This window comes from Bradyrhizobium sp. UFLA05-108 (genome assembly GCF_059803455.1).
This window is the reverse complement of the sequence record NZ_JBANAZ010000024.1, coordinates 1-56,975: the sequence shown is the minus strand read 5'-3', so window position 1 is coordinate 56,975 and position 56,975 is coordinate 1. Positions and strand designations below refer to the sequence as shown.

54 protein-coding genes and 4 pseudogenes (1 of these 58 running past the window's edge) are annotated in these 56,975 nt (G+C 63.6%); 21 read left to right on the top strand and 37 right to left on the bottom strand.

Annotated features, from left to right (window positions below; genetic code table 11):
- The 3 genes from SO140_RS19095 to SO140_RS19085 all read right to left on the bottom strand — a co-directional run.
- On the bottom strand, positions 1-646 hold the 5' end (the start) of the coding sequence (locus tag SO140_RS19095; protein ID WP_449381477.1) for an ATP-binding protein. 731 nt of this gene lie to the left of the window's left edge; 646 of the gene's 1,377 nt are visible here — the first part of the coding sequence; its start codon is at positions 644-646; its stop codon lies beyond the left edge, outside the window.
- Positions 647-726: 80 nt separating this feature from the next.
- Complete coding sequence (locus SO140_RS19090; protein WP_449381476.1) at positions 727-1,401, bottom strand: response regulator transcription factor; 675 nt, start codon at positions 1,399-1,401, stop codon at positions 727-729.
- Positions 1,402-1,631: 230 nt separating this feature from the next.
- Positions 1,632-1,784, bottom strand: coding sequence for a hypothetical protein (locus SO140_RS19085; RefSeq protein ID WP_449381475.1), 153 nt, complete (start codon positions 1,782-1,784; stop codon positions 1,632-1,634).
- Positions 1,785-2,009: 225 nt separating this feature from the next.
- On the opposite strand from SO140_RS19085, the gene ku reads away from it, so the two are divergent.
- The 4 genes from ku to SO140_RS19065 all read left to right on the top strand — a co-directional run bounded on the left by ku (position 2,010) and on the right by SO140_RS19065 (position 4,076).
- On the top strand, positions 2,010-2,996 hold the full coding sequence (ku, locus tag SO140_RS19080; RefSeq protein ID WP_449381474.1) for a non-homologous end joining protein Ku: 987 nt from the start codon (positions 2,010-2,012) through the stop codon (positions 2,994-2,996).
- Positions 2,997-3,056: 60 nt separating this feature from the next.
- Entirely contained in the window at positions 3,057-3,293 is a 237-nt protein-coding gene (locus SO140_RS19075; RefSeq protein WP_449381473.1) for a hypothetical protein, read from the top strand.
- A gap of 196 nt (positions 3,294-3,489) precedes the next feature.
- Positions 3,490-3,651: a hypothetical protein gene (locus SO140_RS19070; RefSeq protein WP_449381472.1), complete on the top strand. Its 162-nt coding sequence runs from the start codon at positions 3,490-3,492 to the stop codon at positions 3,649-3,651.
- Between the two features lie 260 nt (positions 3,652-3,911).
- Positions 3,912-4,076 carry a Flp family type IVb pilin gene (locus SO140_RS19065; protein WP_027521278.1) on the top strand — a complete coding sequence of 55 codons (165 nt, stop codon included), beginning with the start codon at positions 3,912-3,914 and terminating at the stop codon, positions 4,074-4,076.
- Between the two features lie 83 nt (positions 4,077-4,159).
- On the opposite strand, the gene SO140_RS19060 is transcribed toward SO140_RS19065, so the two are convergent.
- A complete protein-coding gene (locus SO140_RS19060; protein WP_498542936.1) occupies positions 4,160-5,353 on the bottom strand; it encodes a M20/M25/M40 family metallo-hydrolase in 1,194 nt (397 codons plus the stop codon).
- A gap of 106 nt (positions 5,354-5,459) precedes the next feature.
- On the bottom strand, positions 5,460-6,035 hold the full coding sequence (locus tag SO140_RS19055) for a CAP domain-containing protein (RefSeq protein WP_449381470.1): 576 nt from the start codon (positions 6,033-6,035) through the stop codon (positions 5,460-5,462).
- Between the two features lie 183 nt (positions 6,036-6,218).
- On the opposite strand from SO140_RS19055, the gene SO140_RS19050 reads away from it, so the two are divergent.
- On the top strand, positions 6,219-7,244 hold the full coding sequence (locus tag SO140_RS19050) for an aldo/keto reductase (protein WP_449381469.1): 1,026 nt from the start codon (positions 6,219-6,221) through the stop codon (positions 7,242-7,244).
- Between the two features lie 24 nt (positions 7,245-7,268).
- On the opposite strand, the gene SO140_RS19045 is transcribed toward SO140_RS19050, so the two are convergent.
- Together SO140_RS19045 and SO140_RS19040 are read right to left on the bottom strand one after the other, a co-directional pair.
- Positions 7,269-7,664 (bottom strand): (R)-mandelonitrile lyase, encoded by a 396-nt coding sequence (locus SO140_RS19045; RefSeq protein ID WP_498542949.1) that lies wholly within the window; start codon positions 7,662-7,664, stop codon positions 7,269-7,271.
- A gap of 51 nt (positions 7,665-7,715) precedes the next feature.
- Positions 7,716-8,726: an MFS transporter gene (locus tag SO140_RS19040; protein WP_498542935.1), complete on the bottom strand. Its 1,011-nt coding sequence runs from the start codon at positions 8,724-8,726 to the stop codon at positions 7,716-7,718.
- Positions 8,727-9,024: 298 nt separating this feature from the next.
- On the opposite strand from SO140_RS19040, the gene SO140_RS19035 reads away from it, so the two are divergent.
- From SO140_RS19035 to SO140_RS19015, 5 genes and pseudogenes are all read left to right on the top strand, one after another.
- Positions 9,025-9,924, top strand: a complete 900-nt coding sequence (locus SO140_RS19035) for a LysR family transcriptional regulator (RefSeq protein WP_449381467.1) — start codon at positions 9,025-9,027, stop codon at positions 9,922-9,924.
- 134 nt (positions 9,925-10,058) lie between these two features.
- Entirely contained in the window at positions 10,059-11,693 is a 1,635-nt protein-coding gene (locus SO140_RS19030) for a thiamine pyrophosphate-requiring protein (protein ID WP_498539848.1), read from the top strand.
- Positions 11,694-11,826: 133 nt separating this feature from the next.
- Positions 11,827-14,418 carry a GAF domain-containing sensor histidine kinase gene (locus SO140_RS19025; RefSeq protein ID WP_498542934.1) on the top strand — a complete coding sequence of 864 codons (2,592 nt, stop codon included), beginning with the start codon at positions 11,827-11,829 and terminating at the stop codon, positions 14,416-14,418.
- A gap of 2 nt (positions 14,419-14,420) precedes the next feature.
- Positions 14,421-14,545, top strand: a pseudogene (locus tag SO140_RS19020) (response regulator); the annotation flags it as partial.
- Positions 14,546-14,758: 213 nt separating this feature from the next.
- Entirely contained in the window at positions 14,759-16,435 is a 1,677-nt protein-coding gene (locus tag SO140_RS19015; RefSeq protein WP_498542948.1) for an alpha/beta hydrolase, read from the top strand.
- 39 nt (positions 16,436-16,474) lie between these two features.
- On the opposite strand, the pseudogene SO140_RS19010 reads toward SO140_RS19015, so the two are convergent.
- From SO140_RS19010 to SO140_RS18980, 7 genes and pseudogenes are all read right to left on the bottom strand, one after another.
- A pseudogene (locus tag SO140_RS19010) lies at positions 16,475-17,203 on the bottom strand (LLM class flavin-dependent oxidoreductase); the annotation flags it as partial.
- A gap of 40 nt (positions 17,204-17,243) precedes the next feature.
- On the bottom strand, positions 17,244-17,663 hold the full coding sequence (locus SO140_RS19005; RefSeq protein ID WP_498542933.1) for an LLM class flavin-dependent oxidoreductase: 420 nt from the start codon (positions 17,661-17,663) through the stop codon (positions 17,244-17,246).
- Between the two features lie 23 nt (positions 17,664-17,686).
- The gene (locus SO140_RS19000) at positions 17,687-18,760 is read right to left on the bottom strand and encodes an ABC transporter substrate-binding protein (RefSeq protein WP_498542932.1); all 1,074 of its coding nucleotides are present in this window, start codon (positions 18,758-18,760) and stop codon (positions 17,687-17,689) included.
- A gap of 21 nt (positions 18,761-18,781) precedes the next feature.
- Positions 18,782-19,570: an ABC transporter permease gene (locus tag SO140_RS18995; protein ID WP_449381462.1), complete on the bottom strand. Its 789-nt coding sequence runs from the start codon at positions 19,568-19,570 to the stop codon at positions 18,782-18,784.
- A 2-nt stretch (positions 19,571-19,572) separates the two neighbouring features.
- The gene (locus tag SO140_RS18990; protein ID WP_449381461.1) at positions 19,573-20,346 is read right to left on the bottom strand and encodes an ABC transporter ATP-binding protein; all 774 of its coding nucleotides are present in this window, start codon (positions 20,344-20,346) and stop codon (positions 19,573-19,575) included.
- 316 nt (positions 20,347-20,662) lie between these two features.
- Positions 20,663-22,246 (bottom strand): MDR family MFS transporter, encoded by a 1,584-nt coding sequence (locus SO140_RS18985; protein WP_498542931.1) that lies wholly within the window; start codon positions 22,244-22,246, stop codon positions 20,663-20,665.
- Positions 22,247-22,416: 170 nt separating this feature from the next.
- Entirely contained in the window at positions 22,417-22,932 is a 516-nt protein-coding gene (locus tag SO140_RS18980) for a YcgN family cysteine cluster protein (protein WP_449381459.1), read from the bottom strand.
- A gap of 295 nt (positions 22,933-23,227) precedes the next feature.
- Between SO140_RS18980 and SO140_RS18975 the strand changes: the two genes are divergently transcribed.
- The 4 genes from SO140_RS18975 (at position 23,228) to SO140_RS18960 (ending at position 27,335) form a co-directional block, all read left to right on the top strand.
- Entirely contained in the window at positions 23,228-25,507 is a 2,280-nt protein-coding gene (locus tag SO140_RS18975) for a transglycosylase domain-containing protein (protein ID WP_498542930.1), read from the top strand.
- Positions 25,508-25,516: 9 nt separating this feature from the next.
- Positions 25,517-26,095, top strand: a complete 579-nt coding sequence (locus tag SO140_RS18970; RefSeq protein WP_449381457.1) for a DUF1214 domain-containing protein — start codon at positions 25,517-25,519, stop codon at positions 26,093-26,095.
- Positions 26,092-26,676: a DUF1254 domain-containing protein gene (locus SO140_RS18965; RefSeq protein WP_449381456.1), complete on the top strand. Its 585-nt coding sequence runs from the start codon at positions 26,092-26,094 to the stop codon at positions 26,674-26,676. Before SO140_RS18970 ends, SO140_RS18965 begins: the two co-directional genes overlap by 4 nt.
- A 506-nt stretch (positions 26,677-27,182) precedes the next feature.
- Positions 27,183-27,335 carry a hypothetical protein gene (locus SO140_RS18960; RefSeq protein WP_498542951.1) on the top strand — a complete coding sequence of 51 codons (153 nt, stop codon included), beginning with the start codon at positions 27,183-27,185 and terminating at the stop codon, positions 27,333-27,335.
- Between the two features lie 42 nt (positions 27,336-27,377).
- Here the strand turns inward: SO140_RS18960 and SO140_RS18955 are convergent.
- The 15 genes and pseudogenes from SO140_RS18955 to SO140_RS18885 form a co-directional block, all read right to left on the bottom strand.
- Positions 27,378-27,560 (bottom strand): annotated as a pseudogene (locus SO140_RS18955) (hypothetical protein); the annotation flags it as partial.
- Between the two features lie 397 nt (positions 27,561-27,957).
- Entirely contained in the window at positions 27,958-28,278 is a 321-nt protein-coding gene (locus SO140_RS18950; RefSeq protein ID WP_449381454.1) for a 4Fe-4S binding protein, read from the bottom strand.
- A complete protein-coding gene (locus SO140_RS18945; RefSeq protein ID WP_498542929.1) occupies positions 28,275-29,900 on the bottom strand; it encodes an FAD-dependent oxidoreductase in 1,626 nt (541 codons plus the stop codon). The genes SO140_RS18950 and SO140_RS18945 overlap by 4 nt, the downstream gene beginning before the upstream one ends.
- A gap of 43 nt (positions 29,901-29,943) precedes the next feature.
- Complete coding sequence (locus tag SO140_RS18940) at positions 29,944-30,813, bottom strand: ABC transporter permease (RefSeq protein WP_498539844.1); 870 nt, start codon at positions 30,811-30,813, stop codon at positions 29,944-29,946.
- Positions 30,806-31,687 (bottom strand): ABC transporter ATP-binding protein, encoded by an 882-nt coding sequence (locus SO140_RS18935; protein WP_498542928.1) that lies wholly within the window; start codon positions 31,685-31,687, stop codon positions 30,806-30,808. Before SO140_RS18935 ends, SO140_RS18940 begins: the two co-directional genes overlap by 8 nt.
- Complete coding sequence (locus tag SO140_RS18930) at positions 31,684-32,739, bottom strand: ABC transporter substrate-binding protein (protein WP_498542927.1); 1,056 nt, start codon at positions 32,737-32,739, stop codon at positions 31,684-31,686. The genes SO140_RS18935 and SO140_RS18930 overlap by 4 nt, the downstream gene beginning before the upstream one ends.
- A gap of 28 nt (positions 32,740-32,767) precedes the next feature.
- Positions 32,768-33,697 carry a TauD/TfdA dioxygenase family protein gene (locus SO140_RS18925; protein ID WP_449383819.1) on the bottom strand — a complete coding sequence of 310 codons (930 nt, stop codon included), beginning with the start codon at positions 33,695-33,697 and terminating at the stop codon, positions 32,768-32,770.
- Between the two features lie 642 nt (positions 33,698-34,339).
- The gene (locus SO140_RS18920) at positions 34,340-34,639 is read right to left on the bottom strand and encodes a hypothetical protein (protein ID WP_449383820.1); all 300 of its coding nucleotides are present in this window, start codon (positions 34,637-34,639) and stop codon (positions 34,340-34,342) included.
- Between the two features lie 125 nt (positions 34,640-34,764).
- Complete coding sequence (locus SO140_RS18915; protein WP_498542926.1) at positions 34,765-35,325, bottom strand: hypothetical protein; 561 nt, start codon at positions 35,323-35,325, stop codon at positions 34,765-34,767.
- A 577-nt stretch (positions 35,326-35,902) separates the two neighbouring features.
- Positions 35,903-36,667 carry a hypothetical protein gene (locus SO140_RS18910; RefSeq protein WP_449383821.1) on the bottom strand — a complete coding sequence of 255 codons (765 nt, stop codon included), beginning with the start codon at positions 36,665-36,667 and terminating at the stop codon, positions 35,903-35,905.
- Between the two features lie 2 nt (positions 36,668-36,669).
- Complete coding sequence (locus SO140_RS18905; RefSeq protein WP_449383822.1) at positions 36,670-36,867, bottom strand: hypothetical protein; 198 nt, start codon at positions 36,865-36,867, stop codon at positions 36,670-36,672.
- Between the two features lie 4 nt (positions 36,868-36,871).
- Complete coding sequence (locus tag SO140_RS18900) at positions 36,872-37,312, bottom strand: hypothetical protein (protein ID WP_449383823.1); 441 nt, start codon at positions 37,310-37,312, stop codon at positions 36,872-36,874.
- 40 nt (positions 37,313-37,352) lie between these two features.
- Complete coding sequence (locus SO140_RS18895) at positions 37,353-40,760, bottom strand: CHAT domain-containing protein (protein ID WP_449383824.1); 3,408 nt, start codon at positions 40,758-40,760, stop codon at positions 37,353-37,355.
- Between the two features lie 205 nt (positions 40,761-40,965).
- Entirely contained in the window at positions 40,966-41,727 is a 762-nt protein-coding gene (locus SO140_RS18890; RefSeq protein WP_449383825.1) for a hypothetical protein, read from the bottom strand.
- 18 nt (positions 41,728-41,745) lie between these two features.
- Positions 41,746-41,934: a hypothetical protein gene (locus tag SO140_RS18885; protein ID WP_449383826.1), complete on the bottom strand. Its 189-nt coding sequence runs from the start codon at positions 41,932-41,934 to the stop codon at positions 41,746-41,748.
- A gap of 252 nt (positions 41,935-42,186) precedes the next feature.
- On the opposite strand from SO140_RS18885, the gene SO140_RS18880 reads away from it, so the two are divergent.
- Positions 42,187-43,161, top strand: a complete 975-nt coding sequence (locus SO140_RS18880; protein ID WP_498539842.1) for a DUF2336 domain-containing protein — start codon at positions 42,187-42,189, stop codon at positions 43,159-43,161.
- Between the two features lie 3 nt (positions 43,162-43,164).
- Here the strand turns inward: SO140_RS18880 and SO140_RS18875 are convergent, their stop codons facing one another.
- From SO140_RS18875 to SO140_RS18865, 3 genes are read right to left on the bottom strand one after another with little or no spacing between them, the layout of a single operon-like run.
- Positions 43,165-43,509, bottom strand: coding sequence for a DUF1491 family protein (locus SO140_RS18875; RefSeq protein ID WP_449383828.1), 345 nt, complete (start codon positions 43,507-43,509; stop codon positions 43,165-43,167).
- A gap of 59 nt (positions 43,510-43,568) precedes the next feature.
- Positions 43,569-44,285, bottom strand: a complete 717-nt coding sequence (locus tag SO140_RS18870) for a peptidoglycan-binding domain-containing protein (protein ID WP_449383829.1) — start codon at positions 44,283-44,285, stop codon at positions 43,569-43,571.
- Entirely contained in the window at positions 44,278-46,143 is a 1,866-nt protein-coding gene (locus tag SO140_RS18865) for a PAS domain-containing sensor histidine kinase (RefSeq protein ID WP_449383830.1), read from the bottom strand. The genes SO140_RS18870 and SO140_RS18865 overlap by 8 nt, the downstream gene beginning before the upstream one ends.
- Positions 46,144-46,528: 385 nt before the next feature.
- On the opposite strand from SO140_RS18865, the gene SO140_RS18860 reads away from it, so the two are divergent.
- Together SO140_RS18860 and SO140_RS18855 are read left to right on the top strand one after the other, a co-directional pair.
- Positions 46,529-46,954, top strand: a complete 426-nt coding sequence (locus tag SO140_RS18860) for a DUF5330 domain-containing protein (protein ID WP_449383831.1) — start codon at positions 46,529-46,531, stop codon at positions 46,952-46,954.
- Positions 46,955-47,022: 68 nt separating this feature from the next.
- Complete coding sequence (locus tag SO140_RS18855; RefSeq protein WP_498542925.1) at positions 47,023-47,451, top strand: SufE family protein; 429 nt, start codon at positions 47,023-47,025, stop codon at positions 47,449-47,451.
- A 7-nt stretch (positions 47,452-47,458) separates the two neighbouring features.
- Here SO140_RS18855 and SO140_RS18850 read toward each other — a convergent pair whose 3' ends face one another.
- Together SO140_RS18850 and SO140_RS18845 are read right to left on the bottom strand one after the other, a co-directional pair.
- The gene (locus tag SO140_RS18850; RefSeq protein ID WP_449383833.1) at positions 47,459-47,872 is read right to left on the bottom strand and encodes a Ros/MucR family transcriptional regulator; all 414 of its coding nucleotides are present in this window, start codon (positions 47,870-47,872) and stop codon (positions 47,459-47,461) included.
- Positions 47,873-47,881: 9 nt separating this feature from the next.
- Complete coding sequence (locus SO140_RS18845) at positions 47,882-48,745, bottom strand: DUF308 domain-containing protein (RefSeq protein ID WP_449383834.1); 864 nt, start codon at positions 48,743-48,745, stop codon at positions 47,882-47,884.
- A gap of 312 nt (positions 48,746-49,057) precedes the next feature.
- Here SO140_RS18845 and SO140_RS18840 point away from each other — a divergent pair, with 312 nt between their 5' ends.
- Together SO140_RS18840 and SO140_RS18835 are read left to right on the top strand one after the other, a co-directional pair.
- Positions 49,058-50,707 carry a glycosyltransferase family 39 protein gene (locus SO140_RS18840; protein ID WP_498542924.1) on the top strand — a complete coding sequence of 550 codons (1,650 nt, stop codon included), beginning with the start codon at positions 49,058-49,060 and terminating at the stop codon, positions 50,705-50,707.
- 183 nt (positions 50,708-50,890) lie between these two features.
- Positions 50,891-51,670, top strand: a complete 780-nt coding sequence (locus tag SO140_RS18835) for a class II aldolase/adducin family protein (RefSeq protein ID WP_474797076.1) — start codon at positions 50,891-50,893, stop codon at positions 51,668-51,670.
- A 202-nt stretch (positions 51,671-51,872) separates the two neighbouring features.
- Here the strand turns inward: SO140_RS18835 and SO140_RS18830 are convergent, their stop codons facing one another.
- The 3 genes and pseudogenes from SO140_RS18830 to SO140_RS18820 form a co-directional block, all read right to left on the bottom strand.
- Entirely contained in the window at positions 51,873-53,267 is a 1,395-nt protein-coding gene (locus tag SO140_RS18830) for a M20/M25/M40 family metallo-hydrolase (protein WP_449383837.1), read from the bottom strand.
- Positions 53,268-53,295: 28 nt separating this feature from the next.
- A pseudogene (locus SO140_RS18825) lies at positions 53,296-53,926 on the bottom strand (glycosyltransferase family 87 protein); the annotation flags it as partial.
- A 67-nt stretch (positions 53,927-53,993) separates the two neighbouring features.
- Entirely contained in the window at positions 53,994-55,610 is a 1,617-nt protein-coding gene (locus SO140_RS18820) for a helicase HerA-like domain-containing protein (protein ID WP_449383838.1), read from the bottom strand.
- Between the two features lie 329 nt (positions 55,611-55,939).
- Here SO140_RS18820 and SO140_RS18815 point away from each other — a divergent pair, with 329 nt between their 5' ends.
- Positions 55,940-56,305 (top strand): DUF2267 domain-containing protein, encoded by a 366-nt coding sequence (locus SO140_RS18815; protein ID WP_449383839.1) that lies wholly within the window; start codon positions 55,940-55,942, stop codon positions 56,303-56,305.
- 26 nt (positions 56,306-56,331) lie between these two features.
- Complete coding sequence (locus SO140_RS18810) at positions 56,332-56,739, top strand: DUF4332 domain-containing protein (RefSeq protein WP_449383840.1); 408 nt, start codon at positions 56,332-56,334, stop codon at positions 56,737-56,739.
- Positions 56,740-56,975 lie beyond the last annotated feature (236 nt).

The following is a 56,975-nucleotide window of genomic DNA, read 5'->3' as shown; positions in this document are numbered from 1 at the left end:
GCCGCTCGGCACGCCCGGAGCGGATGTCGGCGATTGCCTCAGAGATGCGCTTGAGGGGCGCTAGGCCGAAGCGGACCTGGAAGACCGTGGTGAGCAGGAGCACGATACCGAGCGCCGTGAACGTGCCGCCGAGGTAATAGTCGAAGCTGCGCGTCTCGTCGAAAATCTCGGTGGCATCGCCCGCGACGCTGACCAGGAACTTGCCGTCGGCGCCGAGATCGACCGGCCGCTCCACCATCCGCAAGGTCTGACCTTCCGGCCCATCGACATAGCCGAGCCGGATGCCGGCCGCAGTCAGCTCGACGCCCTGCTCCTCCAGCTTCGGCAGCTTCTTGTCCCATAGCGAGCGCGACGAGCGCACCTCCGGCTTTTCGGTGTCGGTGCGCGTGATCTGCCAGTACCAGCCTGACAGCGGCAGCTCGAACAGCGGCTCGCCGAGCGACTGGAATTGACGGTCCGGCGGCTCATCGGGCGTGGCCACCTCGGCAATCAGCGTGCGCAGGTAGAGATTGAGCCGGCGGTCGAAGGCGCGCTCCGTGGCGTTCTTGTACACCGATGACAGCACGACACCGGTGATGGCCAGGATCACCACCAGCCACGCCGTCGCCGACAGGAACAGGCGGTTGGCAAGCGAGCTAGCGCGCATTGGATCGATCCCGGCAGGCGCAGGACGGCAGGTGGTCGGAGACGGTCATAGGTGACCAAGACCCCGGTCGCGCCGCCCGGTCAAGTACCAGGCGCAGCCGGTGGGGTCAGGAGATAGCCGAGGCCACGGACGGTCTGGATGATATCGACGTCCAGCTTCTTACGGATGCGGCCGACAAAGACCTCGATGGTGTTGGAGTCGCGGTCGAAATCCTGATCGTAGAGATGCTCGACGAGCTCGGTGCGGGAGACCACGCGCCCGGCATGGTGCATCAGATATTGCAGCAGCCGATATTCGTGCGAGGTCATCTTCACGGGGTTGCCGGAGACGGTCACCTTGTTGGTTCGGGTATCCAGCGTCACCGGTCCGCAGGTCAATTCGCTCTGGGCATGACCGGCCGATCGCCGCAGCAATGCGCGGATGCGCGCCAGCACCTCCTCGAGATGGAAGGGCTTTGCGACGTAGTCGTCGGCGCCGGCATCGAAGCCCTGGACCTTGTCGCTCCAGCGGTCGCGCGCGGTGAGGATCAGGACGGGCATGGCGCGTCCGTTGCGGCGCCAGGCCTCCAGCACCGAGATGCCGTCCTTCTTGGGCAGGCCGATATCGAGCACCACAGCGTCATAGGGCTCGTTGTCGCCGAGATAGTGCCCCTCCTCCCCGTCGAAGGCGCGGTCGACGACGTAGCCGGCGTCGGTCAGCGCCTTGGTGAGCTGGCGATTGAGATCGGGGTCGTCCTCAACAACAAGCAGGCGCACGCTTCTCTCCAAGAATAGTCCGAAAGGGATGGACTGCGGAATCTACTGCCAAGATGATCAATCCTGGCGTGAACTGAATATGAACGCCGGGAACTGGCAAATGTTACTTTTTCGTCATGAAGCCGACACGACAGCGCCCGCCATGCGGCCGGGCAAAACCGGCCGTATGGCGGGCGCAATTTGCCGCGTTCCGCGGCGAGTCGGAAGCGCTGATCGCAGCTAGCCGGCGCTCAGGTCCGGAAGAACACGAACCAGATGACGCCGAGGATCAGGATCGCAAGTCCGGTCGAGACGGTGAGCAACGCTGCGACCGACGGACCGGGCTCGCCCTGGCGCGCTTCGGTCGATGTTTCGATGATCTGATCGTCGCGTCTCGTAGCCATGGCAACCCTCAACTGCCGGGGTGTCGCGTCCAAATGCCGCGACCTCCTCGCGGCCTCTCGTGACGTGCGGCGGGGCAACGTCTGATCGCGAACGATGTTCCGGTCCGGACTTGGCAGAGGGTCGGCGATTAACGCCGTTGCAAGATTCCATCCCGCGGCTTGCTATGATTCGCGGTTCCCCAGTGTTATCCTCGTCAGTTGTCCCTGTTGCGTTTGGAGTAGCCCATGGCCCCCCGTGCCAATTGGAAGGGTTTTTTGCGCCTCTCGCTCGTGACCTGCCCGGTCGCGCTTTATCCCGCCACTTCGGATACCGAGAAGGTCTCCTTCAACCAGATCAACCGAAAGACAGGCCACCGGATCAAGTACCTCAAGGTCGACGCCGAGACCGGCGACGAGGTCACCTCCGACGACATCGTCAAGGGCTACAAGGTCGACACCGATACCTATATCGAGGTCACCAAGGACGAGCTCGATGACATCGCGCTGGAATCGACCCACACGATCGAGATCGACGAATTCGTGCCCCAGACCGACATCGACAACCGCTATCTGATCCGCCCCTATTATCTCGTGCCGGACGGCAAGGTCGGCCATGATGCCTATGCGGTGATCCGCGAGACCATCCGGAGCATGAACAAGGTCGCGATCGGCCGCGTGGTGCTGACCAACCGCGAGCACATCATCGCGCTCGAACCGCTCGACAGCGGCCTGATGGGCACGCTGCTGCGCTACCCCTACGAGGTGCGCAGCGAGACGGAGTATTTCGACGACATCCAGGACGTGAAGCTCACCAAGGACATGCTCGACCTCGCCAAGCACATCGTCGAGAAGAAGTCCGGCGCATTCGAGCCCGAGCTGTTCGAGGACCACTACGAGACCGCGCTGATCGACCTGATCAACAAGAAGCGCAGCGGTGTCCCGCTCGCCGCCAAGGCCGCGCCGAAGACGGGCGGCAACGTCATCAACCTGATGGACGCGCTCAAGAAGAGCCTTGCGACCGAGAAGGGAGCCGCGCCCGCCGCCAAGGCCGACGGCAAGGCCAAGAAGCCGAAGAAGCGGGTCGAGGGTCAGCGCGAAATGCTGCTGCCGATCGCCGGCAAAGGCGGCAAGACTGCTGCCGGCAAGGAAGCGCCCAGGAAGACTGACAAGCAGGCCGAAAAGCAGGCCGACAAGCCGGTGCGTGCGCCGGCGCGCGGCAGGAAGGCCGGATAGCGCCACGACCTCCGGGCGACGCTGCCGTGATTTCCCTTCCCGCGTATCGCCCGGCCTGACATGCCCTGGTCGACGTCGTTCGACGAACCGATCCCCCTGCCCAACCGGCGCAAACTGCTCACGCTGCAAGAGGCGGCCGACTACATCGTGCAACTGCCAGAGGACGCGCAGCACGAAGCCCACTGGCAGACCGCCATCGAGACCCTCATCAACGCGGCTGAGACCGGTGGCGGCTGGATGATGTTCGCCCGTATCGCCATGTTGCGGGCGTTGAACGCGGACGGCCGTCGCGGATGAGCGCTGCCAGCCCCCTGCTCCCTTGCCGACCCGTTGGCGAACAGGCTCAATAATCCGTTAAGCGGCGCGTCGTTTTTCGCGACGGCCGCCTGACCTCATGGTCGCACCGGGTATTCCTACGGAAGAGAAAATTAACCGTCGATTGTCGCTCTGCGCCGCATGATCACGCTCTTGATTGAGCCAAGGTCGCACGCCCGTGCAGCAGCAGGACGGCAGAAAAAACTACATCGGCATCGTGAACGACACGAGCGACGAAGAGCGCGTCGCCGACAGTGCCGCGCGATCGCAGCCGCGCGTGATAAACTATCTGGTCGGGCGCCTCGCGGTCGTGCTGAAAAGCCATCGCAAGGACACGTAGAGACGCGCGATCACGCCATAGCGCTTTCTCGATTTCTTTACCATGCTCAGCCCCTGCAATGCCGCATCCACAGGTAGGGCACCGATTCAAATCCACCTGAATTGGGTGAGGAAACCTTAATTTAATGGGTGCCATCATACAGGCAGCACGCGAGGTCGACCGAACCTGTTATTTTGACGCGCACGAAAAAACTTAATCGACCGATTTACCCCTTCGAAAACGACGTCCGCATAGATTAGACGGATCAATAGGAGTCGACGATGGCTTTGCTTAGGTCTTTCCTTGCCGATGAAAGTGGTGCCACCGCCATTGAGTATGGTCTGATCGCCGCCGGCATTGCGCTCGCAATCGTCACGGTTGTGAACAACACGGGCTCAGCGCTGCTCAACAACAAGTTCAACTCCATCAGCTCGGCGATGAAGTAAAGCCGATAGCTGACCTGACGCGAACTCCAGCCTTCCATTGATTCCAGGACGGCGTCCGGCTTCGGCTCGAACCGTGACGCCCCTCACGGCATCGTCGCAAGCCGTAGCGCGAGCGCACAGGCGCGGTCGTATTCGTCGAGATTGATCCATTCGTCGATCGTGTGCGCCTCGTTCTGCCCCGCACCGAAGGTCACGGTCGGAATGCCGTGCCGGACCATCCAGTTCGCGTCCAGGCCGCCATTGGCAGCGCGGACGGCCGGCGCCCCTCCAACCGCGGACACGGCTTCGATCGCGCGTTTGACGACGGGCAGGCTCTCCTTCATGCGGAACGGATAATAGTCGGTCTCGGCCTTGAATTTGATGCGACCGGATTTGCCTTGCGCGTTCGTGACGCGCTTGGCGGCCTTCTCGAACGCGGCCTTGTAGGCCTTGGTGATCTCCTTGAAGAACTTTCCATCGTGACTGCGGCTTTCGCCGCGCACGTGAACATAGTCGGTGACGACGTTGGTTGCATCGCCTGCCGGGCGCCCCTCGCCGCCGGTGACGGGACCGACGTTGCTGGTGCCCTGCCGCTTGCCCTTCACCACCTTGCCGAACCAGCCGCCGGCCTTCACCTCGGCGAGCGCAAGCGCAAGGATCATCGTCGAAGAGATTCCGCGCTCCGGCGCCACGCCGGCGTGCGAGGCGCGGCCGAAAATCTCGACCTGCCAGCGATCCGCACCGACGGCACCGATGGTGACGTTGGAGGCGGAGCCGCCGTCGTAGTTGAAGGCCATCGCCGGCGAGCCGAGCTCCTCCGTCCTGACGTGGCGCGCGCCATAGAGCCCGCTCTCCTCCCGCACGCAGAACAGCAGCGTGATCGGCGGATGATCGAGCTGCTGCTTCGCAAGCTCAGCCGCCAGCGTGACGAGAACGCCGCAGCCGCAGCGGTTGTCGCCGCCGAGTGCGGTCTTCGCCGCGTTGACGATCTTGCGCCCCGACCGCTTCGGATTTGCGCCGGCGCACAGCGGCACGGTGTCCATGTGGGTCATGAACATGATGCGCGGCTGGTTGTGCATCGCGCCGCAGCCGGGCAGATCGACGATGAGGTTGCCGGTCTCGGTCGGCACGGGAATGCATGTGTTGGCGTCGTCGAGGCGGATCGCCCCCGCCGGCACGCCACTTTCTTGCAGCGCCGCCGTAAGCTCGCGCCCGATCGCTGCCTCCTTTCCAGTCACGCCCTCGACGGCGAGGAAGCGCATGAGGCGGTCGGTGGCGGCCTGGGTGTCGACGGACATGGATGATTTCCTCGATGGACGGTGCCTGCAAGCATCCTTTGCAGCAGCCAGTTCCGCAAGGCTCCTCGCCGCAATTCGCCCGGCGATTCCAACATCGGCCTCCATCTCAAATGCAGAGGCTGAGCAGCTTGACGTGGCAATCCCTGGATTTGGATCCGCTTGAGGGCGCGGCGTCGCGTTTCACGGCGACAACGGGCTCCCTGTCCTTCTTACCCTTGCCCGGCTTCGGCTCGTAATCGCCCGCAATCACCATGGCCCAGTAGGTGCGCTTGCCGCTGGCATTCCTGGCGCTCGCGATTCCGACGCGGGAGGCGTTGTGCAACAAGAGGTTCCTGCGGTGCCCGGAGGAGTCGATCCACTGTCCGAGCGTCTTCTCGAAACTGTCGTAACCATAGGCGATGTTCTCGGCGGCGCGCCCCGCATGCGCAGGCGCAACCCGCCTGGTGAACGGCCCGAGGACCTCATGACTGAGATCGTCCTTTGCCGCCATCGCGCGCGCCTGCTCCAGCGCAATGCGGTCGAGGGTTGCATCGCGTACGACGCGAACCTCGCCGTGCTTGAGACGGAAGCCGGAGATCAGTTCGGCCGGAGATTCGGCGGCCATGACCGGCGCAGCCAGCAGCACAAAGCTGGCCATCATTCCGCCGACCATACGACGTGTCATCGTCCCCCAGGTACCCATCGGTCTCCAAGCCCGCGCGATATCCTGCCGTTTCTCCACCGGCAATGTGGACGCTTCAAGGCGCGCGCCAAGCATCCCTCCATGTGGGCACGTAATGGCACGCGGCCCAAAGTTGCGTTAGCATCCGGCCGAAGGGGCCGCACGGCGAAAGTTGCGGATACAGAACGGTCGAGGAGCATGGCGATGGAATACCGACGCTTGGGTTCGTCAGGGCTCACTGTGCCGGCGCTCAGTCTTGGAACGGGCACCTTCGGCGGGGTTGGTCGCCTCGCGGCGTGGGGCACTACTGACGCGACCGAGGCACGGCGCCTCCTGGATATCTGCCTTGATGCCGGCGTGTCGATGTTCGACAGCGCCGACGTCTATTCGCTTGGCGAATCCGAGCGCGTGCTCGGTGAGGCCATCAAAGGTCGCCGCGACAAGGTTTTGATCTCGACCAAGGCAACGTTCCGTTTCGGCGATGGGCCGAATGACATCGGCTCGTCACGGCAGCATCTGCTCGCAGCGATCGACGGCTCGCTGAGCCGGCTTGGCACCGACTATATCGACCTGTTCCAGCTCCATGGCTTCGACGCCTTTACGCCGCCCGAAGAGGTTCTTGCGACACTCGATGGGCTCGTGCGCGCCGGCAAGATCCGCTACATCGGCGTTTCGAACTTCTCGGGCTGGCACCTGATGAAGTCGCTCGCCGTCGCCGACAAATACGGTTATCCGCGCTACGTCGCCAATCAAACCTACTATTCGCTGATCGGGCGCGACTACGAATGGGAGTTGATGCCGCTCGGCGTGGACCAGGGCGTCGGCGCGGTCGTCTGGTCGCCTCTCGGCTGGGGGCGTCTCACCGGAAAGATACGCCGGGGTCAGCCGAAGCCCGAGGTCAGCCGTTTGCCCAAGACGGCCGACTTCGGGCCGCCGGTGCCGGACGAGCACGTCTATCGTGTCGTGGACGCGATCGACGAGGTTGCCAGGGAAACCGGGAAAAGCGTGTCGCAAATTGCGTTGAACTGGCTGCTCCAGCGCCCGACAGTTTCGACCTTGATCATTGGCGCGCGCAACGAGGCGCAATTGCGCGAAAATCTCGGCGCGGTCGGCTGGTCATTGAGCAGGGATCAGATCGAGCGTCTGGACGCCGCCAGCAAGGTGACGCTGCCCTATCCTTATTGGCACCAGCGAACGACCTTCACCGACCGCAATCCCCCGCCTGTCTGAGGCGCGTTTCGAACGGTCCGGCGATCATTTCCGATATTGTTCGTCGCTGACCTTTTCCATCCAGTCGACCGCCTTCCCGCCCAGTGCTTCCTGGATGGCGATGTGCGTCATGGCCGTTGTCGGCGAAGCGCCGTGCCAGTGCTTCAATCCCGGCGCAAACCACACGACGTCACCCGGACGGATTTCCTCGACGGGGCCGCCCTCGCGCTGCACCCAGCCGAATCCCGCCGTGACGATCAGCGTCTGCCCGAGGGGATGCGTATGCCAAGCTGTACGTGCACCGGGCTCGAATGTGACCTGGGCGGCGCCGACCCGTGCCGGCTCCGGCGCCTGGAACAGCGGGTCGATGCGGACCGTTCCGGTGAACCAGTCTTCCGGACCTTTCTGCGAGGGGCGAGACCCGACCCTCTTGATGTCGATGTCCATGTGAAGCTCCTTATTGGTTGGAACGTCTGGTGGTTGACTTCGGTTTCATTGCGGCCTTCCCTGCGCATTGGCCGGATGCGCCATCAGCCACCAGGCGACGAGCGCGGCGGAGAGGACGGTCACCGCGCTGGCGAGGAACACAACGTTTAGCCTCGCTCCGATCGCTATCAATCCAAGCGCGGGGCTCGCAAGCCCCTGGGCCAGGTCGAGAAAGGCAGTATAGGCGCCCATCGCCAGGCCGCGGCTCTGCGCCGGCACGCGGCGGACCGCTTCGACACCGAATCCGGGGTACACCAGCGAGAAACCAAAGCCGGTAAGCGCAGCGCCCACCAACGCCATTTCGGGTCGAACGGCGAGCCAGATCAGCGCCTGCCCTGCAGCTTCGATCAGCGCGCAGACCAGCGCGACTTTTGCACCGCCGATCGCGTCGGCCGCATGGCTGAAGAACACCCGCGCCAGAATGAAGGCAACCGCGTAGGCCGTATACGCGAGCCATCCGTGCGACCACCCACGATTTGCGAACAGCAGGGCGACGAACGTGGTCACGGCACCGAAGCCGACGCTGCCGAGTGCCGAGCCCAGGCCCGGCACCCATACGGCACCGATCACTTCGGCGAAGGAGACGCGGACGTGCTGCACGGGAGCAATCGATGGAAGCTGCGCAACGAGAAGCAGGGTCACGAGCGGAGCCGCGGCGGTCGCCAACGCGATGGCCACAAAGCCGTGGGCGGCATAGAGGGCGGAGCCGGCCGGTGCGCCGATCGCGAAGGCCGCGAACATCGCCGAGCCGACCCACGCGATCACCTTGCCCGTGCTCCGGGAATCGACAAGCGCAAGTCCCCAGCTCACTGCGGCCGTGATGATGAAGCTTTCTGCACCGCCGAGCAGACCGCGTCCGAGAAACAGAATGGTGACCGATGACAGCGGAGCGCCGCTGAAACCGAGCGAGAGCAGATAGAGCAGCCCGGAAGCCGCAGCCGCCAGCAGGCCGGCGATCACGCCTCGCTTCGCCCCGCGGCTGTCCGAGTAGTGGCCCGCCCACGGTCGCGAGATCAACGAGGCGGCGAACTGACTGCCCGCGACGAGGCCGCCACGAAGCTATCGAACCCGAGGCCGTCGTGAACATGAAGCGGAAGAACGGGCAACGCAAAGCCAATGACGAGAAAGGCAACGAAGACCACGCCCATGATCGGCAGCAAGGTCGCTGCGACGCGAGGGGCCGCGACCGGTTCTTGCATCGCTGATATCGACATGTCGGCTTCGAGCTCCGTCCAACGCTGAACCGAACCTAGGACTTCCGCCGACCACAGATTAGGTGATAAATTTCGAATGCGGTTATTAGACAGGCTTATCAATGGACCGGGACGACGCGAGCGATCTCCTCGCCTTTCTCGCGGTGGCGAGAGAACGCAGTTTCACGCGGGCCGCGGCGAAGCTCGGCATGACGCAGTCCGGGCTCAGCCAGATCATCCGAAATCTCGAGGAGCGGATCGGCGTCCGACTCTTGAACCGGACGACGCGCAGCGTCACGCCCACTCAGGCTGGAGAGCGGCTGTTCCTGAGCATCGGCCCCAAATTCAACGAGATGGACGTGGAGCTTGCCGCGCTCAGCGAGCTCCGCGAAAAGCCGGCGGGGACCGTTCGTCTCACGGCGACAGAATATGCCGCCACCGAAATCCTGCTGCCTGCCCTGGGCAAGATGTTGCCGAAATACCCTGACATCCACGTCGAGGTGATCATCGATTACGGTCTCACCAACATCGTGGCGCAGCAGGTCGATGCGGGGATCCGCCCGGGCGAGCTTGTCGCCAGGGATATGATTGCCGTCAGGGTCAGCCCCGATCTTCGCATGGCGGTCGTCGGCTCGCCCGCCTACTTCGCCGAACGGAAGCGACCCAGGACCCCCCAGGACCTGACGGGCCATAACTGCCTCAATCTTCGCCTGCCGACCCATGGCGGCAGCCTCTACGCCTGGGAGTTCGAGAAGAACGGACGAGAACTCAACGTTCGCGTCGAAGGGCAGCTTGTGTTCAACAGCGCAGGCCTGCTCCTGCAGGGAGCGCTCAAGGGGTTTGGTCTCGCCTATCTGACGGAAGGCCATGTGCAGCCCTACGTTTCGAAAGGCCAGCTCGTTCGCGTTCTCAGCGACTGGTGCCCCGCCTTTTCCGGCTATCATCTCTACTATCCGAGCCGCCGCCAACCGACACCGGCTTTCTCGCTGCTGGTCGAGGCGCTGCGATATCGCGGCAAATAGCGACCGAGCGCGACAGCCCTGCATGGCAGACCTACGGCTGCGCGCGAGCGCGCGCGCTTTACGCTTCCGCGAATTCCTGATCCTCTACCCGCCAAACTGGCCGGATCAACCGGCCTGCCGAAGGGAGAGACGCGATGAAGCTCGGCACTGCGATCGCGGAAATCATGAAGCGCGAGGGGATCGAGATCCTCTGCGGCTATCCCGTCAATCACTTGATCGAGCACGCGGCGAAGGCGGAGATTCGGCCCGTCATGGTGCGGCAGGAGCGCGTCGGCATCCATATGGCGGATGCGATCTCGCGCGTCACCTCGGGGCGCAGCATCGGCGCCTTCTGCATGCAGCATGGTCCGGGGGCCGAGAACGCCATGGGCGGTGTCGCGCAGTGCTTTGGCGAGTCGGTGCCCGTGCTGGTGCTGCCGATGGGCTATCAGCGCAGGCTCTCGCACATCGAGCCGAACTTCAACTCCAGCGAGGTGATGAAGGCGTTCGCCAAATCCTCCGAACCGATCATCCTGGCCGCTGAAGTCGCCAATATCTTTCGCCGTGCCTTCACCAAGCTCAAGAACGGCCGCGGCGGTCCCGTCATCGTCGAGATCCCCTCGGACCTGTGGAACGAGGAGGTTCCGGAACCACTGACCTACACACCAGTGCTGCGCACCCGCTACGGCGCCGACCCTGTTCATGTGAAGGAGGCTGCGGCGCTTCTGATCGACGCGAAACGGCCGGTGATCTATGCCGGCCAGGGCGTGCACTACGCGCAGGCTTGGCTGCAACTGAAACGGTTCGCCGAACGGCTCGCGATCCCCGTCACCACAAGCCTCGGCGGCAAGTCGTCGTTCCCCGAGACGCATCCACTCTCGCTCGGCTCGGGTGGACTTGCCGTGCCGCGCGCCGTGCCGAAGTTCCTTGCCGAGGCCGATGTGATCTTCGGCATCGGCTGCTCCTTCACCGAGACCAGCTTTGGCATCGCCATGCCCAAGGGTAAGATCATCATCCATTCGACGCTCGATCCAAACCATCTCAACAAGGATATCGAAGCCAAGGTCGGGCTCGTCGGCGATGCCGGGCTCGTGCTCGATGCGCTGCTCGAGGAGATCGGCAAGACCGTCACGTCGAACCGCGATGCCTCGGCGGTTGCGGCCGAGATCGCGACCTCCCACAAGGATTGGCTGGCAAAGTGGATGCCAAAGCTCACCAGCAACGACGCGCCGCTCAATCCCTATCGCGTGCTCTGGGACCTCCAGCACACCGTCGACATCCACAACACCATCATTACTCATGACGCCGGCAGCCCGCGCGACCAGCTCTCGCCGTTCTGGAGGGCGGTCGAGCCCCTCTCCTATCTCGGCTGGGGCAAGACCACGCAGCTCGGCTACGGTCTTGGGCTTGCGATGGGCGCAAAGCTCGCAAGGCCGGACAAGCTTTGCATCAACGTCTGGGGCGATGCCGCGATCGGTTTTACCGGCATGGATTTCGAGACCGCGGTGCGCGAGCGCATCCCGATCCTTTCGATCCTACTCAACAACTTCTCGATGGCGATCGAGCTGAAAGTGATGCCGGTCTCGACCGAGAAATATCGCTCGACCGACATTTCCGGCGACTATGCCGCGATGGCGCGCGCCTTCGGCGGCCATGGCGAGCGGGTGACCAAGCCTGAGGACATCGTTCCCGCGATCAAACGCGGCATCCAGAAAACCCGCGACGGTATGCCGACGCTGCTGGAGTTCATCACCAGCAAGGAGACGGAGGTGTCGCGGCCGGGGGCCTGAGCGACTTGGCGAGCATTACCCGATATGCGGCGCAAGGATATTCCTGGCCTGAACGGTTCCAGAATGGAATAATCGCTGCCAGACTAGCCAATTGGGCATGGCGCCAAGACGCCGGCCAAAATGGATATTTTTGATGACTGCGCTTTCGCAGGACGTCGCAGCCGAGCTCAGGGCCAGGATTGCCGAGCTCGTACAGCAATTGCAGTCAAGCGCCGCGGCGAATGAGCGGTTGCAGCATGAGTTGGCGCTGTCGCGCGACCGGCAGGCAGCCAGCGCCGAGATTCTACGCACCATCGCCAGTGCCCCTGGCGACGCGGGTCGGTCGCTCCAACAAATCGCCGAGACCTGCGGCCGGCTGTTTGACGCCCCCAGTGTCTCGATCCAGCTCGCCGAGAATGGCGAATGGGGCGAGGCCTATCGGTTCGGTACCAGCGCCCAGCACATCCGCTCGATCGTGCCGCTCAACAAGATCACTGTCGGCGGGCAGAACATGCCGGGCCAGGTCATCACGCGAAACGAGCAGATCAACATTTCCGACCTCGATCACATCGATCCCTCGATGGCGGAATGGCCGGGCCTGCCGCTGGCGCGCGCCGTCGGCACGCGCACGATGTGCGGCACGCCGCTGCGCCGCGACGGCAAGGCGATCGGCGCACTGATCATTTATCGCGACAAGCTCCAGCCCTTCACTCCGGATGAGCTGGCGCTCCAGCAGAGCTTCGCCGACCAGGCCGTGATCGCGATCAAGAATGCACGGCTGTTCGAGGAGGTGCAGGCCAGGACGCACGAGCTGACCGAATCACTGGAGCAGCAGACCGCGACATCGGAGGTACTGAGCGTCATCAGCCGCTCGGCCGGCGATCTCGCGCCGGTATTCGACGCCATGCTCAGCAAGGCAATGCAGCTCTGCGGCGCCAATTTCGGCGTGCTCAACACCTACGATGGAACGCAATTCCACACGGCGGCCACTTATGGACTGCCCCCCGCTTACGATCAGTTCCGGCGCAAGCTGCCCCTCAACTATGGTCCGGCCACCGCGCCGACGCGCCTTTTGGCGGGTGAAGCATTCGTCGAAATCACTGATCTGCTAGAGTCGGACGCCTATCGCAGCGGAGAGCCGAACCGTCGGGCGCTGGTCGATCTCGGCGGCGCGCGCTGCCTGCTCGCGGTGCCGTTGCTCAAGGACGAGCGCGTGGTCGGCAATGTCATGATCTTCCGACAGGAAAACCGGCGCTTTTCCGAAAAGCAGATCGCGCTCCTGCAGCAATTTGCTGCCCAGGCGGTCATCGCCATCGAGAACACGCGATTGCTCGGCGAATTGCGCGAGCGCACCGAGGATTTGACCGAGTCGCTGCAACAGCAGACGGCGACCGCCGACGTGCTCAAGGTGATCAGTCGCTCGGCCTTCGACTTGCAGGCCGTGCTCAATACACTGGTCGAATCGGCGGCACGCCTATGCGAAGCCGATATGGCGGCGATCACCCGCAAGACCGGCAATGTTTATTTCCGGGCGGGTTCCTACGGCTTTCCAATCAAATTCGCCGAATATGTAAGAGATCTCCCGGTCCTGCCCGACAAGCGCACCATCACGGGCCGGACTTTGCTGGGCGACAAGGTGGTCCATGTCACCGATGTGCTCGAAGATCCCGACTACTCCTTTGAAGGCCAGGAATTGAGCGGCAATCCGCGCAGCTTTCTTGGCGTGCCCTTGCTGCGCGAAGGCAACCCGGTTGGCGCCATTGTCCTTGCACGTCGCGAGGTCCGCCCGTTCAGCGAAAAGCAGATCGAGCTCGTTACGAGCTTCGCCGACCAGGCCGTCATCGCGATCGAGAATGTGCGCCTCTTTGACGAAGTGCAGTCCCGCACCAAAGAACTTGCCGCCTCCCTCGACGACCTCCGCACCGCCCAAGATCGGCTGATCCAGACCGAAAAGCTCGCCTCCCTCGGCCAGCTCACCGCCGGCATCGCGCATGAGATCAAGAACCCGCTCAACTTCGTCAACAATTTCGCAGCACTGTCATCGGAACTGACGGACGAGCTCAACGATATTCTGAAGTCTGCCAGACTCACCGACAATATCCGCGACGAAGTCTATGAATTGACAGGGCTCTTGAAGGACAATCTGCAAAAGATCGTCCAGCACGGGCAGCGCGCCGATTCCATCGTCAAGAACATGCTGCTGCATTCCCGCGAAGGCAGCGGCGAGCACCGGCCGACTGACGTGAACGCCTTGGTCGAGGAGAGCCTCAACCTCGCCTATCACGGTGCCCGCGCCGAGAAGCCGCAGTTCAACGTCACGCTCAAATGCGAGCTCGATCCCGAGGCTGGCATGGTCGACGCCTTCCCCCAGGAGATCACCCGCGTTCTCCTGAATCTGATCGCCAACGGCTTTTACGCGGTCGCCAAACGCAAGGCCGCGAATGGCGCTGACGACTACGAACCTGTCCTGGTCGCGGGCACACAGGATCGCGGCGCCCAAGTCGAAATCCGCATCTGCGACAACGGCATCGGCATTCCCCCTGACGTAAGAGAGAAGATGTTCAACCCCTTCTTCACGACCAAGCCGGCAGGCGAAGGTACGGGACTCGGGCTTTCCATGAGCCACGACATCATCGTGAAACAGCATGGTGGCACGATCGACGTCGAAACCGTGTCCGGCGAATTTACCGAGTTCACGATCAGATTGCCGCGCAAAGGCAATTTTTCAGACAGGACCAGAGGTTAGCCGTGACTGTGATGGTTCTCGTGGTGGACGACGAGCCCGACGTGGAGGCGTTGTTCCGCCAGCAATTTGTCGCGATCTCCGCGCTCAGCGCTTTGTGATGGATTTTGCCAATTCGGCGGCGGAGGCGCCACAGGACTCCTGACCAAGCCGATCGACTTCGCCCTGCTGCGCGGAGGGAGCGACGCGCGGCTCGCGCAGGCGGGATAGACCCTCACGGGAACCGCCGCCCGCCTCACCTCGGTTGCGATCGAGTCCGATTGTGCGATAGTCGTCCAATTCAGGAAGTCGTCGCGCCGTGGGTGCCGCTTTCAAAAATCTCGCATGGCTGATCCGACGGCAGATGCTGTCGCTGTCCGGCGTCGGCCTCATGCTGGGCGCTTTGTTCTTCGCGGCTTCGCTCACGCCGACGCTCATTCCACGCAGCTATCTCACGCAAGGCGCGCTGGCCGGCGCCTGCTTCGCGATCGGCTACGCGGCCGGCCTCCTCTGGCGCTGGCTGTGGCATTACCTTGAACTGCCCGAACCTTCGCCGCGCGTGCGATCGACCGCCAACACGCTGGTCGCGGTCGGCTGCCTGCTCGTCGCCGTCATTTATCTCTGGCGAACCGCCGAATGGCAGAACTCGACCCGCGCCGTCATGAAGATGGCGCCGGTCGAGACCGCGCATCCGTTCAAGGTCTGCGCCATCGCGCTGCTCACATTCGTCGTGCTTCTGGCGCTGGGACGGCTGTTCGTGCTCATGGTTCGCTTCCTGGCCGCGCGCAAAAGTCGCGTCGTCCCGAGAAAGATCGCAAACGTCCTCGGCGTTCTCGTGGCGGCGCTGCTGTTCTGGTCGATCGCCAACAATCTCCTGATCCGCACCGCGTTCCGCGCGCTCGATTCCTCCTTCCGCGAATTCGACGCCCTGCTCGAGCCGGAGCGGCCGCAGCCGACGGCGCCTGAGAAAACGGGAAGCGCGGCATCGCTGGTGAAATGGAATGAGCTTGGACGTGCGGGGCGCGAATTCGTGGCCTCGGGTCCAACCGCAGCCGAGATCAGCGCCTTCACGGCGCAGCCTGCGCAGGAGCCCGTCCGGGTCTATGTTGGCCTCGGTGCCCGCGACACGGCGCAGGCGCGCGCCGAGCTGGCGCTGGACGAGCTCAAGCGCCAGCACGGCTTCGAGCGCGCGATCCTGATCGTCATCACGCCGACCGGCACCGGCTGGGTCGACCCTGCGGCGATGGGCACCGTCGAGTATCTCCACCACGGCAACGTGGCCAGCGTCGCGATGCAGTATTCCTATCTCAACAGCCCTCTGTCGCTGATGTTTCAGCCCGAATACGGCGCGGAAGCTGCGCGCGCCCTGTTCTCGGAAGTTTACGGCTACTGGACGACGCTGCCGAGAGACAAGCGGCCAAAACTGTACCTGCATGGTCTCAGCCTCGGCGCCATGAACTCGGAGAAATCCGCCGAGCTGTTCGAGACGATCGGCGACCCCATTGCCGGCGCGCTGTGGAGCGGGCCGCCGTTCGAGAGCCGCATCTGGCGCTCGGTCACCGCGAACCGCAATGAAGGCTCGCCGGCCTGGCTGCCTGAATTTCGCGACGGCCGCTTCGTACGCTTCATGAATCAGAACGGGCCGACGGTGCCGGCCGATGCGCCCTGGGGCGCGCTGCGCGTCGTCTATCTGCAATATGCCAGCGATCCGATCGTGCTGTTCGACTACCACGATGCCTACCGCGCACCAGCCTGGATGAAAGCGCCGCGCGGCCCGGACGTGTCACCTGAGCTGCGCTGGTATCCCGTCGTGACGATGCTCCAGCTCGCCCTCGACATGGCGGTCGCCACCAACACGCCGATGGGCTTTGGCCATGTGTACGCGCCCGAGCATTACGTCGATGCCTGGATCGCCGTCACCGATGTGCAGGACTGGTCCGCCGAGGCGCTCACGCGGTTGAAGGACCATCTTGCGGCAACAGCGAGGAAGGCGGCCGAGCGCAGCGCTGATGACAACCCTTATGCCGATCGCGGCGGATGAAACGCCGCCCCGGCCCTGCACGCCAAATGGCGCGTCCATTCACGAATAGTGCAATCGCGGCGGACGCGCCAGACCGAGATGATCCCGCAGTGTCGTACCTTGATATTCGCGCCGGAACAGGCCGCGTTCCTGGAGCTCCGGAATGACGAGATCGACGAAGTCGTCCATGCTATCGGGAAGACTCAGGATTGAGATCATGAACCCATCCGCAGCATCCGCATCGCTCCATCGCTCGATGAAATCGGCGATATCGGCAGGGGTGCCGATGACGCGATTCATGCCGCCCGCGAGCTCGAGATAGAGTTCGCGAATAGTCATTCCCTTGTCCCGCGCGATATCGAAGAGTGCTTTCTGACGCGTCTGATTGCCATTGGTCAGGGGCACCTCAGGAACGGGATCATCGAGATCAAAGGCGGTGAAATCGAAACCACCCGTGAGCTTACGGAGCGATTCCAAACCGATTTCAGGATGCACCAGGCTTTGCAGATATTCGAACTTCTCTTCGGCCTCACGCATCGTGCGGCCTACGACCGGGTGTATTGCAGGCAGGAACTTGATGGAATTCCTGTTGCGGCCGAAGGCTTCGGCACGCCGCTTGACATCGGCATAGAACGCCTGGGCCTTGGCGACATCCGGCTGCCCTGTGACGAACACCAACTCGGCATATTTGGCGCCAAAGGCCTTCCCGGCCTCGGAGGCGCCGGCCTGCGCGATGACCGGATAACCTTGCACCGGCCGGGCCACATCTAGAATTCCGTCCAGCGAAAGGCGTTCACCGCGGAAGCTGACGGGGTGGAGCTTTTCGCGATCAAAGAAAACGCCTGTCTCTTATACACATTGCCGACGTCACCACGTTCCAGCCGGCGCGACCACCGCTCAGGTGGTCGAGCGAGGCGAAACGCCGCGCCGTATGATACACCTCGTCGTAAGTCGTCGAAGACGTGCCGACCAACCCGATCCTGTCCGTTGCTGCCGCGAGATAGGACAACAAGGTCATCGGCTCGAACCGCACGACTTCCTGCCGGATGGCCAGTTGCGGCAGATTCACGGTGAAGAAATCCGGCACGAACAGCGCATCGAGCTTCCCGCGCTCCGCCGCCTGGGCGACCCGTTTGTAAAGCTGCGGATCCAGCCCCCCGCCGGCCGGAACTCCCTTGTGTCGCCAGGCCGCAGTGTGAAAGCCGCTGGCCGTCAGAAACGCACCAAGGTGGACCTGTCTCCGTGTCATTGTCTTTCCCAAGGCCACGTCACTCAGTTTCCAGTCGCGGCTTCTGCCGCGCGCCTGGCGATGTCAGCGCGGTCGAAAGCGTTGATCTCCTTGATCAGGCTATTGTCGATGACGTCGACCGCCGTGATCTTGGCGTTGATCATGTGCCAGTCACTGATCGTGGACAGATATCGATTGTACACGTCCACACGTGAATAGCCCCAATCCTCCAGCCTGCCGTTCAAGGGCGAGTCGCCGGAGGCGTGGGATTCCGTGAGAGCGATGTTTGACTTTTCCACTTCCGCAACAGATTTGCTGGAAGGCAGCGCTTGCGGGAAAATCTCGTAGAACACCTTCTGGGCCGCGCGTGGCGATGCAAACGTGAAAGCGAGTCCCTTGGCATAGGCGCGAGCAAGACCGATTGCTTCCTGTCTGTGGCCAGCCAGATAATCTGCTTTGGCGATCAGGCCCAACGACGGTGCAGCGTCGATGTCCGGCGCGTCGATCTTGCGCAGGGTCACGCCGGCATTTTCAATCTGCAGATGAGCCAGCGTGAAGATGCTGACTGCATCAATTTCGCCCTTGCGGAGAAAATAAGCGGCTCGCTGGGCATCGCCCACCGCGACCAACGTGACGTCCTTTTCGGGATCGAGACCCGCTGACTTGACAAGGCCTTTGGCAACAGACGCGCCGACGGCGGAGAGCGAGATCACGCCAATCTTCCTGCCCTTCAGGTCCGCGACGCTCTTCGCCTGGCTTTCGGCCGGCACCCGGATCTCCCAGGGTGAGTTCTGATACACGGTAAAGAAGACTTTCGCCTTTAGTCCCTTGGCAACGAACGCAGCGGTCGCCTCAATCGATGGGACGGCGTAGTTCATCTCGCCGGTTGCGACGAATGTCACGCAATCCATGCCCGTTGCGACATTGACGATCTCGACATTCAGCCCCTCCTGCTCGAACCATCCGAACTTCTTGGCAGCGGCGACCGGCGCCAGCGATATTCCGGCGGATGACGTGCACCAGGCGAGACGGACCGGTTTTGTCTCGCTCTTCGCCGCAACGGGCAGCAAGATGGCCAATGACACGAGCAGCGCGGACCCCAGAGACTTGAACGACATGAAGAACTCCGAATTGCCCCGTCAGCGTCCCAGACTGGAACGACGGGTCTTTCGATTGACATCCCAGGACAGAAGGTAGTCGCTGAGCAGCGCCACCATGCGGTTGAGAAGGAAGCCGATCGTTGCGAGAATGACGAGAACGGCGAACTGACCTGCGATGTCGAGATTGCTGCCCATCGTCTGAAGAAGCACGCCAAGTCCCGCACGCGCCCCCACGAATTCGGCGACTATCGCGGCGATGAGTGCAAAGGTCATCGACACCTCTGCTCCGGCCGCGATGAATGGAAGGGCACTGGGCAGACGCAGCAGCGTGAAGATTTGAACGGGGCTGGCGTCGAGCGAGCGGAGCAGGTCGACGCGATCCTTCTGCGCGGATTGAAGACCCGCGACGGCGTTTACCATCAAAGGAAAGAAGCACATCAGCGCAACGGTCACGATCTTGGATTGGATACCAAGTCCGAACCAGATGACGATGACAGGCGCGAGTGCCACCTTCGGAACTGACTGGAAGAACAGGACATACGGATAAACGTAGAAAGATGCCGTGCGGCTCATCGATATGAGCGTCGCAAGAAGCAGTGCGGCGACGAAGGCGACGCCAAAGCCGGCCAGCGTTTCCGTCAATGTCACACGCACATGTTCGAGATACAGGCCTTTCGCCAGGCCGCCCCAGAGTGCTTCTCCGACTGCCAAGGGCGTCGGAAAAATGAAGCTCGCGACTTCGAAATGCACGATGGCTACATGCCAGGCGGTCAAAAGAACGGCAAAGATGGCCAAACTGACCACGACCTTGAGAGCGATATCTTTCACGATCAATCCAGACGTCCGCCGGCGTTGAGATGACCACGAATCTGGTCGGCGTAGCGGCCGAAGGCGGCGGTCGCCGTGTCCGAAATTCCGCGCGGTCTCGCCAAGTCGATCGCAATGTCCGCACGGATCTGCCCAGGTCTTCCGCTCATCACGAGAACCCGGTCAGACAGAAGAATTGCCTCGGGGACCGAGTGAGTAACGAAGACAATTGTCTGCCGCTGCTCCAGCCACAATTGCTGCAATTGCATGTTCAGCGTTTCGCGAGTCAGAGCATCGAGCGCCCCGAACGGTTCATCCATCAGCAGCATCGTCGGATCGTTGATCAGCGCGCGAGCTATGCCCACGCGCTGCTGCATTCCTCCCGACAGCTCAAACGGATAACTCTTCGCAAAGTCGGACAGTTGCACCGTCTCCAGCAACGTCCGCGCCCTTGCTTCGGTTTTTTTCCGGTCGCGGCGATGAACAATTCCAGGAAGCATCACATTGCCGAGCACCGTGCGCCACGGGAAAAGCACAGGCGACTGAAACACCGTGCCGATCTCTCTGCGCGGGCCGCGAACATCGTCTCCGTCGATGAGAATCTGACCTTCGGAGGGACTATCAAGGCCACCGATCAGACGAAGAAGGCTGCTTTTGCCGCAGCCGGAAGGCCCGACGATGGATATGAACTCGCCCGCGAGGACGTCGAAAGTAACCTCGGTCAACGCACAGACCGAGCCGCGCTTGGACTGGAAGCGCTGCTCGACGGAACGAAGACTGATCGTACTGGAGGGCATGAGTCTTGCCGACGGAGAAGAATTGGCGCCGGTCTTACGTTCTCCGGATTCCCTCCGCCAGATGTTCTTGAAGTAAAGAATATCCTGCTAAATTGGCCGGACGTCTCGCGTCGCAATCCAATGTAAGAGGTCGCAATGCAAGCATGAAATTACCGCGGCCAATCGTCCTCCGACGCCGCTCGCGCTCCACCGCATCGGCTGAACCCAGATTGTCTGGCGCGAAACGTCTCGATGCTGTCGACGAAATTGATGCGGCTCGACTCGCTTCGCAGCAGCCAACCTTGCTGCAGCAGCCAACGACGCGATCGGGCGTCCCCTACTCCGCCATCTCGACGGGCTGCGCGCTAGCTGGTCCGGCGAGCGGCCGCTCCTCCATCAGGATCAGGCAGAGCGAGGCGAGAGCCATCATCGCGGCCGCCGCGCCGAAAACGTAGCGGAACGCCATCATCATGTCGGCCGAGGGAATCGCGTTGATCGCGCCATGATGCTCGCCGGCGAGCGGGATGTCGGCGCCGAGCGAGATCAGCAGGATCGCCGCAAACGCTGCGACCGTGAACGAGGACATCAGCGAGCGGAAAAAGTTCATCGCGCCGGTGATGGTGCCGACCTGGGCTCGGGCGACCGAATTCTGCAGCGAGACCACGCAGACCGGGAAGGTCGTACCGAGGCCCAGCGCGAACGCGGCCATCAAGACCAAGAGAGCCCACAGCGGCAACGTGAGGAACGTGAGTCCCAGTCCGCACAGCGCTGCCCACGATGTACCGACGACGGCGACGCGCTTGTAGTGTTTGGCGCGCGCCATGGTGCGGCCGGCAATTGCCGCACCGCAGGTCGAGACCGCCGCGAGCGGAATCAGCGCAAGTCCGGCCTCGCTGGCGCTGAGATGGTAGACGGACTCGTAGTAGAGCGGGAGCTGCACGGTGAGACCGGTCATCGCGCCGAGCGCGCAGCCGCCGGCGTTGAGCGCGTAGGGCGCGACCGTACCGCTGAGCAGCGGCAACGGCAGGAACGGCTCGTCCGCCTGCAGCGCGTGCCACACGAAGGTCACGGCGAGCGCGACCGCGGCGCCGATCATCGCAATCACGGTCGGCGAGAGCCAGGGGTAGCGGGTGCCGCCCCAGGTCAAGACCAGCATGAAGACAACCGCGGACGCCATCAGCAAGACGCCGCCGAACCAGTCGACCTTGCGCTTGCGATGGAAGACCGGGATCCTGCCCATCTTCGGCAGCAGCAGCGCGAGCGCTGCGGCTGCGAGCGGCAGGTTGATCCAGAAGATCATCGACCAGTGCAGATGCTCGGCGAACACGCCGCCGATCACGGGACCGAGGATGCCGCCGACCATCCAGACGCTGGAGAAATAGGCCTGGTACTGGCCGCGCTCGCGCGGGCTAACCACGTCGGAGATCACGGTCTGCACCACCGGCATGATGCCGCCGCCGCCAAGGCCTTGCAGGCCGCGCGCCAAAATCAGCATCGGCATGTTTGGCGCTACCGCGCAGAGGATCGAGCCGGCCACAAAGAGGCTCAGGGAGGTTATGAGCATGGCGCGGCGGCCGTAGATGTCGCTGAGCGTGCCGAACACCGGCGCCACGGCGGTGCCGGCCAGCAGATAAGCCGTGATCACCCAGGAGAGGTTTGAGACGTCGCGGAACTGGCGTCCGATGGTCGGCAGCGCGGTCGCCACGATGGTCTGGTCGAGCGCCGCCAGGAACATCGTCAGCATCAGGCTGATGACGATGGTGCGGACTTCGTCCGCGGTCAGCGGCGCCGGCGGAGCGATGGAGGGGGCGTCGTCGACGCTCAAGACCTCGGTCGGAAGGCGGGACAGCTCTTCGGCGATGTCGTCGGACAAAGCCCTTATGTCGGCAGTCGCGTGGCTCTGCCGTTCGAACTTGTTCATTTCGGACGTAGTTCTTGTTGCGGCGCAACGCCGCGATGGAATCGTTCTATGAACTGCAATGTACGCAGCAAATCCTCATCGAGGCAGGCACCTCGATGCATGGGAGCATCCCGTCCCCGGGTCATCCCGAAGACGTGATCGGTTCGAAGACGGGAACGCAGGTGGCCTTGTCAGGCCTTGGGCCGCCTCCTCAGCCGCGCCCGCTTCGGCAGCAGCGCCGGCCACTCGACGATGTGATCCTCGAGCTCCTCGTCCGGGATCTCGTCCTCGCTGCCCTCGACCCGGCCACGCACGGAGACGCCCGCTTCATGCACGGTATTGGGATCGCCTGAGATCAGCGGGTGCCACCAATAGAGGTCGCGCCCTTCCGCGACGAGCCTGTAGCCGCAGCTCGGCGGCAGCCAGTTCAGGGTGCGGACATTGGCCGGGGTCAGGCGCACGCAATCCGGCACCTTCTCGGACCGATTCGGGTAGTCCTTGCAGGCGCAGGTGCCGGCATCGAGCAGCTTGCAGCCGACATGGGTGAAATAGATGTCCCCGGTGTCCTCGTCCTCGAGCTTGTTCAGGCAGCAGCGCCCACAGCCGTCGCAGAGGCTCTCCCATTCAGCCTCCGACATCTGCTCCAATGTCTTGGTTTTCCAGAAGAATCCTTCCTGGCCTGAAGGTCGTTTGGGAGCTGCGGTCATTGCGTCTTCAACTGGTTTCATAAGACAATCGGCCAAACCATCTAGGGCGCGGGCCGATGACGCTGCAAGTAGCGCCGTGGACGTTCCGTAAAGATGCGGGGCCAATTAGGCCTGTCGTTCAAAATCGCGAGCGTGACCATTGGTTTATGGCCCCCGCTCGGCTAGAACAACCTGCGAGTCCCCCCGAAGGACGCAATTGGGCGCCTTGGGTTTGCCGCAACGTTCCCGCAAGACGTCTCGATGCCGCCCCGGCCGGGTGCTTGAACGCTTTCGAACCGAGCCTCAAGGGTTCTAGGTGCGCCAGATCATACCACCGCATTGGAAGAGCAAGGCCCGGAATTTCTTCCTGGACCTCGATGCGCGCATCGACTCCTCGCTGTTCTCCTCGGCCAAGGGCATCCGCGAGCTCTACGAGCGCTACTCGACCTTCATGGACCGCTTCTATGTCGGGCGGTGGAAGCGCTGGGTATTCATCGAGCCGCTGTCGGAGGCCGCTACCCTCGGTCTCGCCGGCCTGGTCCTGCTGCTCACCCTCGCCATCCCCGCCTTCCGCGAGACGGCGGATGAGGACTGGCTGAAGAAGTCCGACCTCGCCGTGACCTTCCTCGACCGCTACGGCACCCCGATCGGCAGCCGCGGCATCAAGCACAACGACTCGATCCCGCTGGAAGATTTTCCGGACGTGCTGATCAAGGCGACGCTCGCCACCGAAGACCGCCGCTTCTACGATCATTTCGGCATCGACATCGCCGGCACCGCGCGCGCCCTCGTCACCAACGCCCAGGCCGGAGGCGTCCGCCAGGGCGGCTCCTCGATCACCCAGCAGCTCGCCAAGAACCTGTTCTTGAGCAACGAGCGCACCATCGAGCGCAAGATCAACGAGGCTTTCCTCGCGGTCTGGCTGGAATGGCGCCTGACCAAGAACGAGATTTTGAAGCTGTATCTGGACCGCGCCTATATGGGCGGCGGCACCTTCGGCGTCGACGGCGCGGCGCATTTCTACTTCAACAAATCCGCTCGCGACGTGACGCTTGCGGAAGCCGCGATGCTCGCCGGCCTGTTCAAGGCCCCGACCAAGTACGCGCCCCACATCAACCTGCCCGCCGCCCGCGCCCGCGCCAACGTGGTGCTCGACAACCTCGTCGATGCCGGCTTCATGACCGAGGGCCAGGTGTTCGGCGCCCGCCGCAACCCGGCCTTCGCAGTCGACCGCCGCGACGAGGCATCGCCGAACTACTATCTCGACTACGCCTTCGACGAGATGCGCAAGCTCGTCGACACCTTCCCGAAATCCTACACCGAGCGCGTCTTCGTGGTCCGCACCGCGATCGACACCAACGTGCAGAAGGCCGCGGAAGACGCGATCGAGAACCAGCTCCGCCAGTTCGGCCGCGACTATCACGCGACGCAGGCCGCGACGGTCGTCGCCGATCTCGACGGTGGCATCCGCGCCATGGTCGGCGGCCGCGACTATGGCGCAAGCCAGTTCAACCGTGCGACCGACGCCTATCGGCAGCCCGGCTCGTCGTTCAAGCCCTATGTCTACACGACGGCGCTGCTGAACGGGTTCACGCCGAACTCGAAAGTGGTCGACGGCCCGGTCTGCATCGGGAACTGGTGTCCGCAGAACTATGGCCACTCCTATTCCGGCTCGGTGACGCTGACGCAGGCGATCACCCGCTCGATCAACGTCGTGCCGGTGAAGCTCTCGATCGCGATGGGCGGCAAAGAGGGCCCGAGAGCGGGCCGCGCCAAGATCGTGGAGGTCGCCCGCCGCTTCGGCATCAAGGCGCCGCTGCCCGACACGCCGTCATTGCCGATCGGATCCGATGAAGTCACCGTGATCGAGCATGCCGTGGCGTATGCGACCTTCCCCAACAAGGGCAAGGCCGTGACCCCGCATTCCGTACTTGAAGTGCGCACCGGTGGCGGCGACCTGGTCTGGCGCTGGGACCGCGACGGTCCGAAGCCGCGGCAGGCCATTCCCGCGAACATCGCGGCCGACATGGCCGGCATGATGAGCCACGTGGTGAGCGAAGGCACCGCGCGCCGCGCCGCGCTCGACGGCATTCCGACCGCGGGCAAGACCGGCACCACCAACGCCTATCGCGACGCCTGGTTTGTCGGCTACACCGGCAACTTCACCTGCGCGGTCTGGTACGGCAATGACGACTACTCGCCGACCAACCGCATGACCGGCGGCTCGCTGCCGGCGCAGACCTGGCACGACATCATGGTCGCGGCACATCAGGGCGTCGAAGTCCGGGAGATTCCCGGCATCGGCATGGGCCAGAAACTGCCGCCGCAGCCGGTTGCCGCCAACGCACAGGCCAATGCGGCGCCGAAGGTGCTGGAGACCAAGCCCGGTCCGCCGCCGATCCTGACCAAGCGCGGCGCCGATATTCTGGTGCGGGTGGAGAAGCTGCTCGACGACGCCGCCAAGACCACGACCAAGACGACGTCCGACGACACGGCGAAGCCGGCCAAGCCCGCCTCGCCGTCGAGCGCGCTCGCCTTCCCGCAGAACTATGCGGCGGAGGAGAACGCGACCTCGTCCGGCCCGCGCAAGAACTGACCTGATCCCATGCGGCTGATCATCATCACATTGACGGCCCTTCTGCTCGCCACCGCGGTCGGCGTCGGCGCGACCTGGATGACGACGACGCGCGGCACCGACATCGGCGCGCTCACGATCGGCGCATGGACGGCGCGCCCGCGCACCGGCACCGCCGACGTCGACCCCTATTCGCGCGCCACCATCGTGCGCAACGGCGAGCTGCCGATCGGCACCGGCGACGGCGTTGCGTTCACCGCGACCACCGACGACAAGAAGAAGGCGCTCGACGGCCGCTGTGACATCGTGGTCTCCGGCGTGACCCCGCCGGCGCGGTTCTGGACGCTGACGCTCTATGACCGCAAGGGCCATCTCGTCGCCAACTCGCTGCAGCGCTACGGCTTCACCAGCCAGGAAATCGTCCGGCAGTCCGATGGCTCGTTCGAGATTCACATCGCCTCGCGCTCCCGCGCTGGCAACTGGCTGCCGACCGGCGGCATCGAGCGCTATGCGCTGATGTTCCGCCTCTACGACACGCCCGTCGGCGTTGCCACGCGTACCCAGCGCGACGCGCCGATGCCGCAGATCGCGACGGTGGGCTGCCCATGATCCGGCTCGCGTTCACGATCCTCGCCGGCGTCCTGCTCGGCCTCATCGTTCACCTCGTCAGCGTGCTGGCGCTGCCACGGATCGCGACCCAGGACGCCTATTCGCGGCTGACGCCGATGACGAAGGAGAACGCGGTCACACAGCTGCCGCTCGCCGATCCCAACACCTCGCCGATGCCGTTCATGGACCCGGCCTTTGCGCTGGCGATCTGCCGTTACGATCTCTCCGGCGGACCCTTGAAGCTGAAGGTGCCGGTGAGCCAGGCCTATACTTCGGTGTCGTTCTACACCCGCAACGAGATCGCCTATTACGCCATCAACGACCGCTCCGCCGGCAAGAAGGTGATCGAGCTCGACCTGATGACGGAAGCCCAGCACAATGCGCTGCCCGAGGACGAGGAGGTCACGGCGGCCGACCGGCTGATCATCGATTCCCCGAGCGCGACCGGCCTGATCGTCATGAAGGCGCTCGCCGCCGAGCCCGGCCTGATGCCGCAGGCCCAGGCCTCGCTGGCGGCCGCGAGCTGCGCGCCGCAGACCGACGCCCCCACCAAGGCCGAGGCCCCGCGCGGGCGGCGGTGAGCGGCCCGTCGGCAGCCGTTATCAAAAATCTGGAAAACAACCCCATGTACAGTAGCCGCGGGCCGGAGAACCGGGCCTGATTGGCTCGGTCCGGGTCGTCAGTCCAACCCGTAACCGAACGCAACCGGCTGACCCAGTGTACGACATGCCAACCGCACTGACGCCGCTTTGAAGGCATTGGGTCAAGGTGAAGAACCGGAAGCATCCAGCGATGCAGCTCACCCTGTCCTGTGGCCCGGTGCGGTCCCGCTGAGATGAGGCCGTACCTTATTCGATCCCCAACGAGGAAATGCAAAAAGGGCGATGCTGGATCGGCGCGGCCCAACCAGGTGACCCCAGAGTCGTTTGAACCATGCCACATGGCCCGTCCCTCCCCTACCGTCGGCGCGATGCACAGAGCCCACATAGCGTGGACGCACTGTGGTAGTCCTTCTATCGGAGGGACCATTGGCCTCGTCGCTCACATGCCCGGCCGAAGGATCCTCATCCTTCGGCCGGATGACGCCGTGCACGCGTGGTTCGTCGTCGTGACTATCCGTCTCGGGGGCGGCGCGCTGATCCTGCACAGGTACGACGAGCTTCACTTCCTGATCTGGATCGCGTTCATTTGGTTCGCGCCGGGCGCGCTCCTGCTCGGTTACAGGAATGAGCACCTGTGACCTCGCAGCCGAGCTTGCAGTCTGCACGTTTGCGCTATGATGCAGACAACGACGCGCCGTTTCGATTTCGGCATCGCTGGCGCCGTGACTTCGTGCCCACGTCTCAGCTGCCGCTTCCGAGTATTTGGCGACATAGAAACGTACCACGGCGCAAGAGACACCAGCTGTGGCCGTTTGGCTGAGCGCAATCAATGCTACAAAAGCTGGGATTGCTCGCCTCATCATCGCGATCCCCCGTGACACTAACGCAGCAACTTCAAACGTCTCTGCCTTGGTTCCGCTCGCCACCCCTCCTGGGATGAAGGTGCGCGGATCCCACCAGCCAGGAAAAAATGGCATCCATCCAGCTCCGCCGTCCAGTCGTTGGTAGGGAGCGCGGCGACAAATTCGGTCGGAACGTTTACAAGTTATCTATAGAATCGCACCAATGATGCATTGATTTTGCGCTAGTGATTCCCACGAAAGTTCATTCGAACAAGCGCTAAAGTTTAACAATCCCATTCTCCCGCAAGCATCCCTTCTGAGACATGAGGTTTCGGGCGGATGGGCCGCTTTGTAGCAAGAGCGGCCGCCACTCCGGTTGTGAATCGATCGCGTATCGGCCGGCGCAGGTTGAGCCCGCTCAATGCCCGAAGAGGAGATAGCTGCGGTCACCGCTCCGGCGGCTCCTGGTGTCATCGGTCCAGCCGACGGCGCGGCGATAGCTGCCCAGCGCGTCCGCCTGCTTGAGCGCAACGAGGTCGACTTGCTGGCTCTCATCCGCGAAAGGCGAGACGTAAAGCGCGTCCTCGGGACAATAGAGCTCGCAGAGGAAGCAGGTCTGGCAATCGCCCTGCCGCGCGATCACCGGAACGTCGTCGGTCTTGTCGAACACGTTGGTCGGGCACACGTTGACGCAGATGTCGCAGGACGTGCAGCGTTCGGTATCGATGACCTCGATCATTCCGCGGCCTCCGCAAAGGCCTCGGCATGCGGCCGGACCGCGGTCCAGACCTCGTCGAGACCGCCCGTCGTCACGTAGTGGCGTTGCCGGTGATCCTGATCGGGGAAATCGTCGCGGCGATGCATGCCGCGGCTTTCCTGACGCGCGAGCGCGCTGCGATACATCCACCGCGCGGTCGCAAGCATCGCTGTGCTTTCACGCGCGCGCAGCACGTCGGCCGCGCCGGCGGCGTCAGCTTCCGATGCGTCGCGCCATGCGGCGTCGAGGCGCGCCAGCGCTCCATCCAGCCGCGAAGCCTCGCGGAAATAGTTCAGCTCATACGGGAAGACTTCATCCTGGACGGCCCTCGCCAGCGCCGCCGGTTCGAACGCGCGCCGCGAGCGGCTGCGAAAACCGACCATTCCCGCTGACGATAGTTTTCGCGCGGCCGCCGTACCAGCCTGCCGCGCGTACGCCGCGGCGCCCTGCCCGGCAAGGGTCCCCGACGACATCGCCCAGGCGGCATTGTGGCTGCCGCCGCCAGTGAAACCGCCGCAGATCAGTTCGCGCGTGGCCGCATCGCCCGCCGCATAGAGTCCCGGCACGCTGGTGGCGCAGGTGTCGTCGACGATGCGCAGGCCGCCGGTGCCGCGAACGGTCCCTTCCAGCCGCAACGTCACGGCAAAACTCTCCCTGAACGGGTCGATACCGGTGCGGTCGAACGGCAGGAAGAAGTTCGGCTGCGACACGCGCATGTGCCGCTGCACGTCCTCGTCAGCCTTGTCGAGCCGGGCATAGACCGGGCCCTGAAGCAGCGCGCGGGCAATCGCCGATCGCCCGCCCTTGGACGCTGCGCCAGGAACCAAGCTGCCATCCTCATAGGTGAAGGTGGCCCAGCCGTAAAACAGCGTCTTGGTCACCGAGCCGAACGCCGGCGAGATCGCGTAAGGGTTGGAGAACTCCATGCTGCTGAACTCGGCACCGACTTCCGCGGCCATCAGATAGCCGTCGCCGGTCAGCACGTTCGATCCCAGAGTCTTGCTCAGGAACGCACAGCCACCGGTCGCGATCACCACCGCCTTGGCGCGCACTGTCCAGCGATCCTGCTTTTGCCGGCGCAAGCCGCTCGCGCCGGCAACGGCGCCGGCATCATCCACCAGCAATTCGAGCGCCGGGCTGTGATCGAGAATGGTGACGCCGGCTTGCTTGGTCCGCTTGCGCATCAGCCGCATATATTCCGGACCTTGCAACGAGTTGCGCTGCGACTTGCCGCGATCATCCACCGGATAGGGATAGCCCCATTCGGCGAGGCGATTGCTCTGCTGATAGGTGAGATCCAGCGTGCGAGCCATCCAGCGGCGATCCTGGAGATAGCCGCCGAGTTTCTCGCGGCTGGCCATCGCCGCCTCGCGCTGCGCCGGCACGGGGTCGACGTACCAGACGCCGGTGCCGGCCGCCGCCGTGGCGCCCGACGTGCCGCAAAATCCCTTGTCGGCAAGCACCACCCGCGCGCCGCGCTCGGCCGCGCTCACCGCAGCCCAGGTGCCAGCCGGGCCACCGCCGAGCACCAGCACGTCGGCATCATATTCAACGGATCCGGCCGGCGCGGACCTGCGCTCGGCGCGGTGGAGTTGGTTGGTCATCGATCACGTCTCCAGCTTATACGGTTGCAACCGGACTGCACCCTCATGCCGTGACTGGCGCCTTCCACCGCATGAAGCGCTGCTCCAGAGCCTCGAGGACAGCATTGAACGCGAGCCCGATGGTCGTGATGCCGAGGATGCCGAAATACATCTGCGGGATCAGAAAACTGTACTGGCTGTTGATGATGAGATAGCCAAGCCCCGCCTTGGCACCGACCATCTCGGAGGCGACCAGCACCAGCATGGCGGAGGCGCTGGCGAGGCGAATGCCGACGAAGATGGTCAGAAGCGCCGCCGGAAAGATCACCTTGCGGAACAGTTGCTGCGGCGTCGCGCCCATCGTCCGCGCCGACTTGATGAGGAGCGGATCGACCTGCTTCACCGCAGCGATGGTGTTGAGCAGGAGCGGCCAGGCGCAGCTATAGATCACCATGGTGATCTTCGACATCTCGCCGATTCCGAGCAGCAGGATGAACACCGGCAGCAGCGCCAACGGTGCCGTATTGCGGCACATCTCGATGAACTGCTTCAGGAGATTGCCAAGCCGGGCATACCAGCCAACGGCGAGGCCAAGTGGGACGATCAACGCAACCGAGATCAGAAATCCACTCAACGCGCGCAGCAAGCTCGCCGACACGTCGTCATAGAGTTCGCCGCTTTGCGCGAGCTGCCAGCCCGCGGCGATCACCTCCGAGAACGGCGGCAGGAATACCGGGTCGATCAAGCCGAGTCTTGGGGCGGCCTCCCACACCGACAACAAGATGATGAGCAACAAGGAGCGTTGTCCGAACCCAGACAGCGCGCGCGCGACTGCGCTGAGACGATTGACGCTCGACGACGACCGCTGGTCCGCACCGGATTGTGGACGCCCGTGCGCAAGCTCCAGCAGCGTCAGCGTCTCAAGGCTAGACATGAGCAACCTCCTTCACTTCACGTTCGACACGAGGCTTTGAGACAACGCCGCTCAATTGTCCTTGCTGGGCCTTCTGCACTTCTTCGCGAAGCAGGTTCCAGACCTCGTGCCGCACATGGCCGAACTCCGGCAGCGAGCGCACGTCGTCGGCCTCGCTGCGCAGCGAGGCCGGAACCTCGATAACCTGCTTGATCCGGCCCGGGCGTGACGTCATCACCGCTACGCGCTGGCCCAACACTACGGCCTCGTCGATGCCGTGAGTGATGAAGACGATGGTCTTGCCCGTGGCGCGCCAGATCCGCAAAAGTTCGCCCTGCAACGTCTCGCGCGTCTGCGCGTCAAGCGCAGCAAACGGCTCGTCCATCAGCAACACCTCCGGATCGTAGGCGAGGCTTCGCGCGATCGCGACGCGCTGCTTCATGCCACCGGACAGTTCGTGCGGATAGCGGCCGGCAAAGCCGGACAAGCCGACGAGATCGAGGAAGTGCCGCGCGATCTCACGCCGCTGCTGCGCCTTGAGCCCGGCGATATCGAGTCCGAACTCGACGTTTTCCACGGCGGTACGCCAGGGAAACAAAGCGTATTGCTGGAACACGATGCCGCGGTCGCGGCCGGGCCCGGTGATCGGCCGCCCGTCGAGCAGGATGCGGCCGCTGGTCGGTGTCGTCAGCCCACTCAGCAAATCGAGCAACGTCGATTTCCCGCAGCCACTCGGGCCGACCAGCGCCAGGAACTCGCCTGCGCGAACGTCGAGTGTGATGTCTTCCAGGGCGGTGAAGCGGTCCGCCGGACCGCCCCCCTCACCTCGCGTCACGAATTCCTTACGGACATGCTCGAAGCTGATCTTGACCGGGCTGGTTTCGACTTGGCTCATCGCGCCTCCGCCGTCTTTCCCGGACGGAAGTAATTCAACTCGTTGGTGTAGATATCCGACGGTTTGAGCTGATCGGGTTTGAGAAGGCCATCCCTGACCAACCAATCGATCCACACCTGCAGCTCGGCATCACCAATGACGCCGCCCTTGGACGCAACACCGGTGCTCTTCCAATATTTGATCGGAGTGGCGTCCTCATTCCGTTTGCGCTCGGCAATGATGCGTTCGAAGCGGGCGCGGACCTCTTCCGGCGGCGTCGCCTGCGCCCATGCGATGGCGCGCGACACGCCTTCGATCAGTTTGCGGGAGGCGTTGGGATTGTCCTTGATGAATTTGTTCCGCAGGACATAGGCGCCGCCCGTGAAATTGCCAAACAGGTCGGTGTCGGCAAATAGCCTGCGTATGCCACCGCGTTCAACTGCCTTGTCGCGCGACACACCGTTCAGCGTGGTCACTTCGACCTGCCCTTGGCGCAATGCCTGCTCGCCGGCAACCGGCGGAATTGCGACCAGCGTCACCTGCTTCGCCTCCGCCGGCGTCAGGCCGTTGCGGGCCAGATACTCACGCAATGCGAATTCGTGATGAGCGCCGAGCGTGTTGACCGCGACCTTCTTGCCGATCAGGTCGCGCGCCGTCCCGATCGGGCTGTCCTCCTTCACGTAGTAGCCGAGGTGGGTGGAGTCATCGGATCCGTAATAGCCGACGACTGCCTTGATCGGCGCTTTTGCCGCGATCAGCTTGATCACCGAGCCATAGAATGCGCCGCCTATGTCGATATCGCCGGTGACCACGGTCTGGATGTCCTGGGGACCGCTGATGGTGTTTCCGACCCATTTGAGCTTGAGCGGGGCGAGGTAACCCAAGTCGTCAGCCAGTTCGATAAAGGTCACTTGGCCGACCCAACCCTGGTAGCGGATCTCGGTCGTTTCGAGCGGCGGCTCAGCGAAGGCGGAGGCCGCAAAGCCCAAGGTCAGGGTGCCGGCCAGCAGCAATCCCGCGGCCTTGCGCGCGGCGAGGTGCCGCGCGCGAACAAATCGGAACAGGGAGTTCATTCTGTCAAATCCTGTCAGTGAAGCTGGATCAGGCGGCCTTCGCTGTCTGCGGTTTCAGCGTCTTGACCCGCGTCACGCTGCGACGGCCATCGACGCTGAGCGGGACCTCGCCATCGATGGTGGCTCGGCGAACGACGCGATGCTGATCCCCATAGTCGTTGACCGCGTAGTGTTGGGTCGCGCGGTTGTCCCAGATCGCAACGTCACCGACCCGCCAATTCCAGCGCACAGTGTTTTCCGGCGCCGTGACGTGAGACTGGAACAGGTCGAACAGTTTTTGGCCGTCATATTTCGGCAGCCCAACGAAACGCTGGAGAAAATTGCCAAGCACCAGCGTGCGCTCGCCGGTCTCGGGGTGGACGCGCACCACCGGATGCTCCGTCTCGTAGACGGTGCCGGTGAACACTTCGTCGAAGCGCTTCCTGTCCGCCTCCGTCGCGCGCACCTTCGCGGCGTAATCATAGGCGTTGCTGTGGACGGCCCAGAGCTCGTCGGCAAGCTTGCGCAGCGGCGCCGGCAGGTCGAGATAGGCCGCTGCCGTGTTCGACCAGAGGGTATCGCCGCCATACGGTGGGATCACAACACCGCGCAGCACCGAGATCTTTGGATAGGCGTCGACGAAAGTCACGTCCGTATGCCACTCGTCGGCACGGCCGCCGCCGCGGCCCGAATCCAGCTCCAGGATCGACGCGGTACCTTTGCTCGCACCAACCGTCGGATGCGGCACGAGGTTTCCGAGCCTGGCAGCAAAGCGCTCCTGCTCGGCATCGTCGAGATGTCCCTGGTCGCGGAAGAATATGACCTTGTTCTCGAGCAGCACCTGATTGATGGAGCGAATGACGTCATCGGACAGATCGCCGGACAGCTTGATGTTCCTGATCTCAGCCCCGATTCTGGCCGCGCGCTTGATGATATCAGCGCGCGGAATGACGTTATCGATGGTGGTCGCATTGCTCATGATTGTACTCTCTAGTTGCTAATTTCAGACAAAGCTCCGCCATGCGCAGATCGCATGCGCGGAGAATAATGGATGATGTCCTGGCTTTTATTCCCGGGGGATCGCGTCGCCGGCTAGATGGTCCGCGGTGTACGGATCCCGGCGGTACAGCTCTCCGCCATCGCTTCAGCCCAGCACGGCGCGCGCAAGGCCGAGGTCAGCCAGGCTACTTCGCGAAGGACGGGTGGATCGGATTGCCGCATGGTGAAGGATCTCGCTTGGACGTTTCAGATCGTAAAAGCGATCGCGGTCCAGTCAATGAAACGAAACCAGTTTTGTTTTCCGCGGAGAGAAATGATCGCTTCGTCGGCGACACCGGCGTGAAAAAATTGTGATGATTGCCGTCCGAATGACCGCTTCACGCATTCAAGCGCCGACAAATCAAGCCAATCGACCCACGAAGCAGACGGATTCACTCACTTTCTTCATCAGCGCGAACGCACTCGTCTCCGATCGAGGAGAAACCCACAAGGTTCTTGCTCGATTCCCGCACAACAACGCAAATTCATTTCATCGACGGTTACCCTGAAATTGAAAAAGGCCGCCGGAACATGTCCAGCGGCCTTCGCCCTTTACGTGGTTCGCCGGGCGACGCCCCGACGACTACAGATCGATGCTAGCGGCGATGTTACGGCCCTGCAGTTCGGCAATCTTCATTCCGTCGGCCATTACCTGCGCGAACTCCGGGTCCTTTGCCACCGCCTCCTGCACCTTGCCGTAGACTTCCCAATTGGCGTAGCGCGTCGTCACCAGCAACTCTCCTGCCCAGTGGCCGGTGTGGAAACGGGACAGCCGAAGAAATTCGGCACCGTGTTTTTCGAAGATTTTCTTCGCCTGCCTGACGATCTTGGTCATTTCCTCGGGCTTGTCGGTTTTGAAGCGAGTAAACTGAACGATCGGCATGGGACTACCTCCATAGTGATGTGAAAGATCCAAGAGGCATGTATCGAGCGACGTTTGAGGAGCAAATCTCAATCCGACCTCGATGAACGTTTGTCTTCATCGACTCGTTGTTGGTTCAGGCTTCGCTAGCGGCAACAACTCTGCCCTTTCGCGGCGTATGGGCTTGCATCGTCATTGGCCAAAGCAGGTGGGCCGATATCAAGGCCTACCTGTGCCATAGGCAGGACGCGCTCGAACACGAAGCGAGAGGTCACTGGTATTTCCGCGTCCGCGCGACCGTCCTGGCCGATGAGGATGAGGCCTGCTCCGCCATTTGCCACGGTCAGGATGACGGCTTCACCTGTCCATGTCTGGATCGGCCTCATTCCAATGATGAGAAACTCACCGATAGGCTGGTCCAAATATTGAAGTCTGAGCTGCGGAGCAATTTCAGCCGGTGCAAGACCGAAGCCCAGTTGCTGCGCGAGTGCGTAGATCTGTCGTAGCGACACGGTCTCGCTCCGAAAGCCCAATTCGGCCGCCGACACCGTCAGAAGCTCTGCCGCCGCTTTCGTGCCACTGACGGTAAAGGCCGGCCGAGCAAGAGCCGCCGCAGCCGAGTCGCCGACGCCGCAACCGATCGCGCTCATGGCGTTGAGAAGAGCGAACGAATCCGAGAATGTCCCGATTGTTATCGTCTTCCACACCGCAACATCCGAAGCCGATGCCACCGAACTCGGCGGTCTCGGGACAACGGGAGCCGTCTTGAGCGTCAACTGTCTCTGCAACACGTCGCGTGCGGTGCATTGAGCCTTGGCCTCGTTCGTGGATCCGAGGATGCACGCGGTGCAGAGCACCAACAACACGGCAACCGTAGTGCCGTCGCGCCAGCCCGTCGAATGACGCGAGCGCGCGATGCATCGCTGAGAGGTAACGCAGTCGATCTCACCGCACCTCGTGTCGATATCGCAGAGGTCCTTGCTGGTGAGGCCGCGCAACACGGCAGGCTGCGTAGATGCGGCGGCCTGTCGTAACCATGCGGCGCCTATCAGCGCAATCAAGCCCCTCATGATGACCTCCCTCGCAATGCGAGATCGGCATGCGGCGCATGCTGTTCTTGTTCGACGTCTTCGGAAGATGCCAGCAGGCCGTCCGAACCGCTTTACAAGCAGCTTCCTTTTTTCTTACCGTTACCTTTCAAACCCGATCCAAGGTGCCATCGTACCTGGAGAAGGCGTTTGCTCTTTGCAGACTGCACCCCGACCAGAACCGTCAAAGGCCGCCCTATCCAAGGATCCCCTTCAACCCCGCATAGATCGAGCCGACCGCGGTGGCGGCGACGCCGACGAGGGGACCGACGGTCTGCATGAGGTCCTGAATCAGGCGCGCCCGGCGGCGCAATTGCTCCTCGCCGACGTGCTGGCCGAGAAGGCGCGCGATCCTGAACGCGAAGGCGTTGGGCTTGCCGCCTTGCGTCAGAACCCGCGGCAACACCTGGAAGATCACGACGCCCAGGATGTTGCCGGACAGGAAGGCGAGCAGGATGCTCGCGCCATACTCGAAGACCTCACGCCACTCGACCCAGACTTCGGGAAGAATCGGGACGCGGTCGTGAATGCCGGTCACCGTCAGCATCAGCTGGATGCTGAGGGCCGCGCACAGCACACCCAGCACCAGCGCGCCGATCAGGGAGACCCGGTGCAGCGGATAGGCGATCAGCCCGAACAGGAGAGGTATGATGATCGACGCCAGCCGGAGCGGCAGCGGCGAGATGTTGAAGGTGATGGTGACGAGGACGTGCGTGGTGACCAGCAGCAGCGCGGGAATCACGACATAGAGAACCGCGTGGGTCGCAAAATACCGCACGGGGTTGTTATACCGCTCGAGCCTGGCACCGACGCGGTCGAGATCGCGCCTGAGCCGGTCGAGGTCTGTGACGATCTCGTCGATCTCGGCAAGCATCGGGCGCACGACACGCAAATCGCGCGAGCAGTGCTTGCACGCGATGGCTTCATCCTTGATGGTCTCGGCGCAGAACGGACACTCCATCGTCAGCGCGACTTCCTGCGGGTCATGATCGCCTCGATCTCGGCTCTGGCGCGCCGCAACTCGTCACGAAGCTGGTCCCGCTTGCGCAGGAGATCGTCGCGTTCGGCTATCAGCGTGGGAGGAATGGCGATGTCGCGCGCGCAGGACGCGCAGACCAGCGCGCTCTCGACATTCTCCGACCGGCAATAGGGACACTTCATCGCTTCACTTCGGCGCGATCTTCAGGGTGAAGCTGGCTGTGCCGGGGCGGCCGTCGCTGTCCTTGATGTCGACCCGCACCAAATACTCGCCCGGGGGCAATTCGGCGTCCTGCATGTTGATGCCGTCGGCCTGGATGAACGGCTTGACCCGCGCGGTCAGGTCCACGTTGGGCGAGCGCAGGAAGATCACCTTGACCGAATCAGGATCGATCTTGGCCCCTCCGAAGGACTCGAACTTGAGTTGCAACCGCAGCGGCGAGCTGACCGCATCGCTGGGCGAGACCACTTCCACCTTCGGACCGCGCAAAATGCCGCGCCGGTCGGTCGCAATGGCCCCCTTTGGCGGCGGCAGCTTGGCTTCGTCTTCCGTGATCAATTGCGTCGCTTGCGCGACCCCTGAACTCAAGAGGCCAGCCGCGACGAGCCCGAGCAACGTCTTCCGCATCATCCTCACTCAACCCTTTCTTCCCACGCACCACATTTCGCTAGCGCACACCGCCGTCGCCGATGATCGTGTACGGCGCCCAGAACAACGGATGCGCGTAGGCGAATTCGGTCTTGCCTTCGGCGTTAAGATAACCCGGCCCATCGACGAGAGCCATCATCGCCTGGCGCAGCGCCTCGCTTCGCCCGATCTTCGGATCGTCGGCCTGTCGCTTGAACAGGTCGGTCACCAGTTGCCGCGCCGATTGCGAATGCACCGACCAGTTCGTGACCAGCAGCGCGCGCGTGCCGGCATAGAAGAACGCGCGGCCAAGTCCCGAAGCCGCCTCGGCGCCCGCCCCGGCTCCCGCGCCCGTGTTGCACGCCGACAGGATGACCCAGTCCGCATCGAGCTTGAGGCCGAGGATCTCCTCCATAGTCAGCAGGCCATCCCCCTCCTCGCCTGTCACCGCCGGCGACGACAGTGCGAGCGCCGGCTGGGTCAGGCCGTTGAGCTCGCCCGGCACGAGGCCGTGGGTCGCGAAGGCGAGGATCTTGAAGCCGGAGAGGTTCATGGTCTTGACCGCGCTTTCCGTCGCCTTGCTGCCGAGAAACAAGACCTTCGACGGGTCGGCCTGCAAGGCGAGCGCGATCGACTTCAGCTCGTCCGCAGTATCGGGCAGCCGGGGCAGCAGCGCGAGCTCGGCGCTGTCGACGCCTTCGAGCTTCGGACTGTTGCGGCGCTTCAGGGGCATGCCGCGCGTCACGTTGCCGCCGGCATCCGCAACCTGGGTCTTGGCAACAGGAGCTTCCGCCTCGGCCTGCTGGTCCCTGTTGAAATAGGGATCGCCGAACGCCACCAGCTCGCTGCGTCCGGGCTTGCCGGGCGGCAACTGCCGCAGCGTCCGCAAGGCGGCCGCCGACGGCACCGTGGTCACCGCGTGGGTGCGCGCGAGCCATGGCACGTTGCGATAGCTGGCGAACAGCGGCTCGTCATCCTGCGCCACCTCCGCAGGCGCGGTCGGCAGCAAGGAAAGCGGCAGCAGGCCGAGCGCACCGTTGGTGACGACGATCAGGTTCTTTGCGGACTTCCAGCCGCCTTCAACCGGCTTGAGCAGGAGCTCGTAAAGCTCATAGGCGAGCTTGAGGTCGAACGGCGGAATGTCCGAGATCATCGCCGCCTGCGGCTCGAGCGCCTCGCGCAGCTTGCGGATCTTGGTCTCAATGTCGCCGATCCTGGCATTGATCGCGGCGAATGCCACCGGACCCGACTTGGGGACGGCCCAGACGAAGCTGCCATTCTGGCCGAAATAGAACGACAGCATCGCCTCGTTCTCGGAAAGCGTCGCGCGGATTTCAGCGACGCTCGGCGGCTTGGGCGAAACCAGATCAGCGTAAGACGGAAACTTCTGCTTGATCTCCTGGCGCGCCTTGTCGCGCTCGCTGCGCAGCGCCGCGATCGAGGCCTGGATCTGCTGAACGCCCTTCTCGTCGCGATCGGCCGAGGGAATGGCGAGTACGTTGTTGAGCGTGCCGAGCTGGGCATTGACCTGCTTGGTCAGGTCCTGCTCCTTGCGCACGAGATCGGCGAGCGCCGGGTCCTTCGCCGCCGCACGCGCGCTGGAGGCTGCAAGCGCCTGCTGCACCGACCGGCCGCGAATGGCGTCGGCAAGGCCAAAGGTCTCTTCGCCGACCTCGTTGCTGGTTCCCTCGGCACGTGCGAGCAGGAGGAAATAATTTTCGACGGTCCCTTGCAGCCGCTGGCTGCGCGCGGCAACAACCGTCGTGTTCTCGTCGTCGGCGTTCTCACGCGCATTCGACATCATGACAGGAATGGCGGCCTTGAACTCGCGGATCGCGTCCGCATCGCGGCGGGCCCGCATCAAGCCGATCGCCAGCGTCCCGCGTGCCGAGGCGGCGTCGAAATGGTTTTCGCCGACCCGCGCGACCTGCTTCTTCACCAATTGCTCGGCCGCGGCGATGCCGGCGTCGACCTGGCCGGAGGCATAAAGCGACAGGATGCGCGACGGATTGAGCTCGAATACCTGGCGGCGCTGCGGATCCCAATTGGCGACCGCCTTGTCGATCCTCGCGTACATCTCGTTGGCTTCAGGCGCCTTCCGCCGCAGCGCCAGGATACCGGCAAGCTGCGAGAGCAACCCGACGGTAGCCTGCGAATCCTCGGGCACGCCGACCGTCTTGTTGATCTCGATGGCGACGCGGCCGAGTTGCTCGGCCTCCTCGTAGCGGCCCTCCTCGACCAGAATGCCGGCCAGGCCCATCACGAAGCGCGGCGTGACCGGATTGTATTTGCCGGTGTCCTTTAACCGTGCCAAGAGCGCCCGGCGCGCGTCAACCTCGGCTTCAGCCAGTCTGCCCTGCCTCGCCTTCATGCGCGCCTGATTCAACACCAGGCCGTCGACAACTTGCAGCAGGAGCGTCTCTGCAGGCGGGTTTTCCGACTCCAACACTGCCTTGTTACCGGCGCTCTTGCGCAGCTCCGCGGTGCGATAAGCGGCCTCGGCTTCGGCAAATTGCCCCCGTGCCTCGAATATTATCCCGCGGGTAATCTCGATTTCACCCTCCCAGGTCTGGCCGAACTTTGCATAGGACGCTCGCCAGCCCGGAAGCCCACTGGTGCGCGCTTCCTGAATCCCGGTCAGGCTGCGACGCAAATAGGCTTCGGCCTGCGCGACATCGCCCATCTGGAGGAGAATGGACGCGACCGAACGGTTTGCGTTGAACTGATATCCTTTCGCGCCCGGCACGTTGGCCGTCTGGCGCAAGAGCTGTTGCATGATCTCCAGCGCGCGCTTGGGATCGCCTGCGAGGGCGTATTGCACCGACTGCAACTGCAACAATCGCCCCATCATGTTTGGGCTGACGGCCCCGCGGCCCACTTCCACGGCCTTGTTGGCGTCGGCGGTGGATTCGGCAAGTCGCCCGAGCTGGGAGCGCGCATTGGCGCGGTCGAAATAGAACTGGGCGAGATCCTCGCGTGACTCCTTCCCCGTGGGCGTCGAATCCGCGTCCGCCTTCAGCTCCGCGATCAGCTTCTCGTTCGGCTTTTCGCTGTCGAGGATCGAGGTGATGTCGGCGATCGTACGAGGCGGCGCCACAAAGCCTTTGGGCAATGCCGTTCCTGGCGCCAGCTTGGGCGCCTCCTCCTTGGGCGCCGCGACCGCGACATTGGCGCGGCCATTCGCGGCATTGAGGGCGGCGAGCACGCAAGCATGGACCTGCGGCTTGGCCTTGGCTCGACAGGCCTCGAGATTGGCGCCGCCCGCCGGCCCGCCTCCCGCGCGCATGCACGCCTGCACGATCGGCTTGCCGACCGTCATCCGGCAGTTCTCGACCGCCGCTTCCTGCGTGAGAGCGAATACCGGGCCGGTCGATGCCAGCAGAGCGCCGATTGCGAGGAGTTTGCGGATACCTAGCGGCGACAGGTGATTCAAATGACTTTCGAACATGGCCGGAGCCCCTGATCACATGCTGAAAGAAATGGTCAAAAATCAACGCGTCCAATGCATGCAATCTATCGATATCGGCGCTCGCGGGACAAGCACAAATCTATCCGACGAAGGTCCGAGAAGGCCCTGGTCGCGGCTGCTGCGCCGCACAGCCATTCGGTCACCGTCGGGGGTCACCGCCCGGACGGAACCGGGCCGGTTCGCCCTAGCCGCGCACGGTCACCGCCCGGCCGTAAGGCGGCTGGGCAGCGACCGGCGGATTGGCAGTCTGCGCGGCGAGCTCGCCGATCAGGCGGTCGGCGTCCGCCGCCATGCCGTCGGGCGCCTGGATCACCAGCCGCTCCAGCGCCCAGCGATAGGACGAGACGCGCTGCTCCAGGCATTGCTGCACCCACTGGACGATCAGCGAGTTCTCCTGCATGCGCGCGACCGCATCCGCCTTCTCCCTCGGCGACAGCTCGGAGACGCGGGCCATGCTCGCATCGCGCTTCCTGTCGAGATCGATGACGCGGATCGCGCTGGCGAAGAATGGCTCAAAACGGGTGATGTCGTTGCGCACGTCCTCGATGAGCTGCGCATAGCGCGAGGAATGCGAGCGGTGCGGCTCGTCGATCAGGGTGCGACCGTACATGGTGCGGTCGAACACGACTTTCTGCTGCCAGGGTGACGGCAGCGCCTTGTAGTCGCCGAACACGCTCTTCCAGGCGGGACGCGACAGCGGCGGCTCGATCATGGGATAGGCGAGGTCGCGAAGCTGGCGTTCCGCGTCGGTGAGCTGGAATTGCGACGCCTTGAGACCAAGGCTGCCCGTCACCTCGGCACCCAGCCAGCGGTGCATATCGTCGCTGCGCATGTCTTCGCGGGTGCGGCCGAAATCGCCGCCGCTACAGGCACTGAGTGTCGCGCCGATCAGCGCGAGCAGCAGGGCCGATGCGAAACACCGGATCTTGTGATGCGGGTCCGGCATTGCACGAAGGCCGGACTTTTAGCGACGCCGGCGGCGGCGCCCCGGCGCGGTGCCCTCTGCCGGTCCATGACCGCCGCTGGTCTCGTCCGATTCACGCTCGATGCGGATCACGGGAAGGATCAACACCCTCCCCGTCTCTGCGAGCGGAGCGACATCCCCCGATGAGCCCAGCCGGCGACCGGCCGGAAATTCAATGATGGTCCCCATGTCAGCTCTCTTCTATTGCCGCGCGACCGAACGGTCCTCACAACATGGGTGCCATTAAGATCAGCACATGGTTAACGGGGTGTAAACGCGCCAACCGGACCGTAACCACACGGGCAGAACGCGCCGTCCCGTTGCAGCACGACAACAGCTGAAAACGCAGCAACGGCTTCACACCTCGTTTTCCTTAACGAGCCTTTAAAACAACCCGCGATAGGCTGACGCGGACGATTTTTCTCGAGTTGCGTACGCCTCATGACCAAGCCGCTATTTCCAGCATTCGACGGGCTCATTACCCTGTCCCGTCGCGAAGGCGTCGATATTCGCCCCACGCTCTTGCGCGTGCTGACCGATCTTTACGTGCAGGCGAAGAGCCATGGCGGCGATGAGGAGCGGCAATTCGTCGAGCTCGCCTCGCGGCTGATCGACCAGGTCGACGATGCGACGCGCGCCGCGGTGAAGGCTCGTCTTGCGATCTATCCTGCAACACCCGCGCCGATCATGCAGAAGCTCGGGCTCCTGCCAGCACATGAGGGTCGGAGAATTCCGCTGGCGCGCGAGATTTCCGCGCCGCCCGCAGCGCCCGCGCCGGCCCGCACGCCGACCGATGCGGAGCTGCGGATGTCTGCGAACATGGCGATGCAGCCAAAGGACGCCGCTGAGATCCACGACATGTTCTTTCGCGCCACGGCCTCGGAGCGCGCATTGATCCTGCACAATCTGGCTCAGACTCCCCTGAAGGCTGCGCCCTGCATTCCGACCGCGCGTGCCACGCGCGCAATCCAGACGCTGGAATGGGCGGCCTATGCCGAGGACACCGAAAATTTCACGCTAGAGCTCGGCGAGAGCCTGATCCTGCCCTCGCGCGTCGCCGCGCAGATCGTGGACGATGCCGGCGGGGAAGCGCTTGCCGTCGCGGCGCGCGCGCTCGACATGCCGAGCCCCAACTTCCAGCGCATTCTCCTGTTCTTCAAGCCGGAGATCGGAACGTCGGTCAACACCGTCTACCGGCTGTCGCGGCTCTATGACCGCCTCAGCGATCGCTCGGCACTGGTGATGCTCGCTGCCTGGCGCGGCTCGACGCTGGCGGTGACGCGCGCAAAATATCAGTCGTCGCTCTATGACGGCGAACGCCAGCGCGCGCGCAGCAGTGCGAGCCAGCCGCGACCCGCAGTGCAGCCCGGCGCGATCCCGCCGATGCGGACAGGCACCGGCGGATCGGACCGCTAGATCTCAGGCGCGTGCCAATTCCAGAAAATGTCGCCCGGCGCGATCCTCGGTCTCGACGATCCAGGCGTCGGGGTCGAAGCGGATTTCCTTGGTGAGCCGCTCCTCGACCGCTGCTTCCGGCTGAGGTTGCGGCGCCATCGGCACGAAGAAGCGATCGACCGGCCGGCCGTCGTCATAGACAGTCTGCGGAGCAGGCACGTACAGCATCGCGTTGCCGTCAAGCAGCGACACCTTGACGAACACCGCGCCAGCCTCCTCGGCACCACGCCGGCGCACCGCGCCGAACACGCCTTCAGTCTGGCAGCGGCGCAAGTACGCCGCCACCCATATGTTCGATTTCAATCGCATGGACAGGACGATAGGCCAGCCGCGGAAACAGCACCAGTATCCGCGGCAATCAATGGCGATTATTCGACAGGATGTCCGATCACAGCCGCAAGCTCGCGCAACAGGCGGTCGGACACCTGCCCGGTCACCGGCATCTTGTGCTCGCGCTCGAACTTCTGGATCGCTGCCTGGGTTTCGCCGGAGATCGAGCCGGTCACCTTCAACTGTCCATAGCCATATTCGGAGAGCGCGCGCTGCACGGCGGCGACACGACGCATAGAGGGACTCTGCTGCGCCGGGATCGGCGCCGGCGGCCGCGCGACAACGACCGATTGCGACGGAGGCGTCGTCGCCGTGGCCTTGACGAGATTGGTCAGGGGATCGGCGTATCTGGCGGTCGAGGACGTTGCCTCGGCGACCTTCTCGGGCGCCGGCGGCTTCTCCGCAACTTTGGGCTCAGCGACGCGGAACTCCATCGGCTTCGGCTCGAGCGGCAGTGAATCGGCCGCAAGCGGGCGCGGCCGCGGCAATGGGCTCGACAACGCAGCAGCCGACGGCGCCGGCAAATTGATCACGGTGCCGAACATTGGCGCCGGATGGCGGCCGGTTTGCAGGAACAGCGCGTTAGCGATGATGGCGCTGACCGCGGCAAAGGCAACGAGACCAGCGAGAGTATCCTTGGGGCTGTGCAGCAGGATCCGCATCGCGAGATTACGCTCGGTCTCGACGTCGACGACCGCTGCCTTGGCGCCACGGCGGCGCGGAGCATCCTCATCTCTTGCAGACTTTCTAGGCACTTTTCTTCACCAAAGCCGGTTGGTCCTGAACATCATGGCGCGGCGGCGGTACCAGTGTCGCGATCTTGCTTTCGCTCTGCCGTCCTTGCGACGGCGTGCAGACGAGCGGCAGCTTGATGGTGACGGCCGTCCCCTCACCGAGCTTGCTTTGTATCGTCAACTCGCCGAGATGCAAGGCGACGAGGCTCTTCACGATCGACAATCCGAGGCCCGTGCCTTCGTGGCGACGCTGATAGGTCTTGCCGGCCTGGAAGAACGGCGCGCCAATCCGCTTCAGGTCGTCGGGCGCGATGCCGACGCCGGTATCGCTGATGCGAAGGAAGAGGTGCGATGGCGAAACCGTGGCGGCGACGGTGACCTGCCCTCCACGCTCGGTGAACTTGATCGCGTTCGAGACGAGGTTGAGCACAATCTGCTTGAAGGCGCGCGGATCGCCGGTCATCACCGGCAGATCCTGCGGCGCATCGGTGATGAGATCGATGCCGTTCTCGCGCGCCTTCAGCGCGAGCAGATTGCAGCAATGCAACAGCGCGGCGCGCGGCGCGAACGGTTCCGGCGAAATCTCGAACTTGCCGGATTCCATCTTGGACATGTCGAGGATGCCGTTGACGACCGACAGCAGGTGCTGACCGGAAGCGTTGATGAGCTCTGCGTATTCCTTGCGCTGGGCCGCCCCTAACATCAGGGTCTGCTCCTGCGCGATCATCTCGGAGAAGCCGATGATGGCATTGAGCGGGGTGCGCAGCTCGTGGCTCATGGTGGCGAGGAAGCGCGTCTTGGCGGCATCGGCCGCTTCCGCGGCGCTGCGAGCCTGATCGAGCGCCTGCTCCTGCATCTTGCGATCGGTAATGTCACGCATCACGGCGACGACCTCGGGCTCGTGCGTCACGTCGCGGCCCAGATCCTGGTCAACCAAATCCTGGTCAAGCGGCCGGCAGCGCATCTCGACCCAGATGAAATCGACCTGGCCGCGCTCGCTGCCGCCAACCTCCCGCCGTAGCCGGAACTCGACGCCGCGCACATCGCCGCGCGCGGCGTCCGACAGCGCGGTGAGATAGGCCGGACGGTCGGCGACATGGACGCGATCGAACAGGCCGTGGCCAGTGAGCTGGGCGACCGGCACGCCGAGCATGGCCTCGACTGCTGGCGAGACGAACTGGACTGCGCCGTTGCGCTGATGCCGCGAGATGACGTCGCTCATGTTGCGCGCCAGGAGGCGGTAGCGCTCCTCTTCGCGCGACAGCAGCGCAACACTGGTACGCGCGAGCGATTCGGCGCCGAAGGCCAGACCCGCCGCATAAAGCGTCGCGGACGCAACGCCGAATGCGGTGAACATGCCGCGTTCGGCGGCATTGGCCTGGTCGAGCGGCAACCAGTCGAGATGACCGAACAGGATCAAGAGAGCCACGCAGGACAGCGCCAGCACCGAGGCAAAGGCAGCCACCCGGCGCGAGGCCGACAGCGCGGCCTCCAGGGGAACGACGACCAGCCAGACTGCGGCAAACGATTCGATGCCGCCCGTGGTCACCGCCACGGCCATGATCAGTCCGGCGAGCGCCAGCGATGACAGCACATGGGCACCTTCATAGCGGCCGGTGCGCGAAAGGAACCACGACAGCAGAATCGGCGCGATCAGCCAGGCGAAGGCCGCAACCTCGATCGCGCTGGGGGCGCCGCGCATGGCAAGATAAATCGGGAACGCGGCAAAGGCGGCGAGGCTGCCGAGCAGCCTGGGGGCCATGAAAGCCCGATGGCGCGCCCGCGTCAGCGCGTCATAACGCGCCGAGGGATGCAGCAGCGCATCGAGACAATCGCGGATGATACTCAAAACTGTCACGGGTCTCGCGCTTCGGCTCATGCATCGAAAAGACGCGCCGGAACGCCTCCTTGTCGTTGAGCCACCGTGTCAGAGCGACATTAAACGAACGCTAAGGCGGTGGCGCATGCGGCAGAACGCCGTGTGATTGCGCGGAATTTTACGCGATTTGACGGTTTCATTCGCGCGGATGGTGAACGCGGGGTTTCCGCATCCCCCGCCGTATGGTTTCGAATTGGTGGAAGGACGCAAGTCGGAGAGCGCGAGCCCGCATCAATCGAAAATTTACGAGCCTTTCGATTCGTTCAAATCCCACACAAAATTTCGCCGAATTAAGCTCAACGCAATCACTTGCGATTTATCGAAGGTTGCTAGGTCGAAGGCCCGCGGGGTGCCGCCGGCTGGATCTAACACGCAAGGTCGCAAGATGCGTTTTCTGCTCCGCATCACATTCTGGCTCGGGCTGGTGCTGGTGCTCCTGCCGCGGGACAAGACTCCCGAATCGGAGAAGGTGCCGCCGATCGGCGCCGCCGAGGCCGTGTCGGCCGCGACCGCGGCCGTCTCCGACATGAGCCAGTTCTGCAAACGCCAGCCCGCGGCCTGCGAGGTCGGCGGCCAGGCCGCAACCGTCATCGGCCAGCGCGCGCAGGACGGGGCACGCAAGCTCTACCAGATGCTCAATGACAAGAAAGAGCAGATCACCAACGGCAAGAATGAAAAGAAGGCGCCCGACCACACTGGCTCGATCGGCAGCATGGCTGAAGCCGATCTCGACCCTGGTCCGGCACAGCGCGACACCCTGACCCAGGACGACCTGGCGCTCGAATGGCGCGGGCCGGAAACGGCGAATTAGGGTCCAACCCCTATCGATTTCGCGTCCTTGCGTCCCTATATTGGCCCTGGGATCACACACGGGCCATCATGACGACGATCGACGAAATCAGGGACAATTTCGAGATTCTGGACGAGTGGGACGACCGCTACCGGTACGTCATCGAGCTCGGGCGCTCCCTGGAACCGATGCCGGAGGCGGAACACTCCGCCGACAACAAGGTGCAGGGCTGCGTCAGCCAGGTCTGGCTCTCCAAGCGGATCGATCGCGAGAATGGCCCGCCGGTCCTCAAGTATCGTGGCGACAGCGACGCCCATATCGTGCGCGGGCTGGTCGCGATCCTGCTCTCGCTCTATTCCAACCGCACGCCGCAGGAAATTCTCTCGACCGACGCGCTCGCGGTGTTCGACGAGTTCGGCTTTCGCGACCACCTGACGCCGCAGCGCTCAAACGGCCTGCGCTCGATGGTGGAACGCATCCGCACCGATGCGCGCGAGGCGCTCGCCGAGGCTTCGTGACGCTGCGCTATTTACGTTTGCGCTGCTGCTGCCCCAGCCCCATCTTCTTCGCCAATTGCGAGCGCGCCACCGCGTAGTTCGGCGCGACCATGGGATAGTCGGCCGGCAGGCCCCATTTGTCGCGATACTGTTCGGGCGTCATGTTGTACTGGGTACGCAGATGGCGCTTCAGCGACTTGAAGCGCTTGCCGTCCTCGAGGCACACGAGATAGTCCGGCGCGATCGACTTCTTCAGCGACACCGCGGGCTTTGCCGGCTCGAGCGGCGCTTCGGTCCGACCCGAGGACACCCGCACCAGCGCGCCATGCACCTGGCTGATCAGGTTCGGGATCTCGGCCGCCGGCGTCGGATTGTTGCTGAGGTAGGCGGAGACGATGTTCGCCGTGAGCTCGATGAAGTTCTTACCCGCCGCATCTGACACGGATGGACCTCAGGACCGTTGGTCGAGATGCGTGCGCAACTCGTCGATCGAGGCGAAGCGCATCATACCTTCCGGCATCTGCGCCTCGATCGAGCCGTCGGAATAGAGCGAATAGGCCATCCCATCGACGACGCCCGATTTGAGCACGGTGACGGCCGGCTGCTCGGCCGGTGGTGCCGGACGTGGCTCAGGTGTCGGGGGCGACGCAGGAGCTGGCGCGGCTTCCGTAAAGCTCGAGGGCATGCGCGGCGGCGGCGGGCGGCGGAGCGGAGCTGCCTCCGGCGGCCGCATCCGTTCGGGCTTCGGCCAGGCATCGTCGAAGCTTGCCTGCGGTGGCTCGGCGGGCGCCGGATGCTCCTCACCCGGTTCGGCCTCGGAGGCCTTGGCCTGCGCGCGATCGCGCTCCTTGCGCGAGGTCGAGGCGAACAAGAGATTGCGCCGACGCGGCCCTTCAGGCGTTGCTGCGGACGCTTCCGGCATCGGTGGCACTTCGGCACGCGTACGCGCCGCTGCTTCATCCTGCCAGGGTGGCGGTGCAGCCGGCGATACCGGCATCATTGGGTCGACCTTGGCGGCCTCGCCAGGGACCGCTTCCGGCCCAGACGCGCCCGCCGTCGCAAGGCCCGGCGGAAGCACCGGCCTGACTCTAACCTCGGACAGTGCCGTCGTTGCGGCGAGCCGCCGGGCGATGCCTTTCAGCTCCTGCACGACGGTGTAAAGGCCCATCAGTAACATCCCGGAGCAGACGCCGATGGTCCCGCTGAGTATGAGAGTACTGCCGAGACTGAATTCCTTGAGCGAGATGCCCCAGAGGACCGTGAGGAGGCCCGCCACAAAGGCGAAAATCCCCGCGATCAACAATGCCAGTGCCATCGAACTCACCCCCGGCCGCGCATGATCGCGCGACACCGCCTACGCCAAGATACCGTCATATCGCACGCCTCGCCAACGGCGATTCGCCGTAACCGTTCCTTAAAATAGCGAAATCAGGGACTTATTCACATTCCCTTCAGCAACATCTCGCTAGCTCTATTGAAACTCCAGGATCTGGAAATTGCTGCGTTGCATCAGGAATTTAGCCATAATGCGCAATTACTTGGAAATGGAACTGCGCTATAGGGTTCCCGGGACAAAGGGCCGTGCGCACCGGCGCGGCCGAGAGGGGATTCCGGGTCACCGACTGCCATGACATCCATCACCACTTCGGCGATCGACACGCCTCTGGGGCGCTCGATTGAGCGGACTTGCGATGACCTTGCCATGCTGGTGCTGGCGGCGGTCGCGGTCATCGCGGGGCTAACCTTCCGCGACTACGGGCTTGGCTGGGACGACTACACCCACGCCGAATATGCCGACCTCCTGCTGCGCATGTTCGGCTCCGGCTTCAAGGACACCGCGGCGCTCTCCTTTGCCAATCTCTATATGTATGGCGGCGGCTTCGACATGGTCGCAGCGCTGCTGCACAAGGTCATGCCGATCGAGTTGTTCGAGACGCGCCGCCTCGTCGGCGCTGTCGTCGGCGTGATCGGGCTTGCGGTGACCTGGCGGCTCGCTCGCCGCATCGGCGGGCCACTTGCGGGTCTCGCAGCACTCCTGCTGCTCGCGCTCTGCCCGATCTTCTACGGGCACATGTTCATGAACCCGAAGGATGCGCCCTTCGCGGTGGCGATGATCATCCTGATGCTCGGCCTGGTGCGACTGGCCGAGGAATATCCGCAGCCCTCGCCGCGCACCATTCTGATCGTCGGCCTCGGCGCGGGCCTCTCGATCGGCACGCGTATTCTCGGGGGCCTTTCGCTCGTCTTTGCGATGATCGGCTTCATGCCGCTGTTTCTGGAAGAGCTGCGCGTCGAAGGCACCCGCGAAGCAATCCGCCGCTTCGCCCATGTCGTCTACGTGCTGCTGCCCGGCCTCGTGCTCGGCTATCTCATCATGGGCCTGATCTGGCCGTGGTCGATCATGGAGCCCGGCAATCCGTTCCAGGCGCTGACCTACTTCTCGCATTTCTTCGAGAAGCCCTGGAAGGAGATGTTCGACGGCGCGCTGGTGTCCGTGCCCGACATGCCCTGGTCCTACCTGCCGACGCTGTTCGCGCTGCAATTGCCCGAAGTCATGCTGGTGCTGGCGATCGGCGCGGTCATCGGGACCTTGGTCATCCTGCCGCGCCGCCAGATTGCGGCGCGCCGCAAGACCGTCCTGTTGATGCTGACGCTCGCAGCCACGCTGCCGCTCGTGGTCGCGATGGTGAAGCGGCCCGCGCTCTACAACGGCATCCGCCACTTCGTCTTCGTCATTCCGCCGATGGCCGTCCTGGGCGGCGTCGCCTTTGCCTGGACCATGGAGCGCCTGCGGGCCAATCATCGCGCCTGGCAGCCCGTCGTGCTCGCCACTTTCTGCTTCGGCCTCGCGCTGCCGCTCGCCGAGATGATCCGGCTGCATCCCTATCAGTACACGCACTTCAACCACATCGCGGGCACCGTGCGCGCCGCCGACGACCGCTTCATGCTGGACTATTGGGGCCTGGCCTTGAAGCAGGCTTCCGACGAGCTGCGCGAGCAGCTCATCGAGCGCCAGGAAGTTCCGCCGCGCAATCGCAAATGGAAGGTCGCGGTGTGCGGCCCGCAGCGGCCCGCGCAAGTGGCGCTCGGTCCCGATTTTACCATCGGCTGGGATTCCAACGCTGCAGACTTCGCCATGACGCTCGGCGAGTTCTACTGCAAGGGCCTCATCGCGCCGGTCATGGTCGAGATCAAGCGCGACGACGTGGTCTTCGCCCGCGTCTACGATATCCGCGGCCGCAGCATTTCCAGCCTGCTGTCGATCCCGGCGCCGTAATAATTCTCTTCTGAATTGCAGCCCGGACGGAGCGAAGCGAAATCCGGGGACTTTGAGGGACCTCTCGAATATCGCGTCGCTCATGCGGGCTACGCTTGACTGCTGCGCTTCGCGCGCCTTGCTGCGACTTCCTCGCGGGACTAGGCTCCCGCTCCGCAACAACGAGGTTCGGAGTGATTTGCCATGTCGCCAGCGGAAGCGCGCGTGAAAGAAGTGCCGTCGAACATGACGGAGGCTGAGTGGCAACAGCGGGTCAATCTCGCCGCCTGCTACCGCCTCATCGCCCTTTACGGCTGGGATGACCTGGTCGACACCCACATCTCGGCCCGCGTGCCCGGCCCCGAGCATCACTTTCTCATCAATCCCTACGGGCTGATGTTCGACGAGATCACCGCATCCAGCCTGGTCAAGGTCGACCTGCACGGCAACCAGCTCACCGAGAGCGAGTACAGCATCAACCCCGCCGGCTTCACCATCCATTCGGCGATCCATGAGGTGCGCGAGGACGCGATCTGCGTGCTGCATCTCCACACGCTCGACGGCACCGCGGTTTCGAGCAGCGCGGAAGGATTGTTGCCGCTGAACCAGACCGCGCAGCTCGTCACGCACGACCTCGCCTATCACGACTATGAAGGCATCGCGCTCGATCACGAGGAGCGGCCGCGGCTGCAGAAGGATCTCGGCGACCACAACCACATGCTCTTGCGCAACCACGGCACGCTGACGGTCGGTCGCTCGGTCGCCTCCGCATTCGAGCGCATGTATCACCTCGAGCGCGCCTGCTCGATGCAGGTGCGCACGCGGGCGCTCGGCACGCCGGTCTATCCGGTCGAGGAGATCGCGATCGAGAAGAACACCGAACTGCTCTCCAACCGCGACCGCGCCGAGCTTCGCGCCACCAACCTGGTGTGGCCGCCTCTGCTGCGCAAGCTCGACCGCGTCAATCCGGGCTACCGGACTTGAGATTTGCGAGGATTCGTGTAAGATCTTCTGCGAACGACCTCTGCACGTTTTGGAATGAAACGCCGCCCAATTCCGGGCGGCGTTTTTATTTGGTGCTCTCGCGGGGTGGGCAAAGCGAAGCGTGCCCACCTCTCTCTCACAAATCCTGGAGAGACGGTGGGCACGGCGCTTCGCGCCTTTGCCCACCCTACGCACCCCGCGCCTACTTCACCTCCGCGAGCGCGGCGAGGATGCGGGCCCAGGAGCGAATGCCCTTCTGGAAGCTCCGCAAATCGTACTTTTCATTCGGCGAATGGATGTTGTCGTCATCCAGGCCGAAGCCGACGAGCAGCGAGTCCAGCCCAAGCGTGCGCTTGAAGTCGGCGACGATCGGGATCGAGGCGCCCGAGCCCATCAGCACGGTCTCCTTGCCCCACTCCTCCGTCAGTGCCTTCTTGGCGGCAGCGAGCGGCTTCATGTTCCAGTCGAGCGCGATCGCGGGCGCGGCGGAATGGTCGCCGAATTCGACCTTGCAGTCGCCCGGAATGCGCGCCGACACATAGTCCCGGAAGGCCTTGCGGATTCTCGCCGGATCCTGCCCCTCGACCAGGCGGAACGAGACCTTTGCAGAGGCATGCGACGGGATCACCGTCTTGGAGCCTTCGCCGATGTAGCCGCCCCAGATGCCGTTGACGTCGCAGGTCGGGCGCGAGGAGGCCTGCTCGATCAGCAGCCGCCCCTTCTCGCCGGCCGGGATCGACAGACCGATCGGCTTGAGGAACGTCTCCGGCGTCAGATTGAGCTTCTTCCACTGCTCCAGGACATCCGCAGGCAAGTCCTTCACCCCGTCATAGAAGCCGGGAATGGTGATGCGGCCGTCATCGTCGAACAGCCCGCCGAGGATCTTGGTGAGCACGCGGATCGGGTTCATCGCCGCGCCACCGAACACGCCGGAATGCAGGTCGCGGTTGGCGGCCGTGATCTTCACCTCTTCATAGAGCAGGCCGCGGAGCGACGTCGTGATCGCCGGCGTGTTCCGATCCCACATGCCCGTGTCGCAGACCAGCACATAGTCGGCCTTGAACTCGTCCTTGTTGGCTTCGATGAACGGCACGAAGTTTTTCGAGCCCACCTCCTCCTCGCCTTCGATCAGGAAAGTGACGTCGATCGGCAGCGAGCCCGTCACCGTCTTCCAGGCGCGGCAGGCCTCGACGAAGGTCATCACCTGTCCCTTGTCGTCCTCGGCGCCACGAGCGACGATGATCTTGCGGCCGTCGGCATGATCGGTGACGACGGGCTCGAACGGCGGGCGGTGCCAGAGATCGAGCGGATCGACCGGCTGCACGTCGTAGTGCCCGTAGAACAGCACGTGCGGACGTCCGCTCGCCTTGCTCTTGCCGACGACGGCGGGATGCCCGGCGGTCGGCCTGATTTCGGTTGCAACGCCGAGGCTTGCGATGTCCTTGGCGAGATGCTCGGCCGCCGCCTTGCAATCATTGGCAAAGGCCGGATCGGCCGAGATCGACTTGATCCGCAGCAGCGCGAACAGGCGCGTCAGGCTGTTGTCGAAATCCTTGTCGATGTGATCGAGCACGGACTGGAGCTGTGCATTGGACATTGTTCTCGTTCCTGACTTGCGGTGGTTTTCAAGACGCTGCTGCTTTTAGCTCCGCCGCGGCTTTCGGGCCAGACGCATCTGGCGGATGCCTGATGTGCCAGACCAACGCGCCCGCGAGAACGACGGTGCCTACGAGGTTGTTACCTAAGGCCTGCAGGACCAGGGGAAACAACGGCAGCGACAGCAGCAAGAAAATGCCTGCGACAGCCAGCGCGATCCAGGTTCCCAGCCTCACGCCCGCACGCACGTCGAAAGCAGCGCGGTGCATCAGCACCGTCATCGGAATGGTACCAGGTCTTGAGCTCAGTGACGTTGTGGTCGAAGCCGCGGATCGGCGCCGGCACCACGAACAGAAAGATGCCGGTGCAGGCGATCGTGCTCACGACGGCCGCCCACTGCGGGCGCCACACCAGATAAGGCAGCACCGCAACCGGAAACACCTTGATGGCGGTGGCGAGCGCGAACATGAAGCCGGCGAGCCAGAACCGCTGGTGCTGGAGGCTCCAGAAGCCGTAGAGCATCATCGCCAGCAGGAGCACGTTCGGCTGGCCGAGGTCGAACATGTCAAACACGAAGGTGATGGTGACGAAGGCGGGCAGCGCCTCCAGCCAGCGGCCGGGTGTGAGTCCCGAGCCGGTCATGGCATTCGAGAGAATCCCTCCGCGCAAACGAGGCGAGGAGACCTACGGCTACACGGAAAGCCCCTTGACGAGAGCCCGTGACTGCCTACCGGCGCAGCAATCCGCCGAGTGCGCCACGCACCAGAGCGCGGCCGACCGAACCGCCGAGCTGGCCACCGACCGACTTGCCGAGATCGGCGACGACGCCGCCGACCACCTGATTTGTGACCGTGCGCGTCACGTCGCGCACGACGCGCTGACCGGTGGTGAGCCGGCCGCGGCCGGTGTTGGTGCCGAAGATGGTGCCGACGATCGAGCCGATCTGGCCGAGGATGCCGCCTCCGTTCGCCGAGCCCTCGGCGGTCGCCGCGGTACCGGCGATGCGCTTTTGCAGAATCTCATAGGCGGATTCGGAATCGATCGCGGTGTCGTATTTGCCCTTCACCGGGCTTGCATCCATGATCGCCTTGCGTTCCTCCGGCGTGATCGGTCCGATCCGAGCCGAGGGCGGACGGATCATCACGCGCTCGACCATCGACGGCGTGCCGTTGCCTTCGAGGAAGGACACCAGCGCCTCGCCCTTGCCGAGCTCCATGATCACCTTGGCGGTGTCGAGTTTCGGATTGGGCCGGAAGGTCTGTGCGGCGGCCGCGACCGCCTTCTGGTCGCGCGGGGTGAACGCGCGCAGCGCGTGCTGCACGCGGTTGCCGAGCTGCCCCAGCACCCGGTCGGGTACGTCGATCGGGTTTTGCGTGACGAAGTAGACGCCGACACCTTTGGAGCGGATCAGGCGAACCACCTGCTCGATCTTGTCCATCAGCGCCTTGGGCGCGTCGTTGAACAGAAGGTGCGCCTCGTCGAAGAAGAACACCAGCTTCGGCTTGGGCAGATCACCCGCCTCGGGCAGCTCCTCGAACAGCTCCGACAGCATCCACAGCAGGAATGTCGCATAAAGTCGCGGGCTCTGGAGCAGCTTGTCGGCGACCAGGATGTTGATCATGCCGCGGCCGTCGCGATCGGTCTTCATGAAGTCCTTCAGCGTCAGCGCCGGCTCGCCGAAGAATTTGGTGCCGCCCTGGTTCTCCAGCACCAGGAGCTGGCGCTGGATGGTCCCGACGGTTGCCTTGGTGACGTTGCCGAAACCTTGGGCAGCTTTCCGGATCGGCGCCAGCGGATCTTCTCCGGCATCCGGCCCCTTCTTGCTGGTGTCGGGCACGATGGCGTCGAGCAGCGCCCGCAGGTCCTTCATGTCGATCAAGGTCAGGCCGTTGTCGTCTGCGACACGGAAGGCGACGTTGAGCACGCCCTCCTGCACGTCATTGAGGTCCAGCATGCGCGCCAAGAGAAGCGGGCCCATCTCGGTGACGGTCGCGCGTACCGGATGGCCTTGCTCGCCGAATACGTCCCAGAACACCGTCGAGAACTGGTCGGGCTGGAACGTCAGCCCCATGTCAGCTGCGCGCTTGACGATGAAATCCTTGGCCTCTCCCACTTCGGAGATGCCCGAAAGGTCGCCTTTGATATCGGCGGCGAAGACCGGCACGCCAGCACGCGCAAATCCTTCTGCCATCACTTGCAACGACACCGTCTTGCCGGTTCCGGTTGCACCGGTGACGAGGCCATGGCGGTTGGCGAGCGCAAGCGTCAGCCAGGCGGTCTCGCCTCCCTTGCCGACGAAGATCTTGTCGCTGGTATCGCCGGGATTGGTGTCTTGTGTCGCCATTACTGTTTGCCTTGGTGGGGAATGCGAACTTTAGGTTCCGCAGTTTAACGTATGTTGGGTGCCGATTGAACGGGTCAACGCATCTCGTGAGGCACGCATATGCGACATCGTGAGAGATGAGGCGTGTGTCTCTTCGCCAAAAGTCGAAATGATCGGTTCGCACCGCGGCAATTTTTCGCGAATTCCATCCTTCGCTCTTGCATCGCTGCAACACTCGCCGCGCGATTCGTCACCGCTCATGCGTTCGTCGCTTGTAATTCTTAACGCGCCGGCCCAAGATCATTTTCAGAAGCAAGACTCCGGACTTGAACCGGCTGAGGGGCAGGCGCATGGACGAGCTGATCGGGCGGCTGGCGACAAACGCCAGCATCGATAGTGCTGTCGCTGAAAAGACGATCGGCATTATCCTGGGCTTCCTTCGCAACGAAGGCCCTTCCGACGGCGTCCAGGCTCTGATCGACCAAATTCCCGGTGCCGAAGCCGCGATTGCCGCGTCGCAAAGCGGCGGCGGCCTATCTCGCCTGATGGGCGGCGGCCTGATGGCCGTCGGTACCCGGCTGATGGGCCTTGGGCTCGGCATGTCCGACATTCAAAAGATCGCCCGTGAACTTTTTCGCTTCGGTCGAGACAAAATCGGAGCGGATCAGATGGGCAAAATCATTGCGGGGACGCCGGGCCTCAGCCAGTTCGCCTGAGGCTTTCGCATTTCATATTGAGTATCATGACATATCCCATCTCCGAGATTGAGGGCCTGTCGGCCTTCGCCGCCAGCAAGCTGAAGGCGCAGGGCATCCGCACCACCGTCGCGCTGCTCGAAGCTGCCAGCACTTTGAAGGGCCGCAAGGCGCTGTCAGCCAGGACCGGCATCAGCGAGCAGCAGCTCCTGGAATGGGCCAACGTGTCCGACTACATGCGCATTCCCGGCATGGGCAAAGCCAAGGTCAACCTCGTCCGCGCCGCCGGCGTCACCACTGTCCGCGAGCTCGCCTATCGCAACCCGTCGCGGCTGGCGCAGAACATGCGCGAGGTGAACGAGAAGCGGAAGCTGGTCCGTGTGATGCCGTCGGAGAAGTCCGTCGGCGAGCTCATCGCCAAGGCCCGCAAGCTGCCGCCGAAGATTACGTATTAGGCGGACGTCGCTCATTGCACCTTCGCGAAGCGCGAAGGATTGTGTGTCCGATCCATCGCAGTCATTCCCCGCGAAGGCGGGGAATCCAGTACGCCGCGGCTTCTCCGTATCCCACCGCTGCCTCTGGAATACTTGTATGGGCTTGGTCAAGGATGAGTGGTTGTTAGATCATTTCAGATCATCTCCTTGTTCGAAGGAGGCGGACGTCTGCTGGTCCTGACCTCAAGACGGCTGGC

Excerpts from the sequence above, each read along its gene's own strand:
- SO140_RS18880 (WP_498539842.1), top strand. The coding sequence starts at position 42,187 with ATGACCAAGCCGCTATTTCCAGCATTCGACGGGCTCATTACCCTGTCC.
- SO140_RS18815 (WP_449383839.1), top strand. The coding sequence starts at position 55,940 with ATGGACGAGCTGATCGGGCGGCTGGCGACAAACGCCAGCATCGATAGT.
- SO140_RS18865 (WP_449383830.1), bottom strand. The coding sequence starts at position 46,143 with ATGAGCCGAAGCGCGAGACCCGTGACAGTTTTGAGTATCATCCGCGAT.
- SO140_RS18890 (WP_449383825.1), bottom strand. The coding sequence starts at position 41,727 with ATGCCGGACCCGCATCACAAGATCCGGTGTTTCGCATCGGCCCTGCTG.
- SO140_RS18930 (WP_498542927.1), bottom strand. The coding sequence starts at position 32,739 with ATGAACTCCCTGTTCCGATTTGTTCGCGCGCGGCACCTCGCCGCGCGC.
- SO140_RS18945 (WP_498542929.1), bottom strand. The coding sequence starts at position 29,900 with ATGACCAACCAACTCCACCGCGCCGAGCGCAGGTCCGCGCCGGCCGGA.
- ku (WP_449381474.1), top strand. The coding sequence starts at position 2,010 with ATGGCCCCCCGTGCCAATTGGAAGGGTTTTTTGCGCCTCTCGCTCGTG.
- SO140_RS18985 (WP_498542931.1), bottom strand. The coding sequence starts at position 22,246 with ATGAACAAGTTCGAACGGCAGAGCCACGCGACTGCCGACATAAGGGCT.
- SO140_RS19015 (WP_498542948.1), top strand. The coding sequence starts at position 14,759 with ATGCTGTCGCTGTCCGGCGTCGGCCTCATGCTGGGCGCTTTGTTCTTC.
- SO140_RS18990 (WP_449381461.1), bottom strand. The coding sequence starts at position 20,346 with ATGCCCTCCAGTACGATCAGTCTTCGTTCCGTCGAGCAGCGCTTCCAG.
- SO140_RS18855 (WP_498542925.1), top strand. The coding sequence starts at position 47,023 with ATGACGACGATCGACGAAATCAGGGACAATTTCGAGATTCTGGACGAG.
- SO140_RS19050 (WP_449381469.1), top strand. The coding sequence starts at position 6,219 with ATGGAATACCGACGCTTGGGTTCGTCAGGGCTCACTGTGCCGGCGCTC.
- SO140_RS19025 (WP_498542934.1), top strand. The coding sequence starts at position 11,827 with ATGACTGCGCTTTCGCAGGACGTCGCAGCCGAGCTCAGGGCCAGGATT.
- SO140_RS18875 (WP_449383828.1), bottom strand. The coding sequence starts at position 43,509 with ATGCGATTGAAATCGAACATATGGGTGGCGGCGTACTTGCGCCGCTGC.
- SO140_RS18935 (WP_498542928.1), bottom strand. The coding sequence starts at position 31,687 with ATGAGCCAAGTCGAAACCAGCCCGGTCAAGATCAGCTTCGAGCATGTC.
- SO140_RS18910 (WP_449383821.1), bottom strand. The coding sequence starts at position 36,667 with ATGGAGTGTCCGTTCTGCGCCGAGACCATCAAGGATGAAGCCATCGCG.
- SO140_RS19085 (WP_449381475.1), bottom strand. The coding sequence starts at position 1,784 with ATGGCTACGAGACGCGACGATCAGATCATCGAAACATCGACCGAAGCG.
- SO140_RS18860 (WP_449383831.1), top strand. The coding sequence starts at position 46,529 with ATGCGTTTTCTGCTCCGCATCACATTCTGGCTCGGGCTGGTGCTGGTG.
- SO140_RS19030 (WP_498539848.1), top strand. The coding sequence starts at position 10,059 with ATGAAGCTCGGCACTGCGATCGCGGAAATCATGAAGCGCGAGGGGATC.
- SO140_RS18970 (WP_449381457.1), top strand. The coding sequence starts at position 25,517 with ATGCGGCTGATCATCATCACATTGACGGCCCTTCTGCTCGCCACCGCG.
- SO140_RS19065 (WP_027521278.1), top strand. The coding sequence starts at position 3,912 with ATGGCTTTGCTTAGGTCTTTCCTTGCCGATGAAAGTGGTGCCACCGCC.
- SO140_RS19000 (WP_498542932.1), bottom strand. The coding sequence starts at position 18,760 with ATGTCGTTCAAGTCTCTGGGGTCCGCGCTGCTCGTGTCATTGGCCATC.
- SO140_RS19055 (WP_449381470.1), bottom strand. The coding sequence starts at position 6,035 with ATGGGTACCTGGGGGACGATGACACGTCGTATGGTCGGCGGAATGATG.
- SO140_RS18835 (WP_474797076.1), top strand. The coding sequence starts at position 50,891 with ATGTCGCCAGCGGAAGCGCGCGTGAAAGAAGTGCCGTCGAACATGACG.
- SO140_RS18900 (WP_449383823.1), bottom strand. The coding sequence starts at position 37,312 with ATGCGGAAGACGTTGCTCGGGCTCGTCGCGGCTGGCCTCTTGAGTTCA.
- SO140_RS18830 (WP_449383837.1), bottom strand. The coding sequence starts at position 53,267 with ATGTCCAATGCACAGCTCCAGTCCGTGCTCGATCACATCGACAAGGAT.
- SO140_RS18925 (WP_449383819.1), bottom strand. The coding sequence starts at position 33,697 with ATGAGCAATGCGACCACCATCGATAACGTCATTCCGCGCGCTGATATC.
- SO140_RS18940 (WP_498539844.1), bottom strand. The coding sequence starts at position 30,813 with ATGTCTAGCCTTGAGACGCTGACGCTGCTGGAGCTTGCGCACGGGCGT.
- SO140_RS18840 (WP_498542924.1), top strand. The coding sequence starts at position 49,058 with ATGACATCCATCACCACTTCGGCGATCGACACGCCTCTGGGGCGCTCG.
- SO140_RS18965 (WP_449381456.1), top strand. The coding sequence starts at position 26,092 with ATGATCCGGCTCGCGTTCACGATCCTCGCCGGCGTCCTGCTCGGCCTC.
- SO140_RS18920 (WP_449383820.1), bottom strand. The coding sequence starts at position 34,639 with ATGCCGATCGTTCAGTTTACTCGCTTCAAAACCGACAAGCCCGAGGAA.
- SO140_RS18845 (WP_449383834.1), bottom strand. The coding sequence starts at position 48,745 with ATGGCACTGGCATTGTTGATCGCGGGGATTTTCGCCTTTGTGGCGGGC.
- SO140_RS18895 (WP_449383824.1), bottom strand. The coding sequence starts at position 40,760 with ATGTTCGAAAGTCATTTGAATCACCTGTCGCCGCTAGGTATCCGCAAA.
- SO140_RS18885 (WP_449383826.1), bottom strand. The coding sequence starts at position 41,934 with ATGGGGACCATCATTGAATTTCCGGCCGGTCGCCGGCTGGGCTCATCG.
- SO140_RS19060 (WP_498542936.1), bottom strand. The coding sequence starts at position 5,353 with ATGTCCGTCGACACCCAGGCCGCCACCGACCGCCTCATGCGCTTCCTC.
- SO140_RS19035 (WP_449381467.1), top strand. The coding sequence starts at position 9,025 with ATGGACCGGGACGACGCGAGCGATCTCCTCGCCTTTCTCGCGGTGGCG.
- SO140_RS18905 (WP_449383822.1), bottom strand. The coding sequence starts at position 36,867 with ATGAAGTGTCCCTATTGCCGGTCGGAGAATGTCGAGAGCGCGCTGGTC.
- SO140_RS18980 (WP_449381459.1), bottom strand. The coding sequence starts at position 22,932 with ATGACCGCAGCTCCCAAACGACCTTCAGGCCAGGAAGGATTCTTCTGG.
- SO140_RS18950 (WP_449381454.1), bottom strand. The coding sequence starts at position 28,278 with ATGATCGAGGTCATCGATACCGAACGCTGCACGTCCTGCGACATCTGC.
- SO140_RS19005 (WP_498542933.1), bottom strand. The coding sequence starts at position 17,663 with ATGACACGGAGACAGGTCCACCTTGGTGCGTTTCTGACGGCCAGCGGC.
- SO140_RS19075 (WP_449381473.1), top strand. The coding sequence starts at position 3,057 with ATGCCCTGGTCGACGTCGTTCGACGAACCGATCCCCCTGCCCAACCGG.
- SO140_RS18820 (WP_449383838.1), bottom strand. The coding sequence starts at position 55,610 with ATGGCGACACAAGACACCAATCCCGGCGATACCAGCGACAAGATCTTC.
- SO140_RS18810 (WP_449383840.1), top strand. The coding sequence starts at position 56,332 with ATGACATATCCCATCTCCGAGATTGAGGGCCTGTCGGCCTTCGCCGCC.